Source organism: Chryseobacterium angstadtii, from assembly GCF_001045465.1.
Lineage (GTDB): Bacteria > Bacteroidota > Bacteroidia > Flavobacteriales > Weeksellaceae > Chryseobacterium > Chryseobacterium angstadtii.
Genome location: NZ_LFND01000002.1, coordinates 518,599 through 576,269 on the forward strand (window position 1 = coordinate 518,599; position 57,671 = coordinate 576,269).

Genomic DNA, 57,671 nt, shown 5'->3' on the forward strand with positions numbered 1-57,671 from the left:
ATGGCAAAAAAAGGAAATAGAGTTCAAGTAATCCTTGAATGTACAGAGCACAAAGAGAGCGGAATGCCAGGAATGTCAAGATACATTTCTACTAAGAATAAAAAGAACACTACAGAGAGATTAGAGCTTAAAAAGTACAATCCTGTTCTTAAAAGATCTACCCTTCACAAAGAAATCAAGTAATTTATAAATATAATTTACCATGGCAAAGAAAGTAGTAGCAACCCTACAAAGCGGACAGTCAAAAAAAATGACTAAAGTGGTGAAAATGGTTAAGTCATCTAAGTCAGGTGCTTACGTTTTCGAAGAAAAAGTAATGAATGCAGACGAAGTAGACGGTTATTTGAAGAAATAATCTCCGCTTTATTTACAATATAAAAAAAACTACTCATTTTTTGGGTAGTTTTTTTGTATATCTTCGTTTCTTAAAAAATATAAGAAAATGAAACAGATGTTCACTCTGTTGCTGGGTATGATGGTCACCTGCCAGACTTATCAATCACAAACTGTTCAAAATAAAAATTTATCCGCAAAAGGGGTAAAACTTATTGTATTAGGAAACGTGCAGGATGCTGGTTCACCACAGATCGGCTGTACAAAGGAATGTTGTGCAGATCTCTGGAAACATCCTCAACAGGATAGAAAAGTAGCTTCCATAGGCGTAGCAGATTACAACTTACAGAAAACCTATATTTTTGATGCTACCCCGGACTTCACCCAACAGGTTCAGTTGCTGCAGGCAAGTTTAGGCATCCCTGAAAAAACAGCCCCGGATGGTGTATTCATTACCCACGCTCATATTGGTCACTATACAGGATTGATGTATTTAGGAAAAGAAGCTATGAATTCTAAAAACGTTCCGGTATATACAATGCCTAAGCTTAAAGTTTTTTTTGAAACTAACGGACCCTGGTCTCAGCTGGTGAAACTCAACAATATTACTCTACAGGAGATGCAGAATGAAACTCCTGTAAAGCTCAGTACCAATTTAGAAGTAACTCCTGTACAGGTGCCCCACCGCGATGAATACTCAGAAACAGTAGGCTATATCATTAAAGGGCCTCATAAGAAAGCACTCTTTATCCCGGACATTGATAAGTGGAATAAGTGGAAACACAGCATTACAGAATATATTAAAAACGTAGACTATGCTTTTCTGGACGCCACGTTTTACGATGCAGAAGAAATAGGAAACAGAAATATGGCAGACATCCCCCATCCCTTCGTTATAGAAAGTATGGAGCTTTTCAAAAACTTATCCCCGAAAGAAAAGAAAAAAGTTTTCTTTATCCATTTTAATCACACCAATAAAATCCTGCGTACTGACAGTGAACAGAGCCGACAGGTTTTAAAAAACGGTTTTAATATCGCAAGGCTTGGTGATGAAGTGGAACTTTAATCTTCGGGAATACCCATAAAAACACAATGAAAATGCCGGTGTTGATTATAAAAAGGCAGACTCCTATTAAAAATCATTATTCCTTTATAGACAATCTAAAAAACCACTTATATTTTGGGTAGTTTTTTTGTTATCTTTGTTCACCGGATTATTAATCAATCAAATATGTATTAATATGAAAAAGATTTTTATTCTGGTTTTCACAGAACTATTTCTACTGTCATTCGGTCAGAAAAAGATGAGCAATATAGAATATAAAAACTCGCCGGAAGTTTTTACCATTAAAGGGCTTTCACAATCAACCAGTATTGACTGTGGACCTTCCAAAATGATCTTACTCTCCGGGCAGGTTCCGCTGGATGCCGCCGGAAATATTGTTGGAAACGATGTCGAAAAACAGACGGTACAGGTTTTTAAAAACATAGAAAGTATCCTGAAAGCATACGGAGCAACAGGAAAAGATATTATAAAACTGGGAATCTTTATCACCGATATTTCCAAAACACCGGATTTTAGAAAAGTCCGTGATCTGTATATCAACCTTCAAAATCCTCCCGTGAGCAGCCTTGTGGAAGTAAGCCGTCTCTTCAGAGATGATGTACTGATAGAAGTAGAAGCTACGGCAGTTATAAAAAACAAATAAGAATGAACTATGAGTTGGTTTAAAAATATTTTTAAAAAAGAAGAAAAAGAAACTTTAGACAAAGGTCTGGAAAAATCCAGCCAGGGTTTCTTTGAAAAAATGACGAAGGCCGTAGTCGGTAAAAGCAAAGTAGACGATGAAGTACTGGACAACCTGGAAGAAATACTGATTGCATCCGATGTAGGTGCTTCTACAACCATTAAAATCATAGAAAGAATTGAAGAGCGTGTAGCCCGCGATAAATACGTAGGGGTAAGCGAACTTGACGATATTCTACGTGAAGAGATCTCAGGACTGCTTCTTGAAAATCCTCATGCAGGGACAGGAAATATAGATACTTCCAAAAAGCCATACGTTATTATGGTAGTAGGTGTGAATGGTGTAGGAAAGACTACAACCATCGGAAAACTGGCTCACCAGTTCAAATCCGAAGGGAAAAAAGTAGTTTTGGGTGCCGCAGATACCTTCAGGGCCGCAGCGGTAGACCAGCTTACTATATGGAGTGAAAGAGTGGGTGTTCCTATTGTAAAACAGGAGATGGGATCAGACCCGGCTTCTGTAGCTTTTGATACCGTTCAGAGTGCTGCTGCACAAAATGCAGATGTGGTGATTATTGATACGGCTGGAAGGCTTCACAATAAAATCAACCTGATGAATGAGCTTTCCAAGATTAAAAGAGTAATGCAGAAGGTGATTCCTGATGCTCCTCATGAGATCCTTCTGGTTCTGGACGGTTCTACGGGACAGAATGCATTCGAACAGGCCAAACAGTTTACAGCAGCTACGGAAGTAAACGCTTTAGCCGTAACCAAACTGGACGGAACAGCCAAAGGTGGTGTGGTAATAGGTATATCAGATCAGTTCCAGATTCCGGTAAAATATATTGGTGTAGGAGAAAAGATGCAGGACCTTCAGCTTTTCAATGGTACGGAATTTGTTGACTCATTTTTCAAGAAAAGATGATTCATATCATGTTTTCCCTTAACTTAGTAAACAAATCAATATATATTAACATTTAAAAAATTTGCAACTATGGGAATTTTAACATGGATTATTTTCGGACTACTGGCTGGAGCCATCGCAAAAATGATTATGCCGGGTAGCCAGGGAGGCGGCTGGCTGATTACAATCATATTGGGAATTGTAGGAGCTTTCGTGGGTGGTGCAATAGGAGTTTACATCCTGCACTGGGGAGACGTTACTTCATTCTGGAACCCAAGAAGTTGGATTCTGGCTATCGGAGGCGCTTTAATTGTTCTCTGGATCTACGGAATGGCTACAAAGAAAAGCTAACACGGACAGATAAAAAATAAAATCCCGGCGCTGAAATTCAGTCCCGGGATTTTTTGTACAATATAATTTAGTTGAGTTTGTTTAGTCGATCTTAATCTGGTAAGGCATTTCCATCTTCACTTCAGATTTTAGTTTCTCATTCGTAATCTGCTGAAGAATTTCATAATTGGCCTTCCCTATTTTATTTTTAATGATTCTTGCAGAAATATCTTCCTCATTCAGATCTTTGAAAATCTGCTCGAAAGGAGTCATCTTTTTAGGATATCCGGTTACATGATAAGATTTCAAACCTGCTTTCTGAGCGGCAAACTTTACAGCGTCATTCAGCGTTCCCAATTCGTCTACAAGGCCAATCTGCTTGGCACGTACACCACTCCATACTCTTCCTCCTCCTACATTATCTATCTGCTCGAAAGTCTGCTTTCTGTTCTGTGTTACGAAATGCACGAATCTTTTATACGTTCCCTCTACACTTCTTGTAATCAGGTTTACTCCGTAAGGTGTAACTCCGTTCAAAGCAGAATAATACTGTGAATTGGCATTGGTAGCCACAATATCTGAGCGGATCCCGTTTTTATTCGCAATATCTTTATAATAAGGAATTACCCCGAAAACTCCGATTGATCCTGTAAGCGTATTAGGCTCTGAGTAAATTTTATCGGCTGCCATAGCAATATAATAGCCTCCTGAAGCTGCATAATCTCCAAAAGAAACTACAAGGGGCTTTTTCTTTTTCAGCTGCTGAAGTTCAAATAAAATTTCATCTGATGCATTGGCACTTCCACCCGGCGAATTGATTCTGAAAACAACCGCTTTCACTTTATCGTCATCCTGAAGATCTTTGATATATTTTACATATTTTTCAGAATAGATTTCATTATATCCGTCTCCGTTATTAATTCCTCCTGAAGCATACAGTACAGCTACTTTTTCTCCCGATTTGTCTTCGTCTGCATAAGAACTGATATAGCCTGCCAAAGAAACCTTGTTCAGTTTTTCTTTTTCTTTAAGACTCAGTTTAGATTTTATGATTTGGTCATACTCTGTTTTCTGAATCAGTTTATCCGCTAATTTATATTTTAATCCTAGTTCAGGAATCATTCCATACAGGCTGTCTACGACCACTTTAAACTGAGCGGTATCAATTTTTCTGGAAACGGCCATTTTAGTTGAAGTATTTTTCCAGATATCATTAAGGAGCGTACTCAGCTGCTCTTTGTTTTCCGGAGAAATATCATTTCTAAGAAAAGGCTCTACCGCCGATTTGAATTTTCCATGTCTGATTACTTCAATCCCGATACCGTATTTATCTGCAAAATCTTTAAAAAAGGCCACTTCAGTTGCCAGACCTTTCAGCTCTATCATTCCTGAAGGGTTCAAATAATACTGATCTGCTACAGATCCTAAATAATAAGCAGACTGTGATACCCCATTTCCGTAAGCATATACAAATTTTCCACTCTTCTTAAAATCTTCAATTGCATTTCGGATATCATCAATTTGAGTCATTCCGGCATGAAAATCATCAGCTTCAATGCTTATTCCTTTAATATTGTCGTCGGTTTTAGCTTTTTCAATCGCTTCCAGAACGTCATACAAAAGAACGCTTTTACTTTTGTCGCTGATATTAAACAACCCTACTTCCTCTTCAGTGGGACTGTCTATTATATTAGTCTTTAAATTAATCGTCAGAACAGAATTTTTTTTCACGGCAACAGATTGGTTATTCCCCATAGAGCTGAACACCATCATCATAATGAAAAAGACGAAAAATACGGCACATAATAGGACAATAGCCACTATATTTGCCAATACATTTTTAAAGAAACTTCTCATAAATCAATCAATTTTCTAATATGTCGCAACATAGGGTGGTTTTGTTACTCGGAAGTAACCTTGGAGACCAAAAAAAAAATTTAGAGCTCGCTTTACAAAAAATCCGTGAAGGAGGAAATGAAATTTCACTAACCAGCGATTTTTTGATAACTGAACCTGTAGAATTTGTCAGTTCTAATATTTTTTGTAATATTGCATCAATAATATTCACGCATCTTTCTCCTATTCAACTGCTTGATTTTATTAAAAACATAGAAGTTGAGATGGGAAGAATTAATGATTCAAAATCATCTGGAGGCTATAGCGATAGAATAATAGATATTGATATCATTACATATAACGGTTTGAATTTCAAATCAGAAAGATTGGAAATACCTCATCAAAAACATTTGTTTGAAAGAGATTTTTCTAAAATATTATTGAAGGATTTTATCTAAATAAAACATAAAAAACATATATGAAATTAGGTTTATTATTATTGGCTACACTGCCTATCGCGGCTTATGCCCAGGACAGTACCACGGTAAACTCTTCTAGTGAGTATCCTAATACCTTCTCTTCAGGTTCCGCTAATGTACAACGTTTTGACAACAAAGCCAGACGCTTCAATGACTGGTCTATTTCCGTTGGTGGAGGTGCTGCTTTTATGGCGCATTCTGATCTTACCTCTTTTTATGACAAAAAAGTAAACTGGGGGTATAATGCTTACGTAAGTATTGACAAGCAGATTACACACGTTTTCGGATTGAGCCTTATCTATCAGAGAGGAGAAACAAAACAGAAAGCAATGTTGGAAGGAGCAGCAGGAGCTATGGCAGGTGTTGGAACAGCCACTACCAAATATAACCAGCTTGCATTGATGGGAGACGTAAACTTTTCAAATTTATTGAGAAGAGTTGATAATCATTCTCCATACAGATGGGCTTTCCATGGTTATGCAGGACTTGGTTTCCAAGGTTACAACACATCTCTTCATGATGGTAATGAATTCAGATGGAGTGATAGTCCTAAAAGAGTTCCTTTGTTTATCAAACAAGATTTCGACATTAATTCTCTTTTCTACCAATTCGGTGTAGGATTGAAATATAAAGTTTCCAAACTTATTGATATTGAAGCAAGAACCATGTACATCGTGAGTGGTGATGATGAATTTGATGGCGGCGGATGGGCTGATCCAAACGATTACGACCCTGCTACTCCAGGTTCAAAATATAACATGATCAGCGATTCAAGATCTGATAATGCATGGACTGTAAACTTAGGGGTTACTTTCAAACTAGGAAAACATCTATCTCATTTAGCATGGCATGATCCACTTCAGGAAGCCTACTACAGAACAAGCGTCTTAGAAAATGCAACTACAGATCTTGTTGTATGTGAAAAAGGTGATGCTGATAATGACGGAGTTTGTGACGATTGGGACAGACAGCTTGATACTCCTGCAGGCGCAAGAGTAGACGGAGCTGGTGTTGCTTTAGATATGGACCTTGACGGTGTTATAGATTTATATGATAAATGTGTGACTGTTCCGGGACCTGTAGAAAACAACGGATGCCCAACTAAATAATACAATGAAAAGCAGTTGAAAGACTGCTTTCTTCAATTGAAGAAAAAAAATTTTTAATACATAAATACATGATGAAATTAAATTTAGCTGTTGCTGCATTAGCACTGGCGATTCCCTTCGTTAGCTATGCGCAAGACTCAACGGCAGTTTCATCCGGAGAATACCCTAACACATTTTCTTCCGGTTCTGCCAATGTTTCCCCATTTACCAATCAGTCAAAAAGATTCAACGACTGGTCTATTTCAGCAGGTGCTGGTGTACCACTGATTCAGTCTGCAGATTTGACTTCTATCAAGAATGGTAATGGTAAAAACCTTTTCGGATACTCTGCTTATGTAAGTATAAAAAAGACAAAGCAATCACTCACGCTTTCGGTTTAAAATTACAGTATGACAGAGGTGAAACAAGACAGGGGTGGTTCAATACTAAAGATGCTGCTCCCGATGCGAAAGCTGTAGGGGCAAGAACTCAGTATGACGCAATCTCTTTATTGGGAGACATCAACTTCTCTAACCTTTTAAGAAGAGTTGACAATCATTCTCCTTACAGATGGGCAATTCACGGATATGCCGGTATTGGTACCATTGCTTACAGAGCATACCAAAAAGACATCAAAGGACAAATATTAGCTACTGAAGTAAAACCTTTCAAACTTGGTTCTATGTTTATGCAGGCCGGTGCCGGGGTAAAGTATAAAATCAACAGAAGAATTGATCTTGAAGGACGTTTAATGTATGTGGTAACAGGAGATGATGAATTCGATGGCGGTGGTGAAAAGTACAGCGCGATCAACAAACGTGAAGAGCAGGTATCTGACAACTTCTTCAATGCTACTTTAGGTATTTCCCTGAAATTAGGAAAGCACGAATCTCATTTGATGTGGCACGACCCGCTTCAGGAAATCTATTACAAACTTGATGTTCTGGCTAACAAAAAGCAGGATATAGAAGTATGTAAAAAAGGAGATGCTGATAACGACGGAGTTTGTGACGATTGGGACAGACAGCTTGACACTCCTGCAGGAGCAAGAGTGGATGGAGCCGGAGTTGCTCTTGATACAGACCTTGATGGAGTGATTGATCTTAATGATAAATGTGTAACTGTTCCGGGACCTGTAGAAAACAACGGATGTCCGATTGTGAAAAAAGTAGACAACAATCAGACAGCTGTAGAAATAGAACAAAATCTTAAAGATATTTACTTCAACTTCAACAAAGCAACTATCAGACCTGAATCTAATGATAAACTGGATCTGGCAGCAAAAATCATCAAAGAAAAAGGAGGTAACTATTTACTGACAGGCCACACTGATATTAAAGGAAACGCTGCTTACAACTTAAAGCTTTCAAGAGAAAGAGCAGCGGCTGTAGTAGGTGCTCTGGAGAACAGAGGGGTTAGTCTGAATGCATTAAAATCTAAAGGTGTAGGTTCGGCGGAAGCTGTAGTTCCTGCAACAGCATCTGATGCTGAAAGATTAGCAGACAGAAAAGTTACGGTAAGATTTATAGAAAGTTCGGAATGGGATTCTATCAAGAAGAAAGATTACGAAGATTCACCTGTAAAAAAACCAGTAAAAAAAGCATCTTCCCGAAAGAAGAAAAAGTAATTCTTAAACAACTATTAACCGAAAAGAGCATTTCTTTTCGGTTATTTTTTCTACTACCGAATATTTTACCTACCTTTATCTTATTTTTCAGATAGTATGTACGTGAAGGAGTGTTTATATCGGCACTATTTTGAAGAAATTATTAAAAATAAATTATTTAAAAAATAAAATCATTTAAATTAACTTAAAAAAATAACACTATGAAATTAAGTTTAGCAATTGTTGCATTAGCTATGGCAATTCCCGCAGTAAGCTACGCGCAAGACTCAACGGCAGTTTCAAATGGAGAATATCCGAATACATTTTCTTCCGGTTCTGCCAATGTTTCCCCATTTACCAATCAGTCAAAAAGATTCAACGACTGGTCTATTTCAGCAGGTGCTGGTGTACCACTGATTCAGTCTGCAGATTTGACTTCTATCAAGAATGGTAATGGTAAAAACCTTTTCGGATACTCTGCTTATGTAAGTATCGACAAAGCAATCACTCACGCTTTCGGTTTAAAATTACAGTATGACAGAGGTGAAACAAGACAGGGGTGGTTCAATACTAAAGATGCTGCTCCCGATGCGAAAGCTGTAGGGGCAAGAACTCAGTATGACGCAATCTCTTTATTGGGAGACATCAACTTCTCTAACCTTTTAAGAAGAGTTGACAATCATTCTCCTTACAGATGGGCACTTCATGGATATGCAGGTATTGGTACCATTGCTTACAAAGCTTATCAGAAAGATATTAACGGACAAAGACTGGCTACTGAAGTGAAGCCTTTCAAATTAGGATCTCTGTTTATGCAGGCCGGTGCCGGTTTAAAGTATAAAATCAACAGAAGAATTGATCTTGAAGGACGTTTAATGTATGTAGTAACTGGAGATGATGAATTCGATGGTGGTGGAGACAAATACAGTGCAATCAACAAACGTGAAGAGCAGGTATCTGACAACTTCTTCAATGCTACTTTAGGTATTTCCCTGAAATTAGGAAAACACGAGTCTCATTTAATGTGGCACGACCCGCTTCAGGAAATCTATTACAAGCTTGATGTTCTGGCTAACAAAAACCAGGATATAGAAGTATGTAAAAAAGGAGATGCTGATAACGACGGAGTTTGTGACGATTGGGACAGACAGCTTGACACTCCTGCAGGAGCGAGAGTAGATGGTGCCGGAGTCGCTCTTGATACGGATCTTGACGGAGTGATCGATCTTTACGATAAGTGTGTAACTGTTCCGGGACCTGTAGAAAACAACGGATGTCCTACAACAACTACAGGACCTGTAGTAGAAACAGAAACTAAGCTTGAAGGAATTGAGTTTGATTTAAATTCTGACAGAATTTTACCTTCAAACACGCCTATCCTGAACAATGCCGTAAATTACATCAACTCTTCAACTGGTTCTTACAGTGTAATTGGTGCAACAGATACAAGAGGTACTGATGCTTACAACCAAAAACTTTCTGAAAGAAGAGCTAATAACGTTAAGAGCTATTTAATTAAAAACGGAGTTCAGTCTGGAAAAATCAACGCTGTAGGAAAAGGTGAAAAAGACCTTAAATATCCTGAGTGTGAACCAGCTACTAAATGCCCTGAATGGAAAAACAGAGCAAACAGAAGAGTATACTTCGAAGCTAAATAATACAAATTATCAGCTCATATATCAAAGCCGTGCCATGCACGGCTTTTTTTGTTGTAATACTTTTATTATTTTTACCCTATGATTTCTCAGCAGGACTTCCAAAAATTAAAATTCGACACCCTAAAATATTTTTGGGGCTATGATGGTTTCAGAGATTCTCAGGAAGAAATCATTGACGCTGTTATCAATGAAAAAGACACACTCGTTCTTCTTCCAACAGGAGCCGGGAAATCTCTATGCTACCAGCTTCCAGCCCTATTGAAAGAAGGAACATGCCTGATTATCTCTCCTCTTCTTGCTTTGATGAAAGATCAGGTAAGCCAGCTGAAACATCGTGGCATTGAAGCAGAATATTTGTCCTCCGAACTGGATGAATATGATGCAGAAGCCATTTACGACCGTTGCAAAGACGGCCTCACAAAACTTTTATATATTTCTCCGGAAAGACTTACCAATACCCAGTTTTTACAGAACATTGAAGAAATTCAGCTTTCATTTATCGCGGTAGATGAAGCACACTGTATTTCAGAATGGGGCCAGGATTTCCGACCGAGTTACCAGAATATTAAAGAATTCAGGAAAAATCATCCAAAAACTCCATGCCTGGCTTTAACTGCCACCGCCACTCCGAAAGTACTGGAAGAAATCAAAAATAAACTGGAACTGAAAAAACCTTCTGTATTCCAGAAAAGCTTTAAAAGGGAAAATATCAGGATCTTTATGGATGAAGTATCTGATAAGTTTCAACGGGTTTTTGATATTTTAAAGCATAATAATGATTCGGGAATTGTTTATGTAAGAACCCGGAAAGATGCAGAAATGCTGGCAGAATTTCTCAAAAAAAACCAGGTGAAAAATGTAGATTATTTCCACGCTGGTTTAACAACAAAAGAGAAAAATACACGCCAATCTCTCTGGAATACCAGCGACAATCATGTCCTGATATCCACAAATGCATTTGGTATGGGAATAGACAAGGATAATGTACGGTTTGTAATCCATTACTCCCCTGCTCCTTCGCTGGAAAATTATTATCAGGAGATCGGAAGAGCCGGAAGGGATGGCAAGGACAGCTTTGCCTTTCTTCTCTGGAACAAACAGGAATTGCTCAATTTCGATGACATTTTAAAGAACCAAACCCCCAATAAAGCTGAATTCTTAAAAATCATCACCTACCTCTACTCTATTTTTCAGGTTGCTGAATTTGAACTGCCGGAAAAGGTTTTCCAGCTGAATATTCAAGGGATACAGAATTTCACAAGACTTTCGAAAGCAAAGATCAGCAATGTTCTTAACTTTCTGCACAATCAGGAAATCATTTATCATAATGACAATAAGAGCCTTTCTTCACTGGAACTTCTCTTCAATGCAGAGGAAATAGACCAGCTGCCACAGAAAGAGGCTTATTTCATAGAGCTTCTGCTACGTACGGTATCCGGAATTACGACCCACAAAGTGATGTTCAGCGAGCAACAGGTAAGTAATAAAATAGGTGTAAGCATTCCTCTGATTAAAGAACGACTGAAGGAACTTCAGCAGAAAAATTACCTCGAATATGTAGACGGAGCCCTTTCCAGCATTAAATTTTTAAAGCCGCGGGATGAGAGAGCCATCAATTCAGCTTATTGGAAACTGTTTGAACATATTCAGAAAAATAAAATCCAGAAATGGGAAGAGATTAAATTTTTTATAGAAAACAAGGATTACTGTAAAATGAAACTTATTCTCGCTTATTTCGGAGAAAAAAACACGAAGAACTGCGGACAATGTTCTGTCTGCGAAAAAAATAAACAGTCGATTTTCGGAAAAAATATTTCTCAGCAGATCATCAATCTTCTTGCCAAAAAACCGTCTACCATTGAAGATCTTTCTGTTCAGCTTAACTATCATTCTAAAAACAATATTTTAGAAAACCTGATCTTTCTTTTAGATTCAGGAAAGGTAAAAATGCTGAATTTCAGAACGTATACGCTGAATGATGAGTAATGGTAATGAGCAATGGGTAATGAGAGTCAAGAGCCAAGAATCAAGATACTAGATATGCCAGATTTCATATTTCAGACTGAGGCTAAGGCTGAGGTTTAGATAGAGATTAAGAATATTATTGGATTCTCTCAATACACAAACCCTCCCACTCTCAAACTCTCCCACTCTCAAACTCGCATCCGGAAACTCGCACCCCGAAGCCCAAAAACCCTTATCTTTGCACCATGAAATCATTGAAAGTCGTTTTTTTAGGAACCCCGGAGTTTGCAAAAACCTCTCTGGAAGCTATTCATCAGTCCAGCCATGAAGTGGTAGGTGTTGTAACCGTGGCAGACAAAGCCAGTGGCCGTGGCCAAAAGATCAATCAGTCCCCTGTAAAAATATATGCTGCAGAAAACAATATTCCTGTTTTCCAGCCTGAAAAACTGAGAAACCCTGAATTTTTAGAGGAACTGAGAAAGCTGGATGCCGATGTATTTGTTGTGGTTGCTTTCAGAATGATGCCTAAAGTTCTTTTTGAAATGCCAAAAATGGGGACTTTCAACCTTCATGCATCTCTTCTTCCTGATTACAGAGGAGCTGCTCCAATTAATTATGCCGTGATTAACGGTGAAGAAAAAACCGGTGCTACTACCTTCTTCATCAACGAAAAAATAGACGAGGGAAATATTCTTCTTCAGGAGGAAATTCCTGTTCTGCCAGATGAAAATGCAGGAAGCCTTCACGACCGCTTAATGGAAATGGGCTCTCAACTTGTGGTAAAAACCCTTGATGGCCTTGCTCAGAATGCAATTACTGAAAGACCTCAGCCCCACGTTGAACATCCTAAAAATGCGTATAAAATATTTAAAGAAGATACCAGAATCAACTGGAAAGCTCCTTCAAAAACAGTTCATCAGTTTATTCTTGGGATGTCGCCTTATCCTGCTGCTTTCACCACTATAAAAATTGGAGAAGATGAAAAAGGCTTGAAAATATTTGATGGAAAGTTTGAAATTTCCAATCATGGAAAACCTTCCGGAACTCTGGATATCTCGAAAAACGAATTTAAGATCTATACAGAAGACGGAATTTATTTCCCTCAGGAACTTCAGCTGGAAGGCAAGAAAAGAATGAATGTAAGAGACTTTCTGAATGGGTTTAGAAACTTTGAGGAGATAAGTTTGTAGGGAACCGGGTTCTGGGATGCGAATACTAAATGCTGGGAGAGAGTTTAAGAGTAGTAGGGTTTGAGGGTTTGAGAGTAGGAGAGTTGAAGGGAGAGATCCTTAACCTAAATCTAAACCTCAGCCTTAGTCTCAACCTTAACCTCAGTCTGATATCTGAAATCTAGCATCTTGGTTCTTGGTTCTTGACTCTTGGCTCTTGATTCTTGGCTCTTGCGTCTCTCCTCTCAATTCTTACTCACAATCTTCCTCCTGATTCTGCTGATAAATTCCGGGGTAACTCCCAAATAGGCAGCAATCTGAATATTGGTAAGCCGATGGGCTGTTTTGGGGTATTTTTTCAAAAAGTCCTGATAAAGTTCATCGGAAGGCTTGCTTAGATTATCAATGACTCTTCGCTGTAAAGCAATAACAGACATCTGAAATTTAAGCCTCATCAGCTTTTCGATTTCCGGAATTTCCTGGTATAATTTTTCTTTGTCTTCTTTTGAAATAAGAAGAATTTCGCTGTCTTCAATAGCCTGAATATTGAGCTGGGAAGGAATCTTATTAATAAAACTGTCGATATCCGAAATCCACCAGTCTTCTACGGCGAAATACAGAATCTGTTCATCTGCATTACTATCGGTATGGAAAACTTTGAAACAGCCGTTCAATACAAATCCTTCCGCCTCACAAATATCTCCTTCTTTTAAAAGAAAATCTTTTTTCTTTATTTTATGGACACTGAAAGCATTGCAGTATTTCTCCAGTTTTTCGTCTGATATTTCAATGTATTCCCTGATGTGTTTCTTTAGCGAATCTGTCATGGATTAAAAATAAAAAAAGGTTTAGAAAAATCCTAAACCTTTTTATTGATTTTATTTCGAAAAATGACCTGTAGTATTCACTCACTACTTACCATTCACAATTCACATCTACAGCTGAACCAATTCTGTCACCTCAACATCATATCCGCCAACCTGTGGCTTAATGTTAGGATTCTGAGTGATTACTTTGAATTTATTGATCCCCAGGTTTTTCAGAATCTGTGTTCCGATACCGTAGTCTCTGTAATTGAAAGCCAAAGTAGGGTGCTGCTCCTGTCCGTCCTGATAATTCAGAAACTGCTGAAGCTTTCTCAGTGTATTTTCAGAATTGGATACGTTATTAATGAAAATAACAGCTCCTTTTCCTGCTTCATTGATCATATTGGTTACTTTTTCCAATAATGGTTTTTCACCGTTGTTAAGTCTTGTCAGGACATCAAAATAAGAATCTGAAGACTGAACTCTTACCAAAACTGGCTCATCAACCGTCCATGCCCCTTTTGTCAGAGCAAAATGGATCTGGTCATTGGATGTTTCTCTGAAAGCAAAGAAATCAAACTCGCCATAAGCGGTTTTTACTTTTCTTTCTTCCAGTCTTTCGATAAGGTTTCCTTTTTTAAGCTGATAATGAATTAAATCTTCAATGGAAACAATTTTCATATCATGCTTTTGGGCGAAAGCGTGAAGATCCGGCAGACGGGACATGGTACCGTCGTCATTCATAATCTCACAAATTACTCCACCTTCTTTCAAACCTGCAAGGCTGGTAAGATCAATAGCGGCTTCCGTATGTCCTGCTCTTTTTAAAACACCTCCTTTTCTGGCACGAAGCGGGAAAATGTGTCCTGGTCTCATAAAGTCTGTCGGCTTGGATTTCTCATCCATCAGAGCTAAAATAGTTTTGGCTCTGTCTCCTGCAGAAATACCCGTAGAAGTTCCGTTTCCAAGAAGGTCAACAGATACGGTAAAAGCGGTTTCTTTAGGATCGCTGCTTCTGCTTACCATCACTTCCAGACCAAGCTCGTCACATCTTTTTTCAGGAAGCGGCATACAGATCAGCCCTCTTCCGTGGAAAGCCATAAAGTTGATCAGTTCAGGCGTTGTAAGTTCAGCCGCGCAAAGAAAATCTCCTTCATTTTCTCTGTCTTCATCATCTACTACTATGATTATTTTACCATTTTTAAGGTCTTCAATAGCCTCTGGAATAGTATTTAATTTAATATCGGACATGTTTACTTTTTATTTGTGCAAAGATACTTATAAAAATAGGCATCTGCCAATTAATATGGATGGTTTGTTAGGCTTTGGATAAAGAGTTTACTGCGTCTCTGAAAATCTCGTAAGATCTCAGTCTTTTCTGATGATCATAGATATGCGAGTTGATGATCAATTCATCTACATTGAACTTTTCCTGAAAATTTTTCAGTTCGTTTTCAATCTCTGCCTGATTTCCAATAAACGTATATTTAAGTTTCTGAAGCACCATTGATTTTTCCATTGGCGACCAGATATCATCCATATCATCTACCGGCGGAGCAAAAGGCTTTCTGTCGTTTCTTACGATATTGATAAATGCCTGGAATAAGGTAGTGGAAATTTTATGGGCTTCTTCTAAAGTATCTGCCGCAACACCGTTAACACATGCCATCACGTAAGGTTGTGCCAGCTGTTCCGAAGGTTGAAAATGCTCTCTGTAGATTTTAAACGCCATTTCCATCTGTTCTGGAGCAAAGTGCCCTGCAAACGCATACGGCAGACCAAGTTCCGCAGCCAGCCACGCACTGTCTGTGCTGGATCCTAAAATATAAATCGGGATATCCAGGCCTTCTCCGGGAATTGCACGAACCAGTGAATCTGCATTGTCTTTTGAAAAATATCCCTGCAGTTCCAGAATCTGTCTTGGAAACTGTTTGTTGATAATAGCAGGATTTCTTCCCAGTGCCTGTGCTGTAAGGCCATCAGTTCCGGGGGCTCTTCCCACACCAAGATCTATTCTTCCCGGGAAAAGAGATTCCAGAGTCCCGAACTGTTCTGCAATGATCAGTGAGCTGTGATTCGGAAGCATGACACCTCCGGAGCCTACTCTTATTGTTTTTGTTCCGTTGGCGATGAAACCAATGAGAACCGAAGTTGCAGAGCTGGCAATACTTTCCATATTATGGTGCTCGGCAAGCCAGAATCTTTTGTATTCTAAATGTTCAGTATGGTTTGCTAAAGATAAACTGTCCTGAAACGTATCGTGAATTGTCTTACCCTGCTTTACAGGCGCAAGATCAAGCACCGATATTTCAAAATTTTTCATATCAAGATATTTATTTTTTTTAAAGCGATATGGAATCACACGGGGTGATTTCATCATCTTAAATTTTAGGTTTGAAAGACCATACAAATTTAAACCAATAAAACTGCATTAGTTACTTTTTGTAATTGATAAGTCTGATTGCCTAGTTCAGGCAAAAACTATTGAAAATAAAATTTTTGTAACCCACTTTTGTTTATAGGATTAATTTAAACAAACAAAAGCTATTTAGATTTGAAATAAGTCTAAATTAATGTAGTTTAGATTGATACTATAGTTTTTTTCGCTTAATAGTTAAAATCATTCTATACATTAGTGTATTAAAAATAGAACAAATGACAGAACCAGTTCAACTAGTCCCTAACAATTCTTTAATTACCGGAACTCCGGAAGAAGGGCGGCAACTTGCAGTAAAAATGGCAAGGCTTATTATTAAAGTTACACAACCTGATGCTGCTGTAAGAGAAAAATTAAGGCCCATATATGCAGAAAGCCCGGAAATGTTAATTGCAATAGGCAAAGTGGTTGCTATAGAATTTGCCACTATCGCAGCCGCGAATAACTATTGGAGATAGATACAAATATGAAAAGCTGTTCAAAATATGAGCAGCTTTTTTTATATATCAAATCAGGTTCTATTTATTTTCCTTTTTACAGTCCCAATTTTGTTGAATTCAAAGTTACCAGGAAGTACCTTCTTTCATTCCGGTAAAGATTCAGAAGAATTTTACAGCATTCTTCCTCAAATGTCTTATTCTCTTTCTCAAAAAATAAATTTTTCAAAACTTTTTATTGTCTTAATTTTTTAAGTCTAAAAAACTACATCTATCTAAAACTAGCAAATTTTATTCGTTAATTTTTTCAATCAATAATTCACATTGCTTAATTGAGTCAAAAATTATTAAAAAAATTCAAATCATATTATAATCTTTCGCAAGTATACAATGAGTAATTATTCAATAAATCGCTTATTTTAACATTGATAATTCACAAATAATAGAAATAAAATAGTACATTCGTATTAATATTACTAAATAAAACACCACATTTAAAAATAGTATTATGAACAAAAAAATTAAAGATGTACTGCATCAGAAACTGCAGGCAAAGAAGTCTGTGCTTGCAGGTCTTATGATCATTGCTACCTTATCTTCATGTAGCAAAAACAATGAGGAGATTATGGCAGACGCTCAAACGAACGCTCTTCAGAGTAAGAATGTTAAACAGGGAAAACTGGGAGGCCAGACTATTACCTATGAAAAAAAGGATGGATTGAACTTTTTCCAGGGAGATATTGTCCTTACCGACCAACAGCTGACTGAAGATAATTCTGCCAACAAAGGCGGCGCCAGTTTCTCGAGATGGCCGGGAGGTAAAATTTATTACACCGTTGCCGGTAACATGGGATCTATCAATGGTAATAAAATCACCACTGCTGTAAACGAATACAATAACAAAACGAATACGCAATGGATTCCCCGCACCAACCAGACCAATTATGTGGAATTTATTTTCGGAAGTTCATCAGGATCGGACGGATGGGCACATATAGGCTATCAGGGCGGAAGACAAAACATTTCTTTAGATCAGTACATTTCTGTGGGATCTGTTATTCATGAAATGGGTCACACAGTAGGACTTTATCACGAACATGCCCGTAAAGACAGGGACCAGTATGTAAGCATCCAATGGAATAATATCCAGGATGGGCAGGCTTATAATTTCAATATGTATAATTCCGGAACAGACATTGGCCCTTTCAACATTAATTCGGTGATGATGTACTGGCCAACTTCTTATTCTAAAAACGGACAGCCAACGATTAAGAGAGCCAATAACACGAACTTCACTTATAACAGAACCGGATTTACAACCGGAGATATCAACACCATCAATGCGATGTATCCTTAATCTACAGCCCAAAAAGCTTTGTTATATAACTAAGGAAAAGAGTTCTTTATGAATTCTTTTCCTTTTTAAAATTATAATGGTTAATTAAAATCCTGATTTCATTGAATTCAAAATCATTAGGAAGTGCATTCTTCCACTCCGTTAAGGTCTCATGAGGATTTTTATAGAATTCGTCTTCAAATGCTTTGATTTTATCTGAAGTAATGACTCTTGAAATATCCAGTAATCCCTGCTCTGCAAATTTAGCCAGATGACCAATCACGGTTTCTTTTACTAAACCTCTTTCCAAAGCAATTTCACCAATTGTTTTTCCCTGTTCAAATAACTGGAAGGTAAGAACCTGCGAAGGAACTTTTGCAATTTTCAGATTGATTTCTTTATCATTTTTTTCATCTAAAAGCTTCGTTTCCAACAGATGAGCTTCTTTCAGGCTGTTCAGATATTCCTCCGTGTCTTCCAGCCAGTCTCTGAATTCTTCATTGTACTGTTTTAAGCCTTTGGTTCCTTTTATTTCAGCATAAAACTCTTTCAGCGGATTGAAAACTTTATCTCTGATCTCTGTAAAAAAGAAATTAACGGCACCTTTCGTTTTATTTTCAATTTCAGACCATTCTTCTTTATTTTCAATAAAATTATTAACCTTCTGCGAAATAACCCTTTCCAGTTTTTCAAAAATCTTTCCGAGATTAACCACTTCATGTTTGAGCTGAAGATAAAGCTGGTTGGTTTTTACATGATCAATATTTTTGGTGACAATAGAAAGTTTATTCCACTCTTCTACCTCATTCAGGAACCACAGACAGTTGACTGTACGAAGTACTTTTTTAATGCTGTAGTCATATTTTTCACGGTTCAGAATGGCTTCCACATTATCATTGGCAAGCGTGCTGCCCTGAAACTGTAGAATTCTGTTGTCTTTAAAAATAACCTCAGGCGTAATTTTAGATTTTAAAACAATTCCTTCCAGAGTACGGCATCTGGACAAAGCTACATATACCTGTCCGGCCGTAAAGCTTTTACCGGCATCAATGATCACATGATCAAAAGTTAATCCCTGGCTTTTGTGAATGGTAACCGCCCACGCCAGTTTGATCGGAAACTGTTCGAAGCTTCCCAAAACTTCTTCTTTGATATTCTTTTCGGTATCGAGGAAATATTTCTTCTGTTCCCAGACTTCTCTTTTTACGACAATTTCTCTTTCACTTCCTTCCAGAACTACTTTGATTTCATTATCGTCCAAAGCAGAGATTTCGCCCAGTTTTCCGTTAAAATATTTTTTTTCTCCGGTAATATCATTTCTGATGAACATCACTTGCGCACCTACTTTTAATTCCAGAAACTGCTCGTTCGGAAACTGGTTTTCCTTGAAGTCTCCAAAGAGTTTGGCTTCATAGGTTTTAACCGTCAGATCGATTTCTTCCAGTTTTTTCTGGTTGATTTCATCCGCCATCTTATTGTGCGAACAGAGATATACATAGGATTCTGTACCTGCTTTGAAATCGGGATCATATCTTTTATTGAGAATATCAAAGTCGATATTGTCTACATCACCGTCACGGATGGCGTTCAGAATATCAAGAAACTTCTCATCCGACTGCCTGTAAACCTTCGTAAGTTCAATGGTCAACAGCGGAATATCTTTAACAGCATGACTGTCAAAGAAAAATGGTGACTGGTAACAGATTTTTAAGATATGTTCGTCTCTTACCACGGGCGGAAGCTGATAGAGATCCCCAATGAACAACATCTGAACTCCTCCAAACCTCTGGTTATTTCTTCTGATGAATCTGAGTGAAAAATCCATCATGTCCAGAACATCTGCCCTCAACATGGAAACTTCATCAATAATCAGAACTTCTACTTCTCTTAAAAGCTTGAGTTTGTCTTTTCTGTATTTGAAATGGGGCATAAGGTCGGCAATATTATTTGCCAAGCTTCCGTCAATACGATCCGTTGTAGGTAAAAAGGTCCTTAAAGGCAATCCAAACATAGAATGAATGGTAACTCCTCCGGCATTAATGGCGGCAATTCCCGTAGGCGCTACCACAATGTATTTTTTCCTCGTTTTCTTTACAAAATCATTCAGGAAAGTGGTCTTTCCCGTTCCTGCTTTTCCCGTGAGAAAAACACTTCTGTTGGTATGCTCTATTAAGTCAAAAAAATGATTGTTCATCGCTCCAAAATTACGGAAAATGAATTTGAATTTGTTACCTTGGCATAACTTTTGAAAATTCTTTAACAGAAAAGAAATTTATAATGAAAAAATTTTTCATCCACATTCCATTACTAGCATTATGTACTACACTTACTCTTGTTTCATGTAATACATCCAAAAACGTTAATACCAATCTACCCAAAGATATATCCGAAAGACCTGCTGATGAAGACAGCCAGAAATATGAACAGGCTCAACTGGATAAACTAAAAGCATCTATTGAATCACAAGCATCCAAAGAAAAGTGCAGCAATGCTTCAGAATGGACATTTGCCCCAATGGGAGCCAAAGCCTGTGGAGGACCACAACAATACATTGCTTATCCTAAAGAAATAGAAACCAGCATATTGCCACGTATTGAGCAGTATACACAGAAAGTAAAAGCTTTCAATGAAAAATACAATATCACCTCCGACTGTATGATGGTAGCACCGCCTACATCCGTAAAATGTATCGGTGGAAAACCTCAGCTTATAACGGCAGATCAATAAAAAAGAAAAAAATCAAAGCAAAGGTTATATATCCCGTTGAATTATCAACAAAACTCATTCAGGAGTTTATACTAAGGATTGAAAAAAGCTCTATCGGTATGATGGAGCTTTTATTTATTTGTGGTTGAGTAGATTTCAGATGACAGATTTCAGATTTCAGACTGAGATCAAGGCTAAGGCTGAGGTCTAGATAGAGATTAAGGATATTATTTGAAGAAAAACTCTCCAACCCTAAAACTCTCCCACTCTCAAACTCGTATCCCGAAACCCGAAACTAGCTCCCCACCTCAAGATTCTCCTTATACCACGAAGAATATTTCACATAATTATCAGCAATTCTGTTCACTTCTCCTTCCAGTAACTGAGCTGAGATATCTTTAATTTTTCTTGCCGGAACACCGCCCCATACTTCTCCTGATTTGATATGCGTACCCTGCGTTACCACAGAACCGGCTCCTACGATAGAATTTTCTTCTACCAGACAGTCATCCATTACAATCGCTCCCATTCCAATCAGCACATTGTCCTGAATGGTACATCCGTGAACGATGGCATTGTGCCCGATAGACACATTATTCCCGATATTTAAAGGGTATTTCTGGTAAGTACAGTGCAGCATAGCATTGTCCTGAACATTCACTTTATCGCCCATCTTAATGTAGTGTACATCTCCCCGGATCACTGCATTATACCATATACTGCAGTTTTGTCCCATCGTGACGTCCCCGATAATGGTTGCCGTTTCTGCCAAAAATGTGCCCTCTCCTATCTGAGGTGTCTTTCCTAAAAGTTCTTTTACAATTGCCATAATTTTAATTTGAAAATAAGTTAATTTGAAAATGTAAATTCTGATTACATGAAATAACTTTTAATTTTTTTGAAAATAAATTGAATTGAATATTATATTCGCCTACACTCATTTCTACCTTCTCATCCCCAACCTCTAATTTTAAATGAGCGTGATAGCAAAAATCTAATTTCCAATCGGTGACTTCTAATTTCTAATTGCGTATTTTTGTATCTCAAATTTAACGAAAAAATGCGTACGATACTTATAGAACCAACTGAAAACCCAAAAGTGATGAAATTTGTCGCGGATTATAACCTGATCCCGGGATCTTTAGAGTTGGACAGAAGTTCAGATATTTCAGAAATTCCTTTAGCTCAGGAACTTTTCAACTATCCTTTTGTGGAAAGAGTTTTTATAACTGCTAATTTTGTAGCAGTAGCCAAGCAGGACACTATAGAATGGGAACATGTAGCAGAAAGTCTGAAAAATGTAATTGAAGACGAATTATTGGCCAACCCGAGAATTTACCTTCAGAAAAGAAAGGAAATGTATCAGATTTATGCGGAAATGACTCCTAATCCCAATGCGATGAAGTTTGTTTCCAGTAAATTCCTGATAGAAGGTTTTGTAGAAGTAAAATCTAAAGACCAGGCAGAAGGGGTTCCTTTGGCACAGGCTATTTTTAACGAGTTTGATTTTGCTAAGGAAGTTTTTATTTCCGATAACTTTGTTGCCGTTACAAGAGATCAGTCTGTAGAATGGCACCAGGTGATGATGGCTGTTCGTGGTTTTATTGCCGAATATCTTCAGAACGGCGGCGAAATTTCAAATATCGAGCCCCAGAAACATGAAAACCCTGTTGAAAATATCATCAACAGAGAATATACGGACGACGAACAGAAAATTTCAGATATCTTAAATGAATATGTAGCCCCTGCCGTAGAAAACGACGGTGGAAAAATTTCCCTGATGGAATATGATCAGGAAAATAAAACGGCGAAAATGCTTCTACAGGGGGCATGTTCAGGATGTCCAAGCTCTACTGCCACTTTGAAAAACGGAATTGAAAATATTTTAAAACAATTCGTTCCTGATCTGGTGGAAAGAGTGGAAGCGGTGAATGGGTAATGGGTTTCGGGATACGAGTTTGAGAGTGAGAGAGTTTTAGGGTTTTAGGGTTTTAGGGTTTTAGAGTTGAAGGTTTTCTTCAAATAATAACCTTAATCTAGACCTTAACCTCAGTTTGAAATCTTGGCTCTTGTGTCTTGACTCTTGACTCTTGTATCTTTATTCACTTCTCCTATCAATTTAAATTATAATTAAAAAAAGAAAGTTTTGCAGAAAGAATCCCTAAGTTCAAAAAAAGGAATTTTATTAGTCAATCTGGGATCGCCAAGATCAACAGCGGTAAATGATGTAAAGGAATATCTTGACGAATTTTTAATGGATGAAAGGGTAATAGACTACCGATGGATCTTCCGTGCATTGCTGGTTCAGGGAATCATTCTTAAAACAAGGCCTGCAAAATCTGCAGAGGCCTATAAAACCGTCTGGACAGATGAAGGTTCTCCCTTAATTTTCATTACGGAAAGAATTCAAAAGAAACTTCAGAAAATAGTGGATGTTCCCGTTGAAATCGGGATGAGATATGCTCAGCCAAGTATTGAAACCGGAATTCAAAAACTGGTGGATCAGGGAGTTTCAGAAATCGTTCTTTTCCCACTGTACCCTCAATATGCAATGAGTACTACGGAAACCGTTATTGAAAAAGCTGAGGAAGTACGGAAAAAGAAATTTCCAGAGGTTAAGATCAATTATATACAGCCGTTTTACAACAGAGACATTTATATTAATTGTCTGGCAGAAAGTATCAAGGAAAAGCTTCCTGAAAATTTTGATGCTTTACAATTCTCTTATCACGGCGTTCCGGAAAGACATATTTACAAAACAGATCCGTCAAAAACCTGTAAGATTGATGAAGCCAACTGTATCAACAGTCAGGTAGATACCCATAATGCTTACTGTTACAGGCATCAGTGTTATAAAACTACGGAAGCTGTTATTGCTAAAATGGGACTTCCCAAAGAAAAAACCATCGTTTCTTTCCAGTCAAGATTAGGAAAAGACAAATGGATAGAGCCTTACACCGATGAAACTTTAGAAACGATTCCTAAAAAAGGAGTGAAAAACCTAGCTATTGTATGCCCGGCTTTCGTTTCAGACTGTCTTGAAACGCTGGAAGAAATTTCCGTAGAAGGCAAAGAACAGTTTCAGCATGCGGGAGGAGAAAATTTCCATTACATTCCCTGCCTGAATGATGAAGACCGCTGGATTGAAGTCGTAAAGATACTCTGCGAAGAGAAACTGAATGATTTTTATCTGGTTTAAAATATAAAGGAGCTGCATTGAACAGCTCCTTTTTTTATTAATATTATACGCAATCATCTGTGTACATCTGAGAAATCTGTGGTTAAAATTTTTCAACCACAAAAGGCACAAAAGTTTTTTGAACACTTTAATTTTAATATCCATTTTTAATGCTGAGAAGTGCACTCAAGTTTTAAAAAAAATCAAAGATTTTTATTATTCCCGCAGATTCCGCGAATTGAGCAGATTTTTCACAAATAAGAATTCTAAGATCTTTTGGAAATTATTGGATCAAACCTTATAGGTTTTTAATATGCTTAAGCTTTAAAACCTATAAGGTTTAGCCCTTTATAAAATCAGCGTCATCCGTAAAATCGGCGAGAGAAAAGTATCCATAAAATTAGTGGTTAGAAAAAATTATAAACCACAAAAGACAGCAAAAAAAAAGAGACATCCACAATATGAATGCCCCTTTCTATTTATTTTGATATGTATCAATTACTTTCCTATCGGCGTCCTAAACTCCCCATATCCCATCAGTCCATCATAATTACGTCCAAACGGAGCATAATATAAAAACGCCTGATACAGGTTTTCTGTCTGCCAGAAATTACCGTTCACCTCTCCAAAATTTAGAGAACCATTGCTTTCTTTTGTGGCCAGAATATAGTTGTAGAAACCTTGTTTCAGAAATATTTTCGCTACATATCTTTTATTGGCAGCATCGTATTGCATCTGATTTTCTTTGCTGGGCTTAAAGTCATTAAAACCTCCAAGCACATAGATTTCTTTATCTACAGGATCCGAATCCAGAGAAAAATAAACCCATGAATAATCCGCTTCTCTTTCCGCATTTCTTTCCAGTCCTAAATCATTTCTTCTGTAATACCACGCTCCGTTTACATCTGGCTGGTACTGATAATTCAGAGGAAAAGCCCATACCGGATGAAGATAAGTCTGGTTTACGCCATCCTTTAATTCTGTAGCTCTCACCATATCTGCGGCCATGTTCATATTCTTATTATCAAAATAATAGAATTCGTTATTGCCAGGGAATACAAGATTCATCTGTTGAAAAAGAAGCTGATTTCCTAAAGTGGCGCTTGGTTTCAGATTATTAACCACTACATTCGGATTATTGTTCTGCATCACATTCAACGTCATTGAATTCACATTCGAAGAAAGGTCACCTCCTTTTGAAGTCGCTTTTACTTCTACCCTTTGATTGATATTCGGATTTTTGGCGTCTGCAATTCTTGAGATATTCAGAGCAACCGTTGCGGCATCTTCAACCAGATAAAAACGTCTTTTAAAAAGAGGTCTGTCTGCTGAATCTTTGTAGACAATCAGTTCAAAATTCCCTGATATTTTCGGCTGCATCTTATCATTTGGGAACGTAAGCTTATAATGGGTATACGCTTGTAATGTATTAAAAGAATACTCGAACTTATCCAGAAGTCCATTCAGACTTCCGTTAGCAATTTCCGTAAAAAACAGATTATCATCGTTCCAGTTTCTGTCGTAATGTTTGATCGTGTATCGGTAGATTTCGCTGGCATTGGTAAGATCATCGAAGCTTAAAATCAACTGTTCACCAAACTTTATCACCGGCGTTTCATCATTCGTTTGCGGATTAAAAAGCTGGATGCTCTGGATATTCTGTCCAAAAACCAGTCCGCCCAAAGAAAGTAAAAGTATTCGCAAAGTTTTCATTATGACGAAGATAACGAAAAATCGGGATTTTCTTAATAATATCGTATTTTTGAAATAAAAAAATATCAGTTATGCTTCAGATTCAAGGCTTCGTATTCAATTTTGCCAGCGAAAATACCTATATCCTTTACAACGACCATAAAAATGCCTGGCTTATTGATCCGGGAAATATGAATGAGCAGGAAACCAAAGCCATCGAAAACTTTATTTCCGAAAACGGACTGAAGATTCAGAAAATCCTTCTGACCCATGCACACATCGACCACGTTCTTGGTTTGCAATGGGCTTTTGATACGTTCAAAGTACCGGTTCACATGCATCAGGAAGATCAGGAAGTTCTGGATATGCTTCAGGCAAGCGGAATGAGATTTGGCTTCTCCGTTGATCCTGTAAAAGCAGATATTACTTATATCAACGAAGGTGAAGTTCTTGAACTGGATGGCGAGAAATTTAAAATTTACCATGTTCCGGGACATTCTCCGGGCAGTGTTGTTTACCATAATGAAGACCAGAAATTTATGATCTCAGGAGATGTTCTTTTTGAAGGAAGCATCGGAAGAACCGATCTTTACAAAGGAAATCATGAGTTACTAATAAACGGGATTACCAATAAACTATTTATTCTGGACGATGAAACACAGGTTCTTTCCGGACATGGAAATCCTACGACCATTGGTTTTGAGAAGCAATATAATCCGTTTTTTAAGTAGGTATCTTAATTTGAAGCTTCTCAGTATAAGAGTTGTATTCCAATAGAAGGAATTTAAAAAAACAGTACCCCATATTCCATAATAATCAGATCCATAGGATATTATATTTTATTACAAAAGCAATAAGTTCTGATGATGTGGTGGTATCTGTTTTTCTTCTCAGGTTTTTTTTATGATTCTGTACGGTATGATAAGAAATAAATAATTTTTCAGAAATTTGGGGAGTGGTATATCCTTCTGCCATTAACCTTAAAACTTCTTTTTCTCGTTTAGTTATTTGTGGTATTTGGAAATCAATTTTATTAATTTTCTGCTCAAAATGTTTATAATATTGTACTTCTTCATTATTGAAATCAATTACGGAAAGAAGAGGCATATTGGTAATTTGAAGATGGGACAGATCATAAAAAATGTATAAAACACTTTCAATTTCATTGAATGAATTAATATAAAACCACGATTGTATCAATACCCATCTATATTCTTCATTTTTGTTTTTGTATCTGGAATATAAATTAAATCTTAGCTTATCCCGAAATAATTTATCCGTATTCAAATAAACATCTTTTGTAAATGCTGCCGCTGCAACAATATATTCGAGATCGTCCGGATGAAAGGCCGAGGAAAAGAAAGTGAAATCTTTACTAAGCCATTCTTCCCTTGAAAACGGAGTCATATCAGTAATATTCTCGCTTATTTGCCTCATCTTATGATCTACATAACTAGGCATGAAATAAAAAAAAGGACCTATCGCAAAATTTTCTGCGTTCTTTATTATTTCTGAAAATATCTCAGAAAAGTTCTTTTCTGTAAGTGTTTCATGAACTTGAAATTTTTCAATGTATTGTTCAACGTTCATTGGATCTATTTTTTTCATGACAATGTTTTAACGTAAAATTATAAAAAATTCCTTTTAAAATACACCAGAGAAAACATAAGATTAATGGAAGAATACAAAGAAATATCATCAATAAAACAATACTAAAAATCAACAACATACGCCATCTATTTATTTTATTCAATACAGATCATTTAGATCAAATTGATAAAACACACATAAATTACTCTACTTTTTCTATAACAAAAAAACCGCTAAATTAATTTAAGCGGCTTTTCTGGTGATATGAAGAAATAAATATAAGTCTAAAAATCTAATGTAATAGATGCTCTTGCTGCAGCTCCCATAATTGGTCTTGCCATTCTGATATTCGTTCCTGCTGTAGTCTGAGATCTTGGATCTCCTTCTGTAATTCCGATGGTGTTAAAAATATTCGTCCCGTCTACTGCAAAACGTATTTTACCCAACTGATAAGACATTCCCGCTCCTACTTCGGTGAATGAAGGCAGAATATTATCATCTGTATTCCCTTCGTTCTGGAAACGTTTTCCGTAATAATTCATGCTTACATAAGCTCTCCACTGCTTCGTAATATTTACGGCCGGAGAAATATTAAAGTAGAATTTAGGCATTCTTCTTACGGTGTTTCCGTCATAGTCAAAGGTAGTTCCGTCTGCATTCTTTCCTACGAAATCCTTGTATTTCGGACTTTGAATAGTTCCGTTGAATGTTACTTCAAGAATGTTGTTGAACAGTCTGGTATACCCTTCAATTTCTACCCCAAAGTTGGTGGTATTGGCGAACTTATTCTCAGAAGTTCCGTCTGAATATACATCAGTAAATGAAAGGTTGTTAAGGGTAGAATAGAAAGGAATAATTCCGATATCGAAAGTACGGGAATAATACTTGTATCCTACTTCCAGCTGATTGGTCCCTACTGCTTTAATTGCACTCAGATGTGACATATTGTTATAATACGCCTCTTCGTTAGGAGATCTGAATCCGTGTGAAAAACGGGCGTAAACAGCATTCTGCTTATTGATTTTATAGTTGGCAGCCGCAGTATAGGAAACCTTATTGATGTCATAATACCAGTACGTGTACTTATTTCCCAACACGGCCATATTATCATCAGCGGTAGTTGTGGCAAAGCTGTGCGTACCATCTGTTGTTAATCCTGAATTATTCAGATTTCCGGTAGTGGTATTCACTCCATATCCTTTATAATAATCACGGCTGTAACGTATTCCTCCGTTAAAACTAAGAGCATCTGTAATATTATAATCCAGGTTCAGATAAAGATCATTAAGACTTCCCTGGATCTGAGAATCTCTGATCAGGAATGACATATCTGTAACTCCGTTATAAGTTTTAGAATACCCTACATCTGAAGGGCTCATAGAAGGATTCACTAAATTTAAAAGTTCCGGTCTGTCTGAAGCTGTGGTCAAAATATTACTCCAGTTCCAGTATTGGTGTGATTTCCAGTTAGATTTATAGAAACCTGCCGTTACATTTCCTTTGTCGAATTTATAATTGAACTGCAAATCATTCACAAAATTATTCATCTGCTTATCAATAGCCCAGAATCCTAATTTCTGTACATATTGCGGATTCACAATAGAACCGCTACCTACAAGAGAATACTGATAGTTGCTCATTCCCATACCGCTGGCAAAGTCAGAAGCCAGTTGAGGAGCTCCTGCCGGGAACATTCCCGTATATTCCATGTTGATATTGGTGTATCTCGTTTTGTTCAGAACACTGAAGTTATTTCCAAGATCATATTTAAATTCTGCCCCTACCACATCTACTTTGGGATGAATTCCGTTCTCAAGATCTCTTTTGAAAAATCCTCCGCCCGCCTGTGGGATATTAAGCTGGCTGATCGCTCTGTAGCTGTAAGTTCCGTAGTTGGCATCAAAACCCGGGAATTCTTTCAGATCATTTCCATCCTGCAATAAAGGAATCGGAAGGTAGAATGTATTTCTGTCATCCAGTTTTTTGTAATATATTTTAGCATAACCTTTATCGAAGACATATTTAAGATTCATTCTGATCTGTCCTCCGTTATTAGCTCTGAAACCGGTCTTTCTGATTCCGTTATCTGTTCTGTAGAATCCGCCTACATTAAAGAAAAGTTTATCCTGTACCAAAGCTCCGCCTACGTTCATATCCGTACGCATCAATCCGTAAGTACTGGTTTCAAGCTTGGCCGTTCCTTTAAAATCATTACTCCCTTCTTTGGAAATAAAGTTGATGAGTCCCCCAGGAGAATTATTCGCATAAATAGAACCTGAACCTCCTCTCAAAGCTTCCAGGCGGCTTACTGTATTGTCTACACGGAAAAAATTGTCTGCATTGGCAAACTGAAGCGCTCCGTCCTCAAAAACGGGAAGCCCGTCTTCCTGAACCTGCACAAATTCGTAAGCTCCCGCAGAAGGAATACCTCTTGCAAAAAGGTTGTTTCCTACTTCACCTCCTGAAGTTTCCACAGCAAATCCCGGAACTCTCTGCAAAAGAGCCGCAGCACTGATAGGGTTCTGTTTCTGAATTTCTTTTGCCGTAAAAGTGGAAATAGCCGTACTGGATTCTATTTTCTTTTTCGGGCCGGAGTTCCCGGTGATTACAATCTGATCTATCGAAGATGTTTTGATGGAATCCTGAGGAGTTTCCTGGGCATACGCATTGTTAAAATAAAGCGTAGCGGTGGCAGCCATTAAAAATATCGATCTTTTTTTCATAGCATATGATTTTTATAGAGTTAGTTTTGTTTTAATTTGAGATAGACCCCGTTTGTCCATCCGAATCCATCCTGATTCGGGTATTCTCCGCCTCCCGCAATTGTTTCAGTGTCTAACGCGTTGTATTTTTCCATTAATTTTCCGGTATTGCTGTACACCCTTTCCACATTCCCGCACCAGTTGTTTTTTATTTTTTCGGCAAGCTCGTCAAAGCCGTAATTTTTCATGGCTTTAAAGCCTAACCACTGATAAGGAGCCCATGCATTCGGAAGATCCCATTGCTGCCCGCTTTTCTTTGTGGTGGTTACAAGACCTCCCTGATAAAGAAATTTTTCTGCGATTATCTTAGCAACAGATCCTGCCTGTTTGCTGTCTGCCAGTCCTAAAAATAAAGGGTAAAGAGCAGCAATATGTTCAGACGGTGTGTTTTTGTGTTTTTTTAAGTGATAATCTTTATAACATTCAGTGTTTTCATCCCAAAAGTAAGTGTCGATCATCTGTCTGCGTCTTGCTGCTCTTTGAGTAAAATAATTCTCTTTCTCTGTCAGGTTCAGAAGCGCTGAAGATTGGGCCAGTGTTTTTTCCAAATGCCATAAAAGGCTGTTCAGATCCACTTCTGCAATATTCAGTGTTTCTATCGTCTGTATATGTTCTCCGTCCGCAAACCATCTGCTGGAAAAATCCCAGCCGGATTCGCAGGCACTTCTTATATTTCTGTAAAATTCTTCTCCTGCGTTTTCGCTGTCTTCAATATCAATCAGGTAACTTTCAGGACGCGGTGCATTTTCTGCATCATAATAACGGTTCAGAATATCCCCGTTCTTCGTTTTGGCCACTCTTTTCACACAGGAATCATTCTCCAGCCATTCTTCTCCATTCATCCAGAAAGCATATTCTTTCTCTAAAGTATCGTGATATTGAGTGTATATTTTTTCGTCACGGGTGGTTTCGAAAAGAAGATCCAGCATCAGCGAAAAATAAGGAGGCTGTGAGCGGCTCAGGAAATGAGTTCTGCTTGCATTCGGAACAAAACCTACATTCTGAATTAAATAGGAACAGTTTTCCACAATATTCTCCATCATTTCCGTTCTTCCCGAAACCTGAAGCCCAAGCATAATAAAATAGCTGTCCCAGTAGAAAAACTCATTAAAACGGCCTCCCGGTACAATATAAGGCTTCGGAAGTTTAAGAAGAGTTCCTTTTTCTTCATAAGCCGTGCGGGTAAGTTCGTCCCAAAGCTTTTCGATGTGCTCATCAATAGGCAGCTGCCCTTCTCTGTGGATAGAAATTTTCGCTCCCAGGAAGTCGAAATTGGCCATCACAAAGTCTTTCAGATTAAATCCTTTCTCCTTCTTTTTCTTTTCGTATTCCGCATTGATCTCCGAAACAGAAAACATGGGAACGGCATCTGTCATCATCTTCTGATCTTCGAAGATTTCCGCTCTCTGCACATCATCAAAAAGAGCCTGGATTTCGTTTATGTAAAGCTGTTTATTCATTTTTATTTCTTAGGATTTATTTTTAATTTATTCATGAAAATGGCTGAAACAATCAGTAATGAAAGCGGTATCAGTGACAGATAAAATGCCTGCTGCCCGCTGAATTCCTGAAAGACAAACCCCGTGATCATAGAACCTATTGTCCCTCCGATAGCGGAAAAAACCACAATCAGTCCGGACATGGCACTGTGTAAATATTTCGGGATAGATGCCAGAATTACAGAATTGATACTTGGATAAATCGGTGCCAGCAAACCTCCCATCAAAGGAAATAAATACACGACAAGCGGAGCATTCAACCAACCTGTTCCTTCACTGATCTGAATATTGTGAGTTAATGGCAAAACCAAAAGAATACTGGCTGCAAACCCTATTACACAGAAAGAAACTACATAAATCCAGCTGAATTTCTTGGAGAAAAAACCTGATAAAAATCTTCCCAGTGCAAAAGCGCCGGCCAGAACTGCTCCGGCCTGGATACTCATAGAAGTTGGAAGCTTCAAAATTTCTTTATAAAATGTAGGAGTCCATGTCTGGAAACTCTGTTCTACCAACACAAACAGAAAGGCACACAAAAGGAAAAACAGTACTTTTTTATAGCTGAAAAGGCTTATGCTGTTTTTCAAATCTCCCAGTAAATCCGTTTTTTCACTTCTGGCCTCGCTTTCATTTAATTTTGAAAAGAATAAAAACAGAAATGATAATGAAGAAACTGCTCCCAATACCCAATATACATTCAGCCATTGAGTAGATTTCGGATTGTGATCATCTATAAATAAACTGAAAAGTACATTCCCAGCCAAAACCCCGATCATGAAAAAACCTTCCAGAAATCCCATGAAACTTGAATGTTCTTTATCTGTATTGGTCACAAGGCCAATAGAAGTGAACACCGAGATCTTGATTAATGCAAAAGAAACTCCTACTACAGCAAACAACAATTTGAAAAACCAGAAATCATTGGCAAAAGGCATTACAAAACACATACAGCTTACCAAAGAAAGAGCAATAAGCATAGAGTTTTTGATGCCTATCTTCGGTAGAAATGAAGCGAGGATAAAAGAACATATCGCAATGGGAAGATCTTTAAATCCTTCTAAAACACTGGCCGAAGATTTTGAGATTCCAAAGTTTTGCTGTACCTGCAAAATAACCGTTCCCACGGAATTCAAAAGAATCGCGAAAACAAAATAGTTCAAAAACAATACAGCTTTAATGTTGAAATTTTTCATGGAGATCATTTCTTGTCGGCTAAGATAGAAGCATTTCGCTTAACATTAATTTAACACAATAAATCAATATTTGAACTATATTAATATAATTAGTATTTTTATCTAATAAATACGATTAATGAAATGAAAGTTAGTTTTGAGAGAATAATTCCTAGCGAAAAGAGTTCCTTCCGCACGCTGCACAACAACTCGCCTATCAGCGAATTCAAATGGGAGTATCATTATCATCCCGAAATTGAACTCGTCTGCGTTATTTCCGGAAACGGAACCCGACACGTGGGCTATCACAAAAGCAATTATACCAATGGCGATCTGGTATTGATCGGGACTAATATCCCGCATTCCGGATTTGGATTAAATTCTACGGATCCTCATGAAGAAATCGTGCTTCAGTTCAGGGAAGAGATTCTTCAGTTTCCCCAGCAGGAAGTAGAAGCCAGATCCATTAAAAATCTTCTGGAGCTTTCGAAATATGGAATTCATTTTCATCACAAGATTAAAAAAGCCATGCTCCCCAAGCTCAAACTGCTCCTGGAATCAGAGGGTTATAAAAGATATCTGCTTCTGCTTGAAATTTTATTTGAACTTTCAAAATGTAAGGACTACGACCTATTAAACAAGGAAATTATGCCGTATACCATTATCTCGAAAAATAAAACAAGGCTGGAAAATATTTTCACTTATGTAGAACATCATTATGATAAGGAAATTAATATCGAAGATGTAGCCAAGCTCGCCAATCTTACACTTCCGGCTTTCTGTAATTTTTTCAAAAAAGCTACGCAGATTACTTTCACGGAATTTGTGAATCGTTACCGTATAAACAAAGCCTGTCTCCTCATGGCTCAGGATAAGAGTATTTCAGAATGCAGTTACAGCTGCGGGTTTAATAACGTGACTTATTTTAACCGGATGTTTAAAAAATATACAGAAAAAACTCCTTCTGAATTTATTAAGAACTATTCTCATAATAAGGTGAGTGTGTAAGCTAAGGTGACCATTTTTTCATCATCTTGGGCAGAGTCGAAGCATCTCTTTAAAATATGATAAAAAGCTATGGATATTTTTATTTCTCACAGGTTTTGCAGAGTACACGGATGTTGATGCATAAAAAAAGCTGCTCTAAAAAAGAACAGCTTTATACTTATTATATAGATGAAGGTTAAAAATTTTCAACCACTCATTATATCATTATTTCCATTTGATATTGCATCCCATGCTTGGTCTTTGGATCTCTTCCTGAGACTCACCCAACAGAAGGTTTTCAAAAGCAATGATCAGATCTTCTCCGGTTACATCTTTATTATTTCCCGGTCTTGAATCATCCATTTGCCCTCTATAGACCAGGTCCAGCTTATCATCGAAGAAATAGAAATCCGGTGTGCAGGCTGCATCATAAGCTTTGGCTACGGCTTGGCTTTCGTCATACAGATAAGGAAAATCAAATTTTCTTTCAATCTGGAACTCGATCATTTTTTCCGGAGCATCCGCAGGATATTTTTCTACATCATTGGCATTGATTGCAATGAATTCAATCCCTTTTTCATTATAATCTTCATACAGTTCGTTGATTTTATCAATTACATGAAGAACAAACGGACAATGGTTGCACATAAAGATCACCAGTGTTCCTTTCTCACCTTTCAGGTCGTCCAGAGATTGGATTTCATTTGTTTTTGAAGGGTTTGGAAGCTCGAAAAACGGAGCTTTGGTTCCTAGAGCCAGCATATTGGAGGGAGTATTCATATCCTTTAATTTCTTTAACCGCAAAGATAAAGTTTCTTTTAATATAAGCCAATCCGGGAATTTATAAACTTGCGTTAAATGTTAATTATCAAATATTATTTGGAAGATATATCTAAAAGTTTGTAGTTTTGCTAACACTGTTAGTAATTAAATCATGGGCTTACATGAACGCCGTCAACGAGAGAAAGAATCCATCCGTGCAAATATTTTGCAGGCGGCTTTCGGTTTGGCTAAAACAGAGGGCTGGGCGTCACTTTCCATGCGTAAGATAGCAGATGCTATTGAATATAGCGCTCCTGTGGTTTATGATTATTTTGAAAACAAAGAAGCTATTTTGTATGAAATTTCTATCAATGGCTTTCATTGTCTTCATATAGAATTATTAAAAGCCCAGCAGAAATTTGATACTCCGGAAGAGCAGCTTACAGCTATTGTAGATGCATACTGGAACTTTGCTTTTAAAAATAAGGAATACTATCAGCTGATGTTTGGTCTGGGAATGCAATGCAGTGGTAAAGGCCAGATGAAGGAAGAATTTTCTTCATTTCAGGACCTTATCTATGAATGTACCTACAATATTATTAAGAAAAACGGATCAAATCCTGACAATGCCTGCCATATGTCTCATGCTTTGTTTTCAGCGGTACACGGACTAATCTCCATTATGATGATGCGAAATGCAGATATTCCTTCTACAATGAACAAAACGACTCTGGATGAAACAGTTTCGGCATTCATTAAGTCTTTGTAAATTTTTTTTGAATCAAAAATTAACACCGTTAGGAAAAATAACATTGGATTCAGATCCAATTTTCAGTTTAAAAATAAAAAAAGTAACCATGAAAACTATTATTAAAAATTATAGGACACCTTTTACTCTATGATTAACACTGTTAGATAAATTAACACATATTTAATACACCTTCATTATATATATCCAACCAACATTAAAAAAACAGACAGCTATTATGAAAATGACGATCTGACGATTGATTAAAAATTCTGTAATTTTTTTTGAACCAAATATTAACAGCGTTAGGAAAAATAACAGATTTTATTTAAAAGAACACTATTACTTAAATCTAACACTTCATTAAAAAAATTAAACCAACAATGAAAATACCTGGAAAAATAAGGTTTATCGTACTTATATCAAGTATTATCCTTTTGCAGAACTGTACCCAAGCAGCAGAAGGTTCCAATGCAGCACCGTCTGCTCCGGAGCTTCCGGTTTATACCGTGATCACATCTCCAGCGACAACATATCAGGAATTCCCTACCGCACTGGAAGGTAAAAACAATGTAGAAATCAGAGCTCAGGTAGACGGATACCTGGACAGAATCTATGTAGAAGAAGGAGCTTACGTAAGAGCAGGACAACCCCTGTTTAAAATAGATTCAAGAAGCTACGGCGAGCAGATGAACATGGCACAGGCGAATCTTCAGGCTGCCAATGCCAATATCGAGAAAGCGAAAGTAGAAGTTGACAGACTTCAGCCACTAGTTGCTGCGAAAGTAGTTTCCGATGTACAATTAAAAACCGCGAAAGCTAATTATGCAGCCGCTGTTGCCGCTTCGTCACAAGCCAGAGCTTCTGTAGGAAATGCAAGAATCAATGTAGGATTCACAACCATTACTGCACCGGTAAGCGGTTATATCGGAAGAATTCCTTACAAAAAAGGAAGTCTGATTTCAAGAACAGATCCCAATCCATTGACTTTACTCTCTGACATCAGTGAAATTTATGCCTACTTCTCTTTAAGTGAGCTGGATTTTATTGCCTTTCAGAAAAAATATCCGGGAGCAAGCTTAGAAGAAAAACTGAAGAATATGCCGATGGTAGATCTTGTGATCGCAGACAACAGCATTTATCCTGAAAAAGGAAAGATGAGCATTGTAGACGGGCAGTTTGATAAAACAACCGGAGCCATCAGTGTCCGTGCCGTTTTTCCAAATGCTCAGGGTGCTTTGAGAACCGGAAATACAGGAAGAGTACGCATGCCTCAGATGCTTTCCAATGCGTTGGTGATTCCACAGGAGTCTACTTTTGAAATTCAGGATAAAACCTATGTGTATATCTTAGGAAAAGACAACAAAGTAACCAGCAAACCGGTTAAGATCTCAGGAAAAACCGAAAGCTACTACTTTATTTCTGAAGGGGTTTCTGCCGGAGAAAAAATCGTGTACACCGGAATCGGAAACTTAAAAGACGGTGCTTCAATTAAGCCTAAGGTGATTTCATCCGACAGCTTGCTGAGAGCCAAACCTTTGTAAGAATTCTGAGTACGAACTATTGATAAGAACGGTTTAAACTTATTAATTCTGACCACAAAAGTCACAAAAGTTTTTAAACACTTTAGTTTTTTTGGATGAAGATCCGATGGATCAACTAAGAAAATCCAGGTGTTGTATAATCAGATTGATAAAAGTTTAAGCATCTAAAAAATAAACTTCTTATGTTAAAACAATTTATAGAAAGACCGGTACTTTCAACGGTCATCTCCATTATATTGCTATTGCTGGGAGCACTATCGGTTTTTAATCTGCCGATCACGCTGTTTCCGGATATTGCTCCTCCAAGTGTTCAGGTAACCGCATTTTATCCGGGAGCGAACGCCGAAGTAGTGGCAAGATCAGTAGCCACGCCTATTGAAGAGGCGGTAAACGGAGTTGAGAACATGACTTACATGACCTCCAACTCCAGTAACGACGGTACTATGACACTGAGCGTGTTTTTCAAACAGGGGTCAGATCCTGATAATGCGGCCGTAAACGTTCAGAACCGTGTATCAAAAGCTATGAGTCAGCTTCCTCAGGAGGTGGTTCAGGCCGGAATCTCCACCCAAAAGGTTCAGAACAGTATGATCATGTTCATGGGATTATCCAGTGAAGATCCTAAACAATACGACGAGCTGTTCCTTCAAAACTACCTGAAAATCAATATTATCCCTCAGATACAGCGTATTCCGGGAGTAGCGCAGGCGCAGGTTTTCGGAACCATGGATTATTCGATGAGAATATGGTTGAAACCGGACCGTTTGGCAGCCAATAATCTTTCTCCACAGGAAGTGATGGCCGCGATCAAAGATCACAATCTTGAAGCAGCTCCGGGACGTCTTGGGCAGGGAAGTAAGGAAACTTACGAATATATTTTAAAGTATAAAGGTAAATTAAACCAAAACGGAGACTATGAAAACATTGCTATTAAAGCCAATAATGACGGTTCGTTTTTAAGATTAAAAGATGTAGCAAGAGTAGAATTCGGTTCCTATACCTATACGGCAACCAACAGAGTAGACGGTAAGCCGGTAGCAGGTTTCGCTATCCTGCAGACTGCGGGTTCCAATGCCAACGACATTCTTACTGAAATTGAAAAGCAGGTAGATCAGTTTTCCACCACGCTTCCGAAAGGAGTGAAACCTATCATTATGTACAACTCCAAAGACTTCCTGGATGCCTCTATTCATCAGGTAGTAGAAACTTTGGTAATTGCATTTATCCTTGTATTTATTGTCGTATATATTTTCCTTCAGGATTTCAGATCTACATTAATTCCGGCCATTGCCGTTCCGGTTGCCATTATTGGTACTTTCTTCTTCCTGCAGCTGTTTGGTTTCAGTATCAATATGTTGACATTGTTCGCATTGGTACTCGCCATCGGTATTGTAGTGGATGATGCTATTGTAGTGGTAGAAGCCGTCCATTCCAAAATGGAGCACACCGGAATGCCGGTAGAACAGGCTACGACGAATTCCATGAGTGAAATTTCCGGAGCCATTATCTCCATTACTTTGGTGATGTGTGCCGTATTTATTCCGGTTGGATTTATGCAGGGGCCTGCAGGGGTTTTCTACAGACAGTTTGCTTTTACTTTGGTAATTGCGATTATGATCTCGGCGGTAAATGCCTTAACATTGAGTCCTGCTTTATGTGCTTTATTTCTTAATGATCCTCAGGGAGAACATGGAGAGCACGGTCAGAAAACAGGTTTTGGAGCGAGATTTTTCAACGCTTTCAATGTAGCCTTTAATAATATGACCCGAAAATATATCTACAGCCTTAAATTTTTAATCAAAAATAAATGGGTAGCTGTAGGAGGTCTTGCATTGATCGTTGCAGCAAGTATTTTCTTAATTAAAAAAGCACCTACAGGATTTATTCCGACAGAAGACCAGGGATTTGTTTTGTATGCAGTGAATACGCCTCCGGGAAGTTCATTGGAAAGAACCAACAGAGCAACAGAACAGATTGACAAAATCGTAAATGCTGAAAAAGCAAAAAACCACCTTTGGGTAGCAGACGGGATGAACTTCATCAGTAATGCCAACGCTTCTCCATATTCTGCAGGTTTCATTAAACTTAAAGACTATAAAGACCGTGGTGAAATGAAAGATCCGGATCAGATTGCAGCGGCATTGACAGGAAAGGTATCACAGGTGAAAGATGCCAATGCATTCTTCTTCAACTTCCCTACAGTACAGGGATTTGGTAACGTTTCCGGTTTCGAATTTATGCTTCAGGATAAAACCAACGGCTCTTTTGAACAATTGGGAACAACTACCCAGGCCTTTATCGGAGAATTAATGAAACGTCCGGAAATTGCATTCGCTTTTACCACGTATGCCGCCGGAAATCCACAATACACCATTGATGTGGATGCAGATAAAGCCAATCAGCTGGGAGTTTCGGTAACAGAACTGATGCAGACTATGCAGATTTATTACGGAAGTAGCTTTGTATCGGATTTCAACAGATTCGGGAAATATTACAGAGTGATGGCACAGGCAGACGTTCCTTACCGTACGGACGCCAACTCTCTGGAAGGAATTTATGTTAAAAATAATTTAGGCGAAATGGTTCCTGTAAAGACCTTAGTGACTTTAAAAAGAACATTCGGACCTGAAACGGTGACCAGAAATAACCTGTTCAACGCCGTAACCATTAACGGAACTCCAAAACCGGGATACAGTACCGGAGATGCCATTAAAGCAGTAGAAGAAGTGGCTCAGAAATCACTTCCGAGAGGTTTCGGTTATGAATGGACAGGAATTACCCGTGAGGAAATCAAAACCGGAGGCCAGACTGCCTTTGTCTTCCTTCTGAGTATACTATTTGTGTATTTCTTATTGGCAGCTCAGTACGAAAGCTATATTCTTCCTTTTGCCGTTATTCTTACGGTTCCTACAGGGATTTTCGGGGTATTTGCTTTCACGGGATTAGCCGGAATCGACAATAATATTTATGTTCAGGTAGGTCTGATCATGCTTGTCGGGCTCCTCGCGAAAAACGCAATTTTGATTGTAGAGTTTGCTGTTCAGAGAAGAAAAGCAGGAAAAACATTGATTGAATCTGCACTTCAGGCTTCAAGACTTCGTTTAAGACCTATCTTGATGACCTCATTCGCCTTCATCATTGGTATGCTTCCATTAGTCTGGACACAGGGTGCTGCTGCAAAAGGGAATCATTCCATCGGGATCAGTACGGTAGGAGGAATGTTTACTGGAGTGGTATTCGGGATCTTCATTATTCCGGTAATGTATGTGATTTTCCAGTATCTGCATGAAAAAATGCCAAGCAGAAAAAAGAAAAGGCTTCTGAAAAAACAACAGGAAGAACTTTTGGCAGCTGCTCATTCATAAATAAAATGATGTACAAAACTTTGAGAATATAAAAATAAATTTCTGTGAACCATTAAGATATTATTAAGCTGTTAAGAATAATAAGGTAAGCTCCGTTTGAGGCATTACAGTCTTAAAAATCTATTGATTTTCCTTAACTAAACTTCATTTCCTCAATAAGCTAAATGGTTTAAAAAGTAAAGTGTTTCTCCTACTAAAGACCTCTTTGCCGATCAACTTCTCAAAGTTTTTGTACTCAATTAAAAATGTATTCAAAAAAAATCATGAAAAGAATAAAGAATATTTTTCTAACTTTTATATTGGCTGTGGCCTCGGTTTCGTGTGTGTCTAAACTGGCATACACGGAGCCGGACCTTCAGCTTCCGGAAAAATTCCAGTATACCGCTACTGCTGATACCGCCAGCATTGCCAATCTGGAATGGAAACAGTTTTTCAGCGACCCTATTCTACAGGGCCTGATTGAAAAAGGAATAAAAAACAACTACGATCTGCAAATTGCACTAAAACAGGTAGCTTCGTCACAGGAAAAGCTTAAACAGGCTAAATATCTTCAATATCCTGATGTAGGTTTCGGTGTTTCGGCACAAATTTCAAAACCATCCAAAAACAGCATGAACGGGCAGAGCTTAAATTTATTTTTAGGGCAGAGCCATGTTGAAGATTATAATGCCGCTTTCAATCTTTCATGGGAAGCTGATATCTGGGGGAAAATTAAAAACCAGCAGGAAGTTTCAAGAATGCAGTACCTGCAGACTTATGAGGCAACAAAAGCGGTTCAGACACAGGTTGTGGCAGCAATTGCTCAGGGATATTATAATCTTTTAATGCTTGATAAGCAGATTCAGATTGCAAAATCAAATTTGGAACTGAGCACCAATACCCTTTCCATTACAGAGAAAATGTGGCAAAGCGGCGATACAACTTCTCTTGGAGTTCAGCAGGCTACAGCGCAGAAACAGTCTACAGAATTGCTGATTACCCAATTGGAACAGAATATCGCGATCCAGGAAAATGCACTGAGCATTCTTGTAGGTGAGAATCCTACTAAAATCAGCAGAACGATTGAAATGTCTGACACTTCTCTTCCACAGGATATTTCAGCCGGGCTTCCGGCAGCTATGGTAAGCCGTCGTCCCGATGTTCGTCAGCAGGAACTTGTTCTGTTAGAATCCAATTCAATGGTAGGAATTGCTCAGGCTAATATGTATCCTGCATTAAAAATAACAGCCAATGGAGGAGTCAATTCATTTAAAATTGATAACTGGTTTCAGATTCCTGCTTCTTTGTTCGGATCGGTATTGGGAGGAATTACCCAACCTATTTTCCAGAAAAGACAGTTGAAAACAGATCTGAATGTGGCTAAAATCCAGAGAGAGAAAAACGTTTTGGCTTTCCGTCAATCGGTTTTAAATGCAGTGGGAGAAGTTTCTGATGCTTTGGTTTCCAATGAAAGTTTAAAAATTCAGGAGCAAAAAGCTACAGAGCAGGTAACCACCTTGAAAAAAGGAATAAAAAGTGCCGAAATGCTTTACAAAGGCGGGATGGCTAATTACTTAGAAGTGATAACAGCTCAGGGAAATTCTCTACAGGCTGAACTGAATCTTGCGTCTGTAAAAAGACAGAGACTAAGCAGTATTGTGGATCTTTACAGAGCTTTAGGCGGCGGTTGGAAGTAGTAAATTTAATTATATTGTTTTTGGTGCGGTCTCTTTAAGGGGCCGCATTTTATTTTTCCTCTCATGAATCAGATCATTGAAATTGAAAGAAAATAAAAACATCAGCAAAATCTCTTGAATCTATCTGAGATTCAAGATTGTTATCTTTTAGCTCACGCAGATTAATTTGATTGAGCAGATTTAACCTATTATGATTATAATTTAAACCATTAAGTTCATTCAAGAAATGAAGTTTAGTTAAGGAAAATCATAGATTTATTAAGCCTATATCACTTAAAGCGAAGCTCAACTTAATCATCTAAAAACCTTAATAAAATCTTAATGGTTAAAAATCTCTTGAAATTTTAAAATTAGTATACAACTTATTTTTGAAATTCCTCAGAGATCCATTCAAGCAAATCTTCAAAGTCTTTTTGTGAATATCCCAGATTCAGATAGTGAATATCATCCGCTTTTCTGTACCACGTCAGCTGGCGTTTTGCATATCTGCGGCTGTTTTTTTTGATCTCGGAAACGGCAAATTCAAGAGTCCATTCGCCTTCAAAATATTTAAACAGTTCGGAATAGCCTACTGTTTTCAGTGCTGTAAGATCTTTAAATTCCTCCAGACTTTCAGCCTCTGCCAGAAGTCCTTTTTCCATCATGATATCTACCCTTCTGTTAATTCTGTCATACAGATCTTCTCTGGGTGCATCAATTCCGATGCGGATAACGTTAAAATCTCTGGAGTCCTGTGAAATGGCAATCTGTTCGGAGTATTTTTTATCTGTCTGCCAAATGACGTCAATAGCCCGTAAAAGCCTCCTGTGATTGTGAAAATCTACGACTTCAAAATATTCAGGGTCTAACTTCTTTACAATTTCCTGCAGTTTTTCAATTCCTTCGTTTTCAAAAATTTCCTGTAATTTTTTCTGATTATTTTCATCAGCCTCCGGCAGATCATTGAGGCCTTCAATAACTGCTTTTTCATACATCATGCTTCCACCTACCAAAATAACGGTATCATGATCGGCAAAAAGTTCATTGAGTTTTTGTAAAGCATCTTCTTCATACTGCCCGATAGAATAATAATCTTTTACAGAAAGGTTTCCAATAAAATGATGAGGTGCTTCCGCCAGTTCCTCTTCTGAAGGCGATGCTGTACCGATTTTCATTTCTCTAAAAAACTGACGGGAATCACAGGAAACGATTTCCGTATTGAAATGCTTCGCCAGATCGATGGCCAGTCTCGTTTTGCCTATTCCGGTGGGTCCTACAACAGAAATCAAATTTTTCATATGCAGGTTATTTATTTTTATTAAGGGTCATATGGAATCCAAATCTTCAACAATGATTTTACCGATCACTGCGATTTCACAGTGCTAATTTAAATGTTTATCTTTGTACAACAATAAAAAACTATGATTTTATCAATGACCGGATTCGGCAGAGCCGAAGGTGTTTTTGAAGGCAAAAAGATTTCAATCGATATTAAATCATTGAACAGCAAAAGTTTTGATTTAAATATAAAAGTTCCTTTACGTTATAAAGAGAAAGAATTTGAAATCAGAAAAATCCTGAACGACAGAATTATCCGTGGAAAGGTAGACTGCTACATCAATCTGGAAAATCTGGAAGAGTCTAATGACGTGAAAATCAATAAGAGTTTAATTGACTCTTATATGAATGAACTTCGCGCTATTGCTTCCGACGGTCCGGATTTCGAGTACCTTAAAATGGCAGTAAGACTTCCGGATGCCATTACTTCCAGACCAGACGAGCTTACAGAAGGAGAATGGGAATCTCTCGCAAAGATTGTTCACGCAGCTGTAGACCGTTTCAAAGAATTCAGAGAAACGGAAGGTAAGATCTTACATGAAGAACTGGAAAGAAACATCCAGAATATTGATAGATACCTTTCAGAAGTTATTCCTTTTGAAGAAGAAAGAATCATTGCTGTAAAAGAGCGTTATCAGAAATCTTTAAAAGAGTTTGAAAACGTGGATGAAACCCGTTTCTATCAGGAAATGGCTTATTTTACGGAGAAACTTGATATTGCAGAAGAAAAAGTAAGACTTGCCCAGCATTTGAAATACTACAAAGAAGTAATGGATAATGAAGATTTCAACGGGAAAAAATTAGGTTTTATTTCCCAGGAAATCGGAAGAGAAATTAATACGCTGGGTTCAAAAGCCAATCAGGCAGATATTCAGAAGCTGGTAGTGATGATGAAGGACGATTTGGAAAAAATTAAAGAACAGACGTTAAACGTATTATAAGCTACGAGGTACGGGGTTCGTGTTTCGGAATAAAATAATCCAAAACCCGCAACCGGGAACTCGCAGCCCGAAACTAAACAATGAATAAAGTAATTATATTTTCAGCACCATCCGGGAGCGGAAAAACTACATTGGTAAAGCATTCTCTGGAAACATTTTCTGAACTGTCTTTTTCTATTTCATGCACAACAAGACAGCCGAGAGGAAGTGAAACCCACGCCGTGGATTATCATTTTTTAAGCCCGGAGGAGTTCAGACAGAAAATAGCTGAAAATGCTTTTGTAGAATATGAAGAAGTTTATACTGATAAATATTACGGTACTTTAAAATCTGAAGTAGAAAAAATCTGGAACCAGGGAAAAGTGGTGATCTTTGATGTAGACGTAAAAGGAGGAATTTCTTTAAAAAAATATTTTGGAGAAAAAGCCCTTTCCATTTTCATTGAACCGCCTTCCATTGAAGAATTGGAACGAAGATTGATTTCCAGAAATACAGATGATGCTGAAACCATTAAAACCCGTGTAGCAAAGGCAGGAGAAGAAATGACCTATGCGAACGAGTTTGACAGGGTCGTTATTAATACCGATCTTGATGAAGCAAAAAAAGAAATAGAAAGTTTAATAAAAAATTTTATAGAAAGAAACTAGAAGCTAGAAATTAGAAGTTAGTTGTGCCTTTATACATTTAAATCGCACCAAAACCCTAATTTCTGGTTTCTAATCTCTACCTTCTATAATTAAAAAATTGAGGTTGATATGAGTACCGAAACATTAGAAAAAGCTAAATCTGCAATTCCTGTACGAGGATTTCTGGATATAAAAGATATAGCGATTCCTCAAGGAGAAGACTTGGTGAAAGCCATTCTGAAGCTTAAAGAAGAAAAGAATGCAGTGATCCTTGCCCATTATTACCAGCCGGGAGAAATTCAGGATATCGCCGATTTCCTGGGAGATTCTCTTCAGTTGGCAAGACAGGCCAAAGACACCAATGCAGACATGATTGTATTCTGTGGAGTACATTTCATGGCAGAAGCCGCTAAAATTCTGAACCCGACTAAAAAAGTAGTTCTTCCGGATACTATGGCAGGATGCTCTCTGGCAGACGGATGTTCAGGAGAAGGTCTGAGAAAAATGCGCGAACAACACCCCAACGCTCTGATTGCCACCTACATCAACTGTAACGCAGAAACGAAAGCAGAAAGTGACATCATTGTAACCAGCTCCAATGCTGAAACCGTGATTGAAGCGCTTCCTACCGACCGCCCTATTATTTTTGCACCCGACAAAAATCTGGGAAGATATCTATCTAAAAAAACAGGTCGTGATATGATTCTTTGGGACGGAAGCTGTATTGTGCACGAAGCATTTTCTATGGAAAGAATTGCCCAGCAGCTTGCAGATAATCCGGATGCCAAACTCATTGCACATCCTGAAAGTGAAGAAGCCGTTTTAAAACTGGCCCACTTCATCGGATCTACTTCTGCCCTTCTGAATTTTGTAGAAAAAGATGATTGTCAGAAATTCATTATTGCCACAGAAGAAGGAATTCTTCATGAAATGAAAAAACGTGCTCCTCACAAAGAACTGATTCCGGCTCTTGTTTTTGACGAAAGCTGCAACTGTTCCGAATGTTTCTACATGAAGCGCAATACGATGGAGAAACTGTATCTGTGCATGAAATACGAACTTCCGGAAATTCTTATTGACGAAGAACTTCGTTTAAGAGCTCTGAAGCCTATCGAAGCCATGCTGGATCTTTCGAAAAGCATAAAATAATAAAAAACAGGCTGCCTCACATTTGAGACAGCCTGTTTTCATATAGTCCGGGTCGGAAATTATTCGCTATTAACCATAATTTACAGCATCGGAGGGTAACAGGTTCCGCCAGGTTTTCTCCAGCATCCCCATGCACCGCCTCCACGGAAACATACATAAGCCGCTCCACCGCATGTTTCAATCTGAAACTCGGTAAACCCGCCACTGATTTTACTTTTCTGTTCTCTTGAAAGTTTTTTCAAATTTTTCATATTTATTTTATTTTGGTTTATAAATATAATATTTTAAACTGATGATCATGATATGATAGAATAAGATAAACTAAGGGAGAAATAAAGAAAGAGCAAAGACAGATACTACAAAAGCAGGAAAAATAAGTAAGCTCGCCTCCCATCTCTTCTGTTAAAATCCCCCATAGATTATCATCCATCTCTGCACTTTACTCGTCTATAAATTCTTCACACTACATTGATATACTAAACAAATATGAACAGTATAAATTCCAAAACAAAACCTGAACTAGCAGGTGTCGCTGAATATTCGGTAAGTGAACCTTTTTGAATGATTACTGTGATCTGCAATTAAAAAGGTCAGTCTTTAATAAAACATTCAGTATTTACAAATACGTAGTTTTTTTCAGTGTACAAAAAATTTATGATGTACCTACATCAAGTATAAAAACATCAATTATTATAAAATTAATATTGATCTCATCAAATAATTTGTACATTTGTCATGTAAAGAATGAATTTTCTAAGAAACATATCAGATATTTCTGCACCGGAATTACTTATTTCGGGGCTATCTTCTGTTTCTACTTCAACGATTACAACTACAACATCTACCCCGTAGCGGGGTAAATTTTCACATATTATTTCCGGTACCCGTACTCTTTTTTTTAAAGAGTAAGCATTTCGTTTTAGCTTAATTTCAAAAATACATCGTAGATGAAAGTCTTAAAATTCGGCGGTACATCCGTCGCCAATGCCCGAAATATACTTCTGGTAGAAAATATAATTAAAAAAGAATCTGTACAGAACAGAGTTATTGTTGTAGTCTCAGCCCTTCACGGGGTTACCGATAATCTCATCAAAGCAGCAGAATATGCTTCCATAAAAGATGAAAATTACATCCCGCTTATCAAAGATCTGGAAGAAAAACACCTGGAATTGGTCAAAGAACTGATCCCGGTTTTAGAGCAAAGTTCATGGCTGAGCTTCGTTAAAAAACATTTCAATGATATGGAAGATATCTTCAATGGAATCTTTGTACTCGGTGAGTTCACAGATAAAATCAGAGACAGAATTACTTCTTATGGAGAATTTCTTTCTTCTAACATTATTGCTGCCCGGCTACAGTATCAAAACTTAGACTGCCTGTGGATGAATGCTCCAGACCTCATCAGAACAGACAGTAATTTTTCTAATGCTAAAGTCGACTTTGATATCACCGACATCAATTTAAAAAACTATACTGCAGTACATACAAGCCAGATTGCGATTGCACCGGGCTTTATTGCCAAAGATCAGAACGGGAATACCACAACATTGGGAAGAGGCGGATCAGATTATACTGCTGCCATCATTGCGGCTGCCGTTTCCGCTAAAGAATTACAGATCTGGACCGATGTAAGCGGTATGATGACCGCAGATCCGAGATTGGTATCCAATGCTAAACCTATTCCTGAAATATCTTACCATGAAGCTATGGAGCTCTCCCATTTCGGAGCAAAGGTTTTATATCCGCCATCCATACAGCCTGTAATGGTAAAAAATATAAACCTCATCATTAAAAATACTTTTGATCCCAATGCACACGGAACTTTGGTTTCTCACAAAGTAAATACTCAGGCAGATGAAAAACAGCAGACTGCAGCAGGAGTTTCCAATATGAGTCATATCGCTCTTCTTACACTGGAAGGAAGCGGAATGGTCGGCATTCCCGGAATCTCTGCAAAACTGTTCCAGTGTCTCAGCTTTGAAAAAATAAATGTGATTCTTATTACCCAAAGTTCTTCGGAGCATTCCATTACAATAGCTGTTAATGAAAAAGATGTATTTCATGCAGAAAACGCTGTGAATTCTTCTTTCGCAGATGATATAAAACTGCACAGAACCTCTCCTGTACAGATAGAAACAGGTCTTTCCATTGTGGCTCTGGTAGGTGAAAACATGAAAAACCGAAGCGGAATCAGTGCTAAAATGTTTGGGTGTCTGGGCAACAACGGAATCAATATAAGAGCTATTGCACAGGGATCTTCGGAAAGAAACATCAGTATTGTCATTTCAGAAAAAGACACCAGAAAAGCAGTGAACGTCCTTCATGAAGAATTTTTTGAATCGGAAATCAAGCAGGTTCATCTTTATCTTTGCGGAACAGGGAATGTAGGTTCTAAACTGGTACAGCAAATTTATGAACAGAATCAGTATCTGCGGGAAAATCACCTTATCAATCTAAGGATTTCCGGGATTTCCAACAGCCGGAAAATGTTTTTTGCAGATCAGGGAATTTCTGAAAGTGAATTTGCCAACTGGAATGAAAAAGGAGTTGAAGCATCAATACATGGTTTTGCAGAAGAAATTATTTCACGAAATCTAAGAAACTCGGTCTTTATTGATGTTACCGCCAGTTCTGAAGTTCCTGAAGTTTATGAAAGCCTGTTGAAAAGAAGCATTAATATTGTGGCCTGCAACAAGATTGCTGCATCTTCGGATTTTGAACAGTATACATTACTAAAGAATACAGCAAGGAACCACAGCTGTAAATTTTATTTTGAAACCAATGTGGGAGCTGGGCTTCCTGTCATCGGAACGATTAATGATCTCATGAAAAGCGGAGACAAAATCACTTCAATCCAGGCTGTATTAAGCGGAACATTGAATTTTGTCTTTAATAATTATGACGGAAGCAGAACATTCTCGGAAGTAGTTGCCCAGGCACAGAAAGAAGGCTACACAGAACCGGATCCCCGTCTTGATCTTACAGGAACGGATGTGGCCCGCAAGATTTTAATTCTGGCCCGTGAAGCCGGATACCCTCTTCAGTTTGAAGATATCGAAAATGAAAGTTTTCTTCCTGAAGAATGTCTTCTGGGAAGTGTTGAAGACTTCTATCTGAAACTTACCGACTATGAAGAACATTTTAAAAATTTACTGAATAACGCAAAAAAAGAAGGCAATATCTTAAAATACACCGCCGAATTCAAAGATGGAAAAGCCAAAGTCGGGTTGCAGCATGCCGCTCCGGACAGCGATCTTTATCACCTTTACGGTAAGGACAATATCGTCATTTTTAAAACCTTAAGATATTCTGAGCAGCCTCTTGTTGTAAAGGGAGCCGGAGCAGGAGCTGAAGTAACTGCCAGCGGTGTTTTTGCAGATATTATGAGATCCGTTTAAAATAAATTCTATGAAAAAAATAAAAATACAGGTTCCTGCAACCGTAGCTAATCTGGTATGTGGTTTTGACATCCTGGGAATGGCTATTCATGAGCCTTACGATGAAATGGAGCTGAAATTGCTGGACAGCCCGGAAATTATCATCAGGCATACCGATCATTTCGGACTTCCTGAAGAACCTTCAAAAAATGTAGCAGGCGTTGTCCTCCTGAATATTCAACAGCATCTGAAGCTGACAACAGGTTTTGAGGTAATTATTCATAAACACATAAAACCCGGCAGCGGGCTCGGCTCCAGCGCGGCTAGCGCCGCCGGAGCCGCATTAGGGGCCAATATTTTATTGGGAAATATCCTTTCCGATGAAGAGATGGTGCATTTTGCCATGTATGGAGAAGAACTGGCGTCGGGAGTACGTCATGCAGATAATATCGCCCCCTGCATTTATGGAGGTATCACCCTGGTGAAATCTTCCTCCCCTATTGACATTATTCCGCTGAATACTCCGGATCTTTTTGTAACTGCTGTACATCCACAGGTAGAAGTAAAGACTTCCGATGCCCGGCAGATTTTAAAGAAAAATATTCTGCTGAAGGATGCCGTAGAACAATGGGGAAACATCGCAGGATTGGTAGCCGGAATACTCAAAAACGACATTCCTCTGATGGGAAGAAGCCTCAATGATGTACTTATAGAACCTGTCCGCAGTATTTTAATTCCTCAGTTTAATGAGATTAAAACAAAAAGTCTGCAAGCAGGTGCACTGGGTGGCGGAATTTCCGGCTCCGGGCCATCCATTTTTATGCTGGCAGAGAAAAAAGAAACCGCTGAAAGCATCGCCCGGCTGATGAAATCGGCATATAATGAAATTGATATTGAGAGTTTTGTATACGTCTCAAAAATAAACCCTTCAGGAATTAAAATCATTAAAGAAGATGAATGATTAACACCCCAAAATTTAAGACAATGAACTATTATAATTTAAAAGACGAACAGGAAACCGTTGATTTCAAAACAGCTACTATAAAAAGTCAGGGCCACCATAAAGGATTATTTTTCCCGGAAAGCATTCCCCAATTTGATCAAGATTTTATTCAGAATCTTCATCTGTATTCCAATGAGGAAATAGCTTTCAGATGCATGAAAGATTTTATCGGTGATGAAATTCCTGAAGAAGTATTAAAAAAAATCGCCGCTGAAACCATCAGTTTTGATATTCCTTTGAAAAAAATTAATGACAGCATATCAGTTCTGGAGCTTTTTCACGGGCCTACGCTGGCTTTCAAAGATGTGGGAGCCAGATTTATGAGCCGATGCCTTTCTTATTTTTTAAAGGATCAGCATAAAAAAGTCACCGTTCTTGTAGCCACTTCCGGGGACACCGGCGGAGCTGTTGCCCACGGATTTTATAATGTTCCGGGAATTAATGTGGTTATTCTTTATCCTAAAAACAGAGTAAGTCTGGTTCAGGAAAAGCAGCTTACAGCACTTGGCGGAAATATTTACGCCCTGGAAGTCGACGGAAATTTCGATGACTGCCAGCGTCTTGTCAAGCAGGCTTTTTCGGATGAAGGCATTAATTCGGAATTATTTTTAACATCAGCTAATTCTATTAATATTGCAAGATGGCTTCCTCAGCAGATTTATTATTTGCTGGCTTTAAAACAATGGCAGCAAAATGAAAAAACAGACCCTGTGATTTGTGTTCCAAGTGGAAATTTTGGAAATATCTGTGCAGGGCTGCTTGCTTATTTCAGAGGATTATCTGCAGAACATTTTGTCGCTGCCTGCAATGAAAACGATGTGGTTCCTGACTATCTGGAGACCCGGCAATATCATCCTAAAAAAGCTACAGCAACTCTATCCAACGCCATGGACGTGGGAGATCCAAGTAATTTCACAAGAATCATGGAACTTTTTGAACATCAGTTTGAACATCTTAAAACCATGATTTCCGGGTATTCAATAGATGATCAGCTGACACTGCAGACGATACAGGAGGTGTATCAGAAATACGGATATGTTCTTGACCCTCATGCTGCGGTTGCTTTTGCCTCTCTGGAACAGTATTTGAATGAAAATCCGGGTAAAAAGGGGTTTATCCTCGGAACTGCACATCCGGTAAAATTTCCGGAAGCTGTAGAAAAGGCTGCCTCTATCCAAATTGAAATTCCGGAAGAATTAAATGATCTGATGAAAAAGGATAAAAAAACTGTAGAAATACATGCCGATTTTGAAGAATTAAAACGATTTTTGCTGAATAAAAATCAGGAACAATGAGCAAGATCTTTCTTGAAGAAGTAAAAATATATGCCTATCACGGTGTTCTTCCCGAAGAAAATATCATAGGGACTTATTATATTTTAAATGCGGAACTGCACACAGATCTTTGGAAAGCGGCCGAAACGGACGATCTGAACGATACCATAAGCTATGCGGATATCAACGGCATCATTCATCAGGAAATGGCCGTTAAATCTCAGTTATTGGAACATGTAGCGGGAAGAATTGTGATGAAAATTCATGAAAGCTTTCCGCAGATTTCCTATATCAAACTGAAAATAACGAAAACTTCTCCACCCATGCAGGGCGAAATGAAAGGGGCAAGTATTGAGCTGGAAAGGAGCTTTCAACCTGATGGTCATTAAAAATTATTTTCACTAAAAAACATAAAGAATTGAAATCTATTACATTATTATTTCTATTGGGTTTCGCAGTGGTTTTCGGCCAGACTGCAGGTGATAATCCATCCGGTGTTTATAATTTCCCAAAAATCAAATCCAGCATTACCATGCCGGTGACGATTCCACTTTCCGAGATCAGCAATATGATCAATGCTTCGGTAAAGGATCTTATATTTCAGGATGATTCTTATACGGATAACAATAATGATCAGTTCAAAGTAAAAGTCTGGAAAACCCGTGCTATCCGTCTGGTAGGCGGAACTAACCAAAATATTCTGATTGAGGTTCCGTTAAAAATATGGGCTGAGAAAGGAATTGGCACATTGGGGGTTTATTCTTACCAGAATACCACTTTTGAAACGGTGATGTCTTTTAATACAACGCTCAGCTTCAATAATAACTGGACAATCTCTACCAATACTCAGCCCAATGGTTTCAGATGGGTAACCAAACCTGTTCTGGATTATGGAAGAATACAGATCCCGATCACTTCACTGGTAGAAAAAAGTCTGAAGGAGCAGCAGGGAAAATTTGCAAAAACCATTGATCAGCAGATGGCAGCCCAATTGAATTTCCAACAGTATGCGGTAATGGCATGGAATGTTTTTTCACAGCCTTTTAATATTTCTGAAGAATATAATACCTGGCTGAAAATAAGCCCGATAGGTGTAAATATGACTCCCCTGAAATTCTATGGAAACGAAATCACGACCAATATCGGGATGGATATTTATTCGGAGACCTTTACGGGAAGTAAACCTGCATCTTCACCGACTATAAAATCGGTCAGCAATTTCAATATTGTTCCTGTTTTGGCGGATAAATTTCTTCTTCAGACCACAGCTAATGTTCCTTTTTCCGAGGCCACGAATATTGCAAGAAATATGTTCATGAACAAGGAATATGATGTAAGAGGTTCCAAAGTAAAGATTAAAGACATCAAGGTATACGGAGCTGACGGCAGAGTGATCATTGAAGCGGAAACGGAAGGCTACGTAAATGGTAAAGCCCTTATTTCCGGAATTCCGGTATATGATGAGACCAAAAAGAAAATTGTTCTTTCCAATACCAAGTTCAATTTGAGAACCGCCAATATCCTGCAGAAAACCGCTACTCTTCTCTTCAAAGGAAAGATTGTGAAGATGATTGAAGATGAATACGGAATTCCTACCCAGGATCTGGAACTTTCCTCGAAAAAAAGTATTGAAGAAGCTTTCAATAAGGAATATTATAAAGGTTTAAAAATGAACGGAAGGGTCTTCAATCTGAAACCTGGCAAAATTCTCTTAAACGAATCAGGAATCACGGCCGTTATTGAAACCAATGCCACTTTAAAACTTATACTCAACGGAATTTAAATTTTATAAAAACTAATAATCAACTATGAGAAAATATCTTGCTGTCGTTGACAGACACAAGGCTACATCCGGTATACGCTTTATCAACTATTTCCTGGACCAACTTTTTATACAAATCATTTATTATGCTTTCTTTTTTGTTTTCGGAGTAGGATACGCAATCACATACGGAGAGGGATTTGCTACGGAAGATGCTGAAAAAGATACTACTTTCACGCTGATCACATTAACTATTTATCTCGCTATGTCCTTTTCTTATTTCTTTTTTATGGAGTATTATCTGGGGAAAACCATTGCTAAATATATAACAGGAACTGAAGTCATCAGCATAGATGGGAATAAACCCACTACAAAGCAAATAATAGCCCGGACCTTTTCCCGTGCAGTACCTTTCGACGCTCTTTCGTTTTTAGGGAACAATGGCTGGCATGACAGCTGGAGTGATACCCGGGTAATTAATGGTAAAAATTATGTTGCTGAAATACAATCAAAAGCAGAAATAAACAGCATTGGAGCGAAAGAAATAGTTTAAAAACTTTTGTTCATTAAGAATTTTTACTATATTTGCACACCTCAAAAATGGTAAAAATGGTACTTTGGCCGAGCGGCTAGGCAGTGGTCTGCAACACCATCTACAGCGGTTCGAATCCGCTAGGTACCTCTTTAAAACCTCTAATTATCTTATGTAAGATTTTTAGAGGTTTTTTTTTCGTACTTACTTTATTACACTCTATAAAAAATGCTGCTCAAAAGGCAGCATTTATTTTTATTACCAGTGAAAATCTGAGATTCTTACAATCTGAATACAGTCAAAACATAGCTTTTGGCTATATTCCCATTATTGGTAACGCTGTAGGTATTACTGCCAGTCTTCACAATAGTATAATCGAACTGGGTGGCATTTCCGCCGTCTGCACAACCGGTTACATTAGCAAATTTAACACCCCAGGTTGCAGATGATCCTGCAACTCCCGGAGTATTGGTTACGGCTCCTACTTTATCTCTGGCTACTGAGCTCAAATATCCCAGGGCAATATCAGAATACATATACGTAGAGATCATTGTTCTGCCACAAGCATTTCCTGCCCTGATCACCAGCATCCCGCTGGAAATCCCTACCGTGGAAGGGATAGTGACGGTACCGCTTGCCCCCGGTTGTATACTGGCACTGCTTATAGAATAGCTGTATTTGGCAGAAGTTACATCGCCGGTTACTCCATCCCGTACCAATATATTGTGATCTGCGGGAACTTCACGAACAAGATTCTGGATACGAAGACTCTGACTGTCTGCATCTGCATCTAATTTTCTTTGCGGGGTTGTAGTCCCGATTCCCACATTTCCTGATGATGCAACGATAAAATCGTTGGCCTGCTGCGTTGCCGTAGGAGCTCCTGAAACAGCATTATCCTTAGCTCCGTCTATATGCATTACTCCCTGCGGATTTGAGGTATTAATACCAAACTGTGCATAGCCGAATAAGGATAAAAGTATATAAAGTACTGTAAATAATTTTTTCATAATTTTTTTCTTTTGTAAAAATCAAAAAGCTTTCTTTTTATATTTCCGTCAAAATTTTAATACACTTTTTGAAACGGAAACCATTCGATCAGCTACATCCCGGAATGGAATAAATCTTTGTGAAAGCTCGCTATGTATGACATTGAAAAGATTACAAGCGGAAAATCGTAAGCACATAAGTTCGCGCCACATTTCCGTTATTCACAATCAGGTAACTGCTTGAAGTAGGTTTTGAAACAGTATAATCGAACTGGGTACTGTCTCCTGTAGAACAGCTTGCCGTACCCGGAAATTTAACGGACCATACTCCGGAACCTCCTCCACTTCCAGGAATAGGAGCAATGGTAGGAGAACCAGTTTTATCTCCTGCAATAGCGGTAGCATAGCCCAGAGAAATATCCGAATAAATAAAATTGGTGATCATGTTTGTTCCGCATGAATTATTGGTTTTAACAACCAGCATGCCGTTGGGAATAGTAGCAATAGCAGGCACAGTAAGCGTTCCGCTAGCTCCAGGCTGCACCGTAATATTAGAGGTATAAACATACCTTGTAGCTACCATATCACCATTCGCCGTATTGATGGTAAGGAAGTCATGATCACTGGGAAGCTGCTGCGGCAGGTTTCTGATTCTGAGACTGGCATTGTTGGCATCTATATCCAGCTTTTTTTGTGGAGCAATAGTCCCTATTCCAACATTTCCTGCAGAAGTAACGACAACATCATTAAGCTGCTGTGCTGCCGAAGGCGCTCCCGTTGCAGGATTATCTTTTCCTCCGTCTACATGAAGCACAGTCTGTGGATTCGTGTTATTAATACCTACCTGAGCATAGCTTAACGCAGAGATTAAAAAATAGACCATCGAAAAATTCTTTTTCATAATTCAATTATTTAGTAAAAATTTGATCTTTCTATGGGAACATGTACTCTCCGATATCGCATTCAAACGGCTAAGTTATCCTGTATTGATTATCTGGAAAATCGTTTGTGTTTTTATAGTTACAATTGAAAACAAAATGCAGAACAAAAATAACTTATATGAAATAAATATTACACCATATATTGATTAATTTAAAAATTTAACACTTTCGTACTTTGACAACCTACCATAGGAACATCCATAAAAGCAACTTCTTCATTGATTAATAAACTTTTAACTGGCATTTATTTCATGATTAAAAATAAACTGTCTGAAATGAAAAATTCTTCCCGTAAAAGGAAGAATTATAAGTACTAAATAAACTGTATGGAATGAATGATAATAAACAGGGCTAAATTAAAACAGTTTTTCTGCCCGTCTTATGATCAGGATCATAAATAATTATCCCACAGGATTTTTTAATTTTTACTGTTTTGAAGTTCTTTCAACACCTTCTTTCCGTTGTCATTATCAGGATTGAGCTCCACTGATTTTTGATACATCTCAATGGCTTTATTTTTATCTCCTGTCTTCAAAAGTATTTCGCCATAACTATCATACACGTTCCAGCTATCCGGAAATAAGTAGACATTTAGTTTAAAAATATTCAAAGCTTCTTTATTTTGCCCGACAGCCAGCATTCTGTAAGCCCAGTTATTAAGCTCAGATTCCTGCAGACTAAAATCAGGGTTTTTCTTTTTTTCTTTATTGACAAAATCTATAGCATTTTCAAATCCTATTTTTTGCAGGTTTTTTCTGAGATAAGTCAGCGGATCTGCTTTGATGATATCCGGAATATAGCATCCCGCAATTTCTTCCACGAAATCTTCCGGTGCACTCCCTCCAAGATTAGTCAGAATAACCACCGCTAAATGATCATCAGGATATACCAATAAAACAGATCTGTTCCCACCGGACATTCCAATCGCTTTATGCTTTTTCCTAAATTTTGCAATTCCCCAGCCGCGCACCCATTCAGTGGCAGTTCCATTGTTAAACTTCCCCTGAGTCCACATCAGATCTAAAGTTGACTGCTTCTGTAACAGCTTCCCATTTTGCAGGGCAATAATCCAGTTACCGAGATCTTCGGCAGTACTGTTAAGGCCTGCACTGGTACGACTGAAATCCGGAAATTCATAATAATCATTCACCAGCTTATCTCTGCTGCTTTTCTTGCCGTCAAAAAAACTTCTGTATCTATAAGAAGGAGCATAATGTGGGATCACATCCCTGGAATCTCCGAACACGGTATGTTTTAGCCCCACAACGTCAAATTGCTTTTCTTTAAAAAAATCTGCAAATGGCTGATGTGTAATTTTCTCAATAATCTTACCCAATAAATAATAATTGGTTTGATTGTAACTGAAGCGTTCCCCTGTTTTAAATTCAAGAGGAGCCGCTTTTAATTTTTCAAAAACAGCATCTTCTGTTCTTGACTGACCTATATTTCCGGTAACAGGATCAAAAAGTTTCAGCATATCCGGCAACCCCGAAATATGAGTCAATAACTGATCAACAGTTATCTTTTGCCATTCCACAGGTAAATTCTGCAGATAGGTGTCAATGGGTGCCTTCAGATCTACTTTCCCCTGTTCAACCAGCTGCATAATGGCAACACCTGTGAAAACTTTTGTATTGGAATTGATCGGAAAGATCGTTTGGTTCGTTACAGCAACCTGATCCTGTATGTTTGAGAGTCCGTATGATTTGCTAGAAACAATTTTGCCATTCTGCACAACTGCTATCTGCACTCCCGGAATACGCCTTGTTTTCATCTCTCTATGAATGATTTCATCTACAGCAGAATTAACATTCTGGGCAAATACGGACCAGGACATCACAAGAAACAAAATCAGAGAACAATTTTTCATAGGTTAACTTTATATATTAAACAACTGTAAACAAAATCTATTACAACCTTTAAAAGATTTAACGTTTTTTTTATCTGT

The 57,671-nt window shown here is 38.0% G+C and carries 48 protein-coding genes, 1 tRNA gene and 1 pseudogene; 33 read left to right on the top strand and 17 right to left on the bottom strand.

What is annotated here, in order from left to right; translation table 11 throughout:
* The 6 genes from rpmG to ACM46_RS07725 all read left to right on the top strand — a co-directional run bounded on the left by rpmG (position 1) and on the right by ACM46_RS07725 (position 3,335).
* A complete protein-coding gene (gene rpmG / locus ACM46_RS07705) occupies positions 1-183 on the top strand; it encodes a 50S ribosomal protein L33 (protein WP_027373683.1) in 183 nt (60 codons plus the stop codon).
* 19 nt (positions 184-202) lie between these two features.
* Entirely contained in the window at positions 203-355 is a 153-nt protein-coding gene (locus ACM46_RS22940) for a DUF4295 domain-containing protein (RefSeq protein ID WP_002976755.1), read from the top strand.
* Positions 356-442: 87 nt separating this feature from the next.
* Positions 443-1,399, top strand: coding sequence for an MBL fold metallo-hydrolase (locus ACM46_RS07710; protein ID WP_048506043.1), 957 nt, complete (start codon positions 443-445; stop codon positions 1,397-1,399).
* Between the two features lie 175 nt (positions 1,400-1,574).
* Positions 1,575-2,042 carry a RidA family protein gene (locus tag ACM46_RS07715; RefSeq protein ID WP_048506167.1) on the top strand — a complete coding sequence of 156 codons (468 nt, stop codon included), beginning with the start codon at positions 1,575-1,577 and terminating at the stop codon, positions 2,040-2,042.
* A 9-nt stretch (positions 2,043-2,051) separates the two neighbouring features.
* Complete coding sequence (gene ftsY, locus ACM46_RS07720; protein ID WP_048506044.1) at positions 2,052-3,005, top strand: signal recognition particle-docking protein FtsY; 954 nt, start codon at positions 2,052-2,054, stop codon at positions 3,003-3,005.
* Positions 3,006-3,074: 69 nt separating this feature from the next.
* Positions 3,075-3,335: a GlsB/YeaQ/YmgE family stress response membrane protein gene (locus tag ACM46_RS07725; protein WP_048506045.1), complete on the top strand. Its 261-nt coding sequence runs from the start codon at positions 3,075-3,077 to the stop codon at positions 3,333-3,335.
* An 81-nt stretch (positions 3,336-3,416) separates the two neighbouring features.
* Here the strand turns inward: ACM46_RS07725 and sppA are convergent, their stop codons facing one another.
* On the bottom strand, positions 3,417-5,171 hold the full coding sequence (gene sppA / locus ACM46_RS07730) for a signal peptide peptidase SppA (protein WP_048506046.1): 1,755 nt from the start codon (positions 5,169-5,171) through the stop codon (positions 3,417-3,419).
* A gap of 20 nt (positions 5,172-5,191) precedes the next feature.
* Between sppA and folK the strand changes: the two genes are divergently transcribed.
* From folK to fmt, 6 genes and pseudogenes are all read left to right on the top strand, one after another.
* Positions 5,192-5,608 (top strand): 2-amino-4-hydroxy-6-hydroxymethyldihydropteridine diphosphokinase, encoded by a 417-nt coding sequence (folK, locus tag ACM46_RS07735; RefSeq protein ID WP_048506047.1) that lies wholly within the window; start codon positions 5,192-5,194, stop codon positions 5,606-5,608.
* Between the two features lie 20 nt (positions 5,609-5,628).
* On the top strand, positions 5,629-6,738 hold the full coding sequence (locus ACM46_RS07740) for an outer membrane beta-barrel protein (RefSeq protein ID WP_048506048.1): 1,110 nt from the start codon (positions 5,629-5,631) through the stop codon (positions 6,736-6,738).
* Between the two features lie 71 nt (positions 6,739-6,809).
* Positions 6,810-8,344: pseudogene (locus ACM46_RS07745) on the top strand (OmpA family protein).
* 200 nt (positions 8,345-8,544) lie between these two features.
* A complete protein-coding gene (locus ACM46_RS07750; RefSeq protein WP_048506049.1) occupies positions 8,545-9,981 on the top strand; it encodes an OmpA family protein in 1,437 nt (478 codons plus the stop codon).
* A gap of 78 nt (positions 9,982-10,059) precedes the next feature.
* The gene (locus ACM46_RS07755) at positions 10,060-11,967 is read left to right on the top strand and encodes a RecQ family ATP-dependent DNA helicase (protein WP_048506050.1); all 1,908 of its coding nucleotides are present in this window, start codon (positions 10,060-10,062) and stop codon (positions 11,965-11,967) included.
* Between the two features lie 224 nt (positions 11,968-12,191).
* On the top strand, positions 12,192-13,136 hold the full coding sequence (fmt, locus tag ACM46_RS07760; RefSeq protein ID WP_048506051.1) for a methionyl-tRNA formyltransferase: 945 nt from the start codon (positions 12,192-12,194) through the stop codon (positions 13,134-13,136).
* 224 nt (positions 13,137-13,360) lie between these two features.
* On the opposite strand, the gene ACM46_RS07765 is transcribed toward fmt, so the two are convergent.
* The 3 genes from ACM46_RS07765 to ACM46_RS07775 all read right to left on the bottom strand — a co-directional run bounded on the left by ACM46_RS07765 (position 13,361) and on the right by ACM46_RS07775 (position 16,244).
* Positions 13,361-13,942: a Crp/Fnr family transcriptional regulator gene (locus ACM46_RS07765; RefSeq protein ID WP_048506052.1), complete on the bottom strand. Its 582-nt coding sequence runs from the start codon at positions 13,940-13,942 to the stop codon at positions 13,361-13,363.
* A gap of 108 nt (positions 13,943-14,050) precedes the next feature.
* Positions 14,051-15,172, bottom strand: a complete 1,122-nt coding sequence (gene ribB, locus ACM46_RS07770) for a 3,4-dihydroxy-2-butanone-4-phosphate synthase (protein ID WP_048506053.1) — start codon at positions 15,170-15,172, stop codon at positions 14,051-14,053.
* A 67-nt stretch (positions 15,173-15,239) separates the two neighbouring features.
* The gene (locus ACM46_RS07775; protein WP_048506168.1) at positions 15,240-16,244 is read right to left on the bottom strand and encodes an LLM class flavin-dependent oxidoreductase; all 1,005 of its coding nucleotides are present in this window, start codon (positions 16,242-16,244) and stop codon (positions 15,240-15,242) included.
* A gap of 332 nt (positions 16,245-16,576) precedes the next feature.
* On the opposite strand from ACM46_RS07775, the gene ACM46_RS07780 reads away from it, so the two are divergent.
* A complete protein-coding gene (locus ACM46_RS07780) occupies positions 16,577-16,816 on the top strand; it encodes a hexameric tyrosine-coordinated heme protein (RefSeq protein ID WP_048506054.1) in 240 nt (79 codons plus the stop codon).
* 487 nt (positions 16,817-17,303) lie between these two features.
* Positions 17,304-18,152 (top strand): M12 family metallopeptidase, encoded by an 849-nt coding sequence (locus ACM46_RS07785; RefSeq protein ID WP_048506055.1) that lies wholly within the window; start codon positions 17,304-17,306, stop codon positions 18,150-18,152.
* 46 nt (positions 18,153-18,198) lie between these two features.
* On the opposite strand, the gene ACM46_RS07790 is transcribed toward ACM46_RS07785, so the two are convergent.
* Entirely contained in the window at positions 18,199-20,325 is a 2,127-nt protein-coding gene (locus ACM46_RS07790) for a helix-turn-helix domain-containing protein (protein ID WP_048506056.1), read from the bottom strand.
* An 83-nt stretch (positions 20,326-20,408) separates the two neighbouring features.
* Here ACM46_RS07790 and ACM46_RS07795 point away from each other — a divergent pair, with 83 nt between their 5' ends.
* Complete coding sequence (locus tag ACM46_RS07795) at positions 20,409-20,858, top strand: hypothetical protein (protein WP_048506057.1); 450 nt, start codon at positions 20,409-20,411, stop codon at positions 20,856-20,858.
* A gap of 274 nt (positions 20,859-21,132) precedes the next feature.
* On the opposite strand, the gene ACM46_RS07800 is transcribed toward ACM46_RS07795, so the two are convergent.
* Positions 21,133-21,666 (bottom strand): gamma carbonic anhydrase family protein, encoded by a 534-nt coding sequence (locus ACM46_RS07800; RefSeq protein WP_048506058.1) that lies wholly within the window; start codon positions 21,664-21,666, stop codon positions 21,133-21,135.
* Between the two features lie 231 nt (positions 21,667-21,897).
* Here ACM46_RS07800 and ACM46_RS07805 point away from each other — a divergent pair, with 231 nt between their 5' ends.
* Both ACM46_RS07805 and hemH read left to right on the top strand, forming a co-directional pair.
* A complete protein-coding gene (locus tag ACM46_RS07805) occupies positions 21,898-22,776 on the top strand; it encodes a NifU family protein (RefSeq protein ID WP_048506059.1) in 879 nt (292 codons plus the stop codon).
* 207 nt (positions 22,777-22,983) lie between these two features.
* Positions 22,984-24,036, top strand: coding sequence for a ferrochelatase (hemH, locus tag ACM46_RS07810; protein ID WP_048506060.1), 1,053 nt, complete (start codon positions 22,984-22,986; stop codon positions 24,034-24,036).
* A 477-nt stretch (positions 24,037-24,513) separates the two neighbouring features.
* Here the strand turns inward: hemH and ACM46_RS07815 are convergent, their stop codons facing one another.
* On the bottom strand, positions 24,514-25,728 hold the full coding sequence (locus ACM46_RS07815; protein ID WP_048506061.1) for a type IX secretion system plug protein: 1,215 nt from the start codon (positions 25,726-25,728) through the stop codon (positions 24,514-24,516).
* A 71-nt stretch (positions 25,729-25,799) separates the two neighbouring features.
* Here ACM46_RS07815 and ACM46_RS07820 point away from each other — a divergent pair, with 71 nt between their 5' ends.
* Complete coding sequence (locus tag ACM46_RS07820) at positions 25,800-26,438, top strand: MBL fold metallo-hydrolase (protein WP_048506062.1); 639 nt, start codon at positions 25,800-25,802, stop codon at positions 26,436-26,438.
* An 85-nt stretch (positions 26,439-26,523) separates the two neighbouring features.
* On the opposite strand, the gene ACM46_RS07825 is transcribed toward ACM46_RS07820, so the two are convergent.
* From ACM46_RS07825 to ACM46_RS07840, 4 genes are all read right to left on the bottom strand, one after another.
* On the bottom strand, positions 26,524-27,315 hold the full coding sequence (locus ACM46_RS07825) for a LuxR C-terminal-related transcriptional regulator (RefSeq protein ID WP_053082684.1): 792 nt from the start codon (positions 27,313-27,315) through the stop codon (positions 26,524-26,526).
* 266 nt (positions 27,316-27,581) lie between these two features.
* On the bottom strand, positions 27,582-30,020 hold the full coding sequence (locus tag ACM46_RS07830; RefSeq protein ID WP_048506063.1) for a TonB-dependent receptor: 2,439 nt from the start codon (positions 30,018-30,020) through the stop codon (positions 27,582-27,584).
* A 20-nt stretch (positions 30,021-30,040) separates the two neighbouring features.
* Positions 30,041-31,519: a trehalase family glycosidase gene (locus ACM46_RS07835; RefSeq protein WP_048506064.1), complete on the bottom strand. Its 1,479-nt coding sequence runs from the start codon at positions 31,517-31,519 to the stop codon at positions 30,041-30,043.
* 2 nt (positions 31,520-31,521) lie between these two features.
* Complete coding sequence (locus ACM46_RS07840) at positions 31,522-32,751, bottom strand: MFS transporter (RefSeq protein ID WP_048506170.1); 1,230 nt, start codon at positions 32,749-32,751, stop codon at positions 31,522-31,524.
* A gap of 123 nt (positions 32,752-32,874) precedes the next feature.
* Between ACM46_RS07840 and ACM46_RS07845 the strand changes: the two genes are divergently transcribed.
* Complete coding sequence (locus ACM46_RS07845) at positions 32,875-33,738, top strand: AraC family transcriptional regulator (protein ID WP_048506065.1); 864 nt, start codon at positions 32,875-32,877, stop codon at positions 33,736-33,738.
* Positions 33,739-33,942: 204 nt separating this feature from the next.
* Here the strand turns inward: ACM46_RS07845 and ACM46_RS07850 are convergent, their stop codons facing one another.
* Positions 33,943-34,497: a thioredoxin family protein gene (locus tag ACM46_RS07850; protein WP_048506066.1), complete on the bottom strand. Its 555-nt coding sequence runs from the start codon at positions 34,495-34,497 to the stop codon at positions 33,943-33,945.
* Between the two features lie 154 nt (positions 34,498-34,651).
* Here ACM46_RS07850 and ACM46_RS07855 point away from each other — a divergent pair, with 154 nt between their 5' ends.
* The 4 genes from ACM46_RS07855 to ACM46_RS07870 all read left to right on the top strand — a co-directional run bounded on the left by ACM46_RS07855 (position 34,652) and on the right by ACM46_RS07870 (position 41,812).
* Positions 34,652-35,248, top strand: coding sequence for a TetR/AcrR family transcriptional regulator (locus ACM46_RS07855; RefSeq protein ID WP_048506067.1), 597 nt, complete (start codon positions 34,652-34,654; stop codon positions 35,246-35,248).
* Between the two features lie 362 nt (positions 35,249-35,610).
* Positions 35,611-36,771: an efflux RND transporter periplasmic adaptor subunit gene (locus tag ACM46_RS07860; protein WP_048506068.1), complete on the top strand. Its 1,161-nt coding sequence runs from the start codon at positions 35,611-35,613 to the stop codon at positions 36,769-36,771.
* Between the two features lie 182 nt (positions 36,772-36,953).
* Positions 36,954-40,136 (top strand): efflux RND transporter permease subunit, encoded by a 3,183-nt coding sequence (locus ACM46_RS07865; protein WP_048506069.1) that lies wholly within the window; start codon positions 36,954-36,956, stop codon positions 40,134-40,136.
* Positions 40,137-40,399: 263 nt separating this feature from the next.
* On the top strand, positions 40,400-41,812 hold the full coding sequence (locus tag ACM46_RS07870) for an efflux transporter outer membrane subunit (RefSeq protein ID WP_048506171.1): 1,413 nt from the start codon (positions 40,400-40,402) through the stop codon (positions 41,810-41,812).
* A 362-nt stretch (positions 41,813-42,174) separates the two neighbouring features.
* Here ACM46_RS07870 and miaA read toward each other — a convergent pair whose 3' ends face one another.
* A complete protein-coding gene (gene miaA, locus ACM46_RS07875; protein WP_048506070.1) occupies positions 42,175-43,089 on the bottom strand; it encodes a tRNA (adenosine(37)-N6)-dimethylallyltransferase MiaA in 915 nt (304 codons plus the stop codon).
* Between the two features lie 123 nt (positions 43,090-43,212).
* Here miaA and ACM46_RS07880 point away from each other — a divergent pair, with 123 nt between their 5' ends.
* The 3 genes from ACM46_RS07880 to nadA all read left to right on the top strand — a co-directional run bounded on the left by ACM46_RS07880 (position 43,213) and on the right by nadA (position 45,845).
* On the top strand, positions 43,213-44,070 hold the full coding sequence (locus ACM46_RS07880) for a YicC family protein (RefSeq protein ID WP_048506071.1): 858 nt from the start codon (positions 43,213-43,215) through the stop codon (positions 44,068-44,070).
* Positions 44,071-44,150: 80 nt separating this feature from the next.
* Complete coding sequence (gene gmk, locus ACM46_RS07885; RefSeq protein WP_048506072.1) at positions 44,151-44,717, top strand: guanylate kinase; 567 nt, start codon at positions 44,151-44,153, stop codon at positions 44,715-44,717.
* 108 nt (positions 44,718-44,825) lie between these two features.
* On the top strand, positions 44,826-45,845 hold the full coding sequence (gene nadA, locus ACM46_RS07890; protein WP_048506073.1) for a quinolinate synthase NadA: 1,020 nt from the start codon (positions 44,826-44,828) through the stop codon (positions 45,843-45,845).
* Between the two features lie 80 nt (positions 45,846-45,925).
* Here nadA and ACM46_RS23320 read toward each other — a convergent pair whose 3' ends face one another.
* On the bottom strand, positions 45,926-46,096 hold the full coding sequence (locus ACM46_RS23320) for a bacteriocin-like protein (protein ID WP_157859432.1): 171 nt from the start codon (positions 46,094-46,096) through the stop codon (positions 45,926-45,928).
* Positions 46,097-46,792: 696 nt separating this feature from the next.
* On the opposite strand from ACM46_RS23320, the gene thrA reads away from it, so the two are divergent.
* From thrA to ACM46_RS07925, 7 genes are all read left to right on the top strand, one after another.
* On the top strand, positions 46,793-49,243 hold the full coding sequence (thrA, locus tag ACM46_RS07895; RefSeq protein WP_048506074.1) for a bifunctional aspartate kinase/homoserine dehydrogenase I: 2,451 nt from the start codon (positions 46,793-46,795) through the stop codon (positions 49,241-49,243).
* Positions 49,244-49,253: 10 nt separating this feature from the next.
* A complete protein-coding gene (locus ACM46_RS07900; protein WP_048506075.1) occupies positions 49,254-50,183 on the top strand; it encodes a homoserine kinase in 930 nt (309 codons plus the stop codon).
* 23 nt (positions 50,184-50,206) lie between these two features.
* Positions 50,207-51,520 (top strand): threonine synthase, encoded by a 1,314-nt coding sequence (gene thrC, locus ACM46_RS07905; RefSeq protein WP_048506076.1) that lies wholly within the window; start codon positions 50,207-50,209, stop codon positions 51,518-51,520.
* Entirely contained in the window at positions 51,517-51,888 is a 372-nt protein-coding gene (folB, locus tag ACM46_RS07910; RefSeq protein WP_048506077.1) for a dihydroneopterin aldolase, read from the top strand. Before thrC ends, folB begins: the two co-directional genes overlap by 4 nt.
* Before the next feature lie 29 nt (positions 51,889-51,917).
* Positions 51,918-53,282, top strand: coding sequence for a DUF4403 family protein (locus ACM46_RS07915; protein ID WP_048506078.1), 1,365 nt, complete (start codon positions 51,918-51,920; stop codon positions 53,280-53,282).
* A 25-nt stretch (positions 53,283-53,307) separates the two neighbouring features.
* On the top strand, positions 53,308-53,814 hold the full coding sequence (locus tag ACM46_RS07920) for an RDD family protein (RefSeq protein ID WP_048506079.1): 507 nt from the start codon (positions 53,308-53,310) through the stop codon (positions 53,812-53,814).
* A gap of 58 nt (positions 53,815-53,872) precedes the next feature.
* Positions 53,873-53,943: transfer RNA gene (locus ACM46_RS07925), tRNA-Cys, on the top strand.
* A gap of 131 nt (positions 53,944-54,074) precedes the next feature.
* Here ACM46_RS07925 and ACM46_RS07930 read toward each other — a convergent pair.
* The 3 genes from ACM46_RS07930 to ACM46_RS07940 all read right to left on the bottom strand — a co-directional run bounded on the left by ACM46_RS07930 (position 54,075) and on the right by ACM46_RS07940 (position 57,593).
* Positions 54,075-54,803 (bottom strand): hypothetical protein, encoded by a 729-nt coding sequence (locus ACM46_RS07930; RefSeq protein WP_048506080.1) that lies wholly within the window; start codon positions 54,801-54,803, stop codon positions 54,075-54,077.
* A gap of 151 nt (positions 54,804-54,954) precedes the next feature.
* Positions 54,955-55,683, bottom strand: a complete 729-nt coding sequence (locus ACM46_RS07935) for a hypothetical protein (protein WP_048506081.1) — start codon at positions 55,681-55,683, stop codon at positions 54,955-54,957.
* A gap of 458 nt (positions 55,684-56,141) precedes the next feature.
* Entirely contained in the window at positions 56,142-57,593 is a 1,452-nt protein-coding gene (locus ACM46_RS07940) for a serine hydrolase (protein ID WP_053082685.1), read from the bottom strand.
* Positions 57,594-57,671: the final 78 nt, after the last annotated feature.

What these genes read in the sequence shown, in the direction of transcription:
- ACM46_RS07825 (WP_053082684.1), bottom strand. Translation starts at nt 27,315, where the DNA reads ATGAAAAAAATAGATCCAATGAACGTTGAACAATACATTGAAAAATTT.
- sppA (WP_048506046.1), bottom strand. Translation starts at nt 5,171, where the DNA reads ATGAGAAGTTTCTTTAAAAATGTATTGGCAAATATAGTGGCTATTGTC.
- ACM46_RS07850 (WP_048506066.1), bottom strand. Translation starts at nt 34,497, where the DNA reads ATGAATACTCCCTCCAATATGCTGGCTCTAGGAACCAAAGCTCCGTTT.
- ACM46_RS22940 (WP_002976755.1), top strand. Translation starts at nt 203, where the DNA reads ATGGCAAAGAAAGTAGTAGCAACCCTACAAAGCGGACAGTCAAAAAAA.
- ACM46_RS07940 (WP_053082685.1), bottom strand. Translation starts at nt 57,593, where the DNA reads ATGAAAAATTGTTCTCTGATTTTGTTTCTTGTGATGTCCTGGTCCGTA.
- ACM46_RS07840 (WP_048506170.1), bottom strand. Translation starts at nt 32,751, where the DNA reads ATGAAAAATTTCAACATTAAAGCTGTATTGTTTTTGAACTATTTTGTT.
- ACM46_RS07865 (WP_048506069.1), top strand. Translation starts at nt 36,954, where the DNA reads ATGTTAAAACAATTTATAGAAAGACCGGTACTTTCAACGGTCATCTCC.
- thrC (WP_048506076.1), top strand. Translation starts at nt 50,207, where the DNA reads ATGAACTATTATAATTTAAAAGACGAACAGGAAACCGTTGATTTCAAA.
- ACM46_RS07785 (WP_048506055.1), top strand. Translation starts at nt 17,304, where the DNA reads ATGAACAAAAAAATTAAAGATGTACTGCATCAGAAACTGCAGGCAAAG.
- ACM46_RS07900 (WP_048506075.1), top strand. Translation starts at nt 49,254, where the DNA reads ATGAAAAAAATAAAAATACAGGTTCCTGCAACCGTAGCTAATCTGGTA.
- ACM46_RS07820 (WP_048506062.1), top strand. Translation starts at nt 25,800, where the DNA reads ATGCTTCAGATTCAAGGCTTCGTATTCAATTTTGCCAGCGAAAATACC.
- gmk (WP_048506072.1), top strand. Translation starts at nt 44,151, where the DNA reads ATGAATAAAGTAATTATATTTTCAGCACCATCCGGGAGCGGAAAAACT.
- ACM46_RS07725 (WP_048506045.1), top strand. Translation starts at nt 3,075, where the DNA reads ATGGGAATTTTAACATGGATTATTTTCGGACTACTGGCTGGAGCCATC.
- ACM46_RS07845 (WP_048506065.1), top strand. Translation starts at nt 32,875, where the DNA reads ATGAAAGTTAGTTTTGAGAGAATAATTCCTAGCGAAAAGAGTTCCTTC.
- ACM46_RS07800 (WP_048506058.1), bottom strand. Translation starts at nt 21,666, where the DNA reads ATGGCAATTGTAAAAGAACTTTTAGGAAAGACACCTCAGATAGGAGAG.
- ACM46_RS07870 (WP_048506171.1), top strand. Translation starts at nt 40,400, where the DNA reads ATGAAAAGAATAAAGAATATTTTTCTAACTTTTATATTGGCTGTGGCC.
- ACM46_RS07830 (WP_048506063.1), bottom strand. Translation starts at nt 30,020, where the DNA reads ATGAAAAAAAGATCGATATTTTTAATGGCTGCCACCGCTACGCTTTAT.
- ACM46_RS07790 (WP_048506056.1), bottom strand. Translation starts at nt 20,325, where the DNA reads ATGAACAATCATTTTTTTGACTTAATAGAGCATACCAACAGAAGTGTT.
- folB (WP_048506077.1), top strand. Translation starts at nt 51,517, where the DNA reads ATGAGCAAGATCTTTCTTGAAGAAGTAAAAATATATGCCTATCACGGT.
- ACM46_RS07715 (WP_048506167.1), top strand. Translation starts at nt 1,575, where the DNA reads ATGAAAAAGATTTTTATTCTGGTTTTCACAGAACTATTTCTACTGTCA.
- ACM46_RS07880 (WP_048506071.1), top strand. Translation starts at nt 43,213, where the DNA reads ATGATTTTATCAATGACCGGATTCGGCAGAGCCGAAGGTGTTTTTGAA.
- ACM46_RS07765 (WP_048506052.1), bottom strand. Translation starts at nt 13,942, where the DNA reads ATGACAGATTCGCTAAAGAAACACATCAGGGAATACATTGAAATATCA.
- ACM46_RS07755 (WP_048506050.1), top strand. Translation starts at nt 10,060, where the DNA reads ATGATTTCTCAGCAGGACTTCCAAAAATTAAAATTCGACACCCTAAAA.
- ACM46_RS07855 (WP_048506067.1), top strand. Translation starts at nt 34,652, where the DNA reads ATGGGCTTACATGAACGCCGTCAACGAGAGAAAGAATCCATCCGTGCA.
- ACM46_RS07815 (WP_048506061.1), bottom strand. Translation starts at nt 25,728, where the DNA reads ATGAAAACTTTGCGAATACTTTTACTTTCTTTGGGCGGACTGGTTTTT.
- thrA (WP_048506074.1), top strand. Translation starts at nt 46,793, where the DNA reads ATGAAAGTCTTAAAATTCGGCGGTACATCCGTCGCCAATGCCCGAAAT.
- ACM46_RS07835 (WP_048506064.1), bottom strand. Translation starts at nt 31,519, where the DNA reads ATGAATAAACAGCTTTACATAAACGAAATCCAGGCTCTTTTTGATGAT.
- rpmG (WP_027373683.1), top strand. Translation starts at nt 1, where the DNA reads ATGGCAAAAAAAGGAAATAGAGTTCAAGTAATCCTTGAATGTACAGAG.
- miaA (WP_048506070.1), bottom strand. Translation starts at nt 43,089, where the DNA reads ATGAAAAATTTGATTTCTGTTGTAGGACCCACCGGAATAGGCAAAACG.
- ACM46_RS07860 (WP_048506068.1), top strand. Translation starts at nt 35,611, where the DNA reads ATGAAAATACCTGGAAAAATAAGGTTTATCGTACTTATATCAAGTATT.
- ribB (WP_048506053.1), bottom strand. Translation starts at nt 15,172, where the DNA reads ATGTCCGATATTAAATTAAATACTATTCCAGAGGCTATTGAAGACCTT.
- ACM46_RS07750 (WP_048506049.1), top strand. Translation starts at nt 8,545, where the DNA reads ATGAAATTAAGTTTAGCAATTGTTGCATTAGCTATGGCAATTCCCGCA.
- nadA (WP_048506073.1), top strand. Translation starts at nt 44,826, where the DNA reads ATGAGTACCGAAACATTAGAAAAAGCTAAATCTGCAATTCCTGTACGA.
- ACM46_RS07935 (WP_048506081.1), bottom strand. Translation starts at nt 55,683, where the DNA reads ATGAAAAAGAATTTTTCGATGGTCTATTTTTTAATCTCTGCGTTAAGC.
- ACM46_RS07920 (WP_048506079.1), top strand. Translation starts at nt 53,308, where the DNA reads ATGAGAAAATATCTTGCTGTCGTTGACAGACACAAGGCTACATCCGGT.
- ACM46_RS07775 (WP_048506168.1), bottom strand. Translation starts at nt 16,244, where the DNA reads ATGAAAAATTTTGAAATATCGGTGCTTGATCTTGCGCCTGTAAAGCAG.
- ACM46_RS07710 (WP_048506043.1), top strand. Translation starts at nt 443, where the DNA reads ATGAAACAGATGTTCACTCTGTTGCTGGGTATGATGGTCACCTGCCAG.
- ACM46_RS07740 (WP_048506048.1), top strand. Translation starts at nt 5,629, where the DNA reads ATGAAATTAGGTTTATTATTATTGGCTACACTGCCTATCGCGGCTTAT.
- folK (WP_048506047.1), top strand. Translation starts at nt 5,192, where the DNA reads ATGTCGCAACATAGGGTGGTTTTGTTACTCGGAAGTAACCTTGGAGAC.
- ACM46_RS23320 (WP_157859432.1), bottom strand. Translation starts at nt 46,096, where the DNA reads ATGAAAAATTTGAAAAAACTTTCAAGAGAACAGAAAAGTAAAATCAGT.
- ACM46_RS07780 (WP_048506054.1), top strand. Translation starts at nt 16,577, where the DNA reads ATGACAGAACCAGTTCAACTAGTCCCTAACAATTCTTTAATTACCGGA.
- ACM46_RS07930 (WP_048506080.1), bottom strand. Translation starts at nt 54,803, where the DNA reads ATGAAAAAATTATTTACAGTACTTTATATACTTTTATCCTTATTCGGC.
- ACM46_RS07795 (WP_048506057.1), top strand. Translation starts at nt 20,409, where the DNA reads ATGAAAAAATTTTTCATCCACATTCCATTACTAGCATTATGTACTACA.
- fmt (WP_048506051.1), top strand. Translation starts at nt 12,192, where the DNA reads ATGAAATCATTGAAAGTCGTTTTTTTAGGAACCCCGGAGTTTGCAAAA.
- ACM46_RS07805 (WP_048506059.1), top strand. Translation starts at nt 21,898, where the DNA reads ATGCGTACGATACTTATAGAACCAACTGAAAACCCAAAAGTGATGAAA.
- ftsY (WP_048506044.1), top strand. Translation starts at nt 2,052, where the DNA reads ATGAGTTGGTTTAAAAATATTTTTAAAAAAGAAGAAAAAGAAACTTTA.